The sequence below is a fragment of the Brachybacterium sp. GCM10030267 genome, assembly GCF_042666875.1.
GTDB lineage: Bacteria > Actinomycetota > Actinomycetes > Actinomycetales > Dermabacteraceae > Brachybacterium.
The window spans coordinates 394825-450425 of record NZ_JBHTCX010000002.1; the positions used below are offsets into that span (position 1 = coordinate 394825).

At 72.3% G+C, this 55601-nt stretch carries 50 protein-coding genes (2 of these 50 only partly in view); 29 read left to right on the forward strand and 21 right to left on the reverse strand.

The genetic code is table 11. From position 1 onward, the window contains the following. The 3 genes from ACFQS2_RS02145 to ACFQS2_RS02155 form a co-directional block, all read left to right on the forward strand. Window positions 1–1113: the 3' portion of an MFS transporter gene (locus ACFQS2_RS02145; RefSeq protein ID WP_377018741.1), read on the forward strand. 318 nt of this gene lie to the left of the window's left edge; only the last 1113 of its 1431 coding nucleotides appear in the window; its start codon lies beyond the left edge, outside the window; it ends in the stop codon at window positions 1111–1113. 114 nt (window positions 1114–1227) lie between these two features. Further along, window positions 1228–1986 carry a GolD/DthD family dehydrogenase gene (locus ACFQS2_RS02150; RefSeq protein ID WP_377792573.1) on the forward strand — a complete coding sequence of 253 codons (759 nt, stop codon included), beginning with the start codon at window positions 1228–1230 and terminating at the stop codon, window positions 1984–1986. A 285-nt stretch (window positions 1987–2271) separates the two neighbouring features. Continuing rightward, entirely contained in the window at window positions 2272–3363 is a 1092-nt protein-coding gene (locus tag ACFQS2_RS02155) for a transglycosylase family protein (protein ID WP_377792574.1), read from the forward strand. A gap of 183 nt (window positions 3364–3546) precedes the next feature. On the opposite strand, the gene ACFQS2_RS02160 is transcribed toward ACFQS2_RS02155, so the two are convergent. Continuing rightward, a complete protein-coding gene (locus ACFQS2_RS02160) occupies window positions 3547–4929 on the reverse strand; it encodes an MATE family efflux transporter (RefSeq protein WP_377018744.1) in 1383 nt (460 codons plus the stop codon). Between the two features lie 229 nt (window positions 4930–5158). Here ACFQS2_RS02160 and ACFQS2_RS02165 point away from each other — a divergent pair, with 229 nt between their 5' ends. From ACFQS2_RS02165 to ACFQS2_RS02180, 4 genes are all read left to right on the forward strand, one after another. Continuing rightward, a complete protein-coding gene (locus tag ACFQS2_RS02165; RefSeq protein ID WP_377792575.1) occupies window positions 5159–8701 on the forward strand; it encodes an efflux RND transporter permease subunit in 3543 nt (1180 codons plus the stop codon). 94 nt (window positions 8702–8795) lie between these two features. After that, entirely contained in the window at window positions 8796–10382 is a 1587-nt protein-coding gene (locus ACFQS2_RS02170; RefSeq protein ID WP_377792576.1) for an ATP-binding protein, read from the forward strand. Next, a complete protein-coding gene (locus tag ACFQS2_RS02175) occupies window positions 10379–11131 on the forward strand; it encodes a response regulator transcription factor (protein ID WP_377792577.1) in 753 nt (250 codons plus the stop codon). The genes ACFQS2_RS02170 and ACFQS2_RS02175 overlap by 4 nt, the downstream gene beginning before the upstream one ends. Window positions 11132–11255: 124 nt before the next feature. Next, complete coding sequence (locus tag ACFQS2_RS02180; protein ID WP_377792578.1) at window positions 11256–11879, forward strand: hypothetical protein; 624 nt, start codon at window positions 11256–11258, stop codon at window positions 11877–11879. 111 nt (window positions 11880–11990) lie between these two features. On the opposite strand, the gene ACFQS2_RS02185 is transcribed toward ACFQS2_RS02180, so the two are convergent. Together ACFQS2_RS02185 and ACFQS2_RS02190 are read right to left on the reverse strand one after the other, a co-directional pair. After that, window positions 11991–13826 carry an ABC transporter transmembrane domain-containing protein gene (locus tag ACFQS2_RS02185; protein ID WP_377792579.1) on the reverse strand — a complete coding sequence of 612 codons (1836 nt, stop codon included), beginning with the start codon at window positions 13824–13826 and terminating at the stop codon, window positions 11991–11993. Then, window positions 13816–15009, reverse strand: coding sequence for a DUF1611 domain-containing protein (locus ACFQS2_RS02190; RefSeq protein WP_377792580.1), 1194 nt, complete (start codon window positions 15007–15009; stop codon window positions 13816–13818). Before ACFQS2_RS02190 ends, ACFQS2_RS02185 begins: the two co-directional genes overlap by 11 nt. A gap of 253 nt (window positions 15010–15262) precedes the next feature. Between ACFQS2_RS02190 and ACFQS2_RS02195 the strand changes: the two genes are divergently transcribed. The 3 genes from ACFQS2_RS02195 (at window position 15263) to ACFQS2_RS02205 (ending at window position 18369) form a co-directional block, all read left to right on the forward strand. Continuing rightward, window positions 15263–17128, forward strand: coding sequence for a hypothetical protein (locus ACFQS2_RS02195; RefSeq protein ID WP_377792581.1), 1866 nt, complete (start codon window positions 15263–15265; stop codon window positions 17126–17128). Between the two features lie 298 nt (window positions 17129–17426). Then, window positions 17427–17750, forward strand: coding sequence for a GNAT family N-acetyltransferase (locus ACFQS2_RS02200; protein ID WP_377018752.1), 324 nt, complete (start codon window positions 17427–17429; stop codon window positions 17748–17750). Between the two features lie 109 nt (window positions 17751–17859). After that, a complete protein-coding gene (locus ACFQS2_RS02205) occupies window positions 17860–18369 on the forward strand; it encodes a DinB family protein (protein ID WP_377792582.1) in 510 nt (169 codons plus the stop codon). A gap of 51 nt (window positions 18370–18420) precedes the next feature. Here the strand turns inward: ACFQS2_RS02205 and ACFQS2_RS02210 are convergent, their stop codons facing one another. Continuing rightward, entirely contained in the window at window positions 18421–18801 is a 381-nt protein-coding gene (locus ACFQS2_RS02210) for a VOC family protein (protein ID WP_377018754.1), read from the reverse strand. A 152-nt stretch (window positions 18802–18953) separates the two neighbouring features. On the opposite strand from ACFQS2_RS02210, the gene dnaB reads away from it, so the two are divergent. The 4 genes from dnaB (at window position 18954) to ACFQS2_RS02230 (ending at window position 23035) form a co-directional block, all read left to right on the forward strand. Next, window positions 18954–20330, forward strand: a complete 1377-nt coding sequence (dnaB, locus tag ACFQS2_RS02215; protein ID WP_377018755.1) for a replicative DNA helicase — start codon at window positions 18954–18956, stop codon at window positions 20328–20330. Between the two features lie 147 nt (window positions 20331–20477). Next, window positions 20478–20954 carry a hypothetical protein gene (locus ACFQS2_RS02220; RefSeq protein ID WP_377018756.1) on the forward strand — a complete coding sequence of 159 codons (477 nt, stop codon included), beginning with the start codon at window positions 20478–20480 and terminating at the stop codon, window positions 20952–20954. Between the two features lie 123 nt (window positions 20955–21077). Continuing rightward, on the forward strand, window positions 21078–21449 hold the full coding sequence (locus tag ACFQS2_RS02225) for a DUF485 domain-containing protein (RefSeq protein ID WP_377792583.1): 372 nt from the start codon (window positions 21078–21080) through the stop codon (window positions 21447–21449). After that, complete coding sequence (locus ACFQS2_RS02230) at window positions 21446–23035, forward strand: cation acetate symporter (RefSeq protein ID WP_377792584.1); 1590 nt, start codon at window positions 21446–21448, stop codon at window positions 23033–23035. The genes ACFQS2_RS02225 and ACFQS2_RS02230 overlap by 4 nt, the downstream gene beginning before the upstream one ends. An 11-nt stretch (window positions 23036–23046) precedes the next feature. Here ACFQS2_RS02230 and ACFQS2_RS02235 read toward each other — a convergent pair whose 3' ends face one another. Together ACFQS2_RS02235 and ACFQS2_RS02240 are read right to left on the reverse strand one after the other, a co-directional pair. Further along, the gene (locus ACFQS2_RS02235) at window positions 23047–23970 is read right to left on the reverse strand and encodes a hypothetical protein (RefSeq protein ID WP_377792585.1); all 924 of its coding nucleotides are present in this window, start codon (window positions 23968–23970) and stop codon (window positions 23047–23049) included. 22 nt (window positions 23971–23992) lie between these two features. Beyond that, complete coding sequence (locus ACFQS2_RS02240; protein WP_377792586.1) at window positions 23993–24553, reverse strand: NADPH-dependent FMN reductase; 561 nt, start codon at window positions 24551–24553, stop codon at window positions 23993–23995. A gap of 108 nt (window positions 24554–24661) precedes the next feature. Here ACFQS2_RS02240 and ACFQS2_RS02245 point away from each other — a divergent pair, with 108 nt between their 5' ends. Further along, window positions 24662–25240 carry a YetF domain-containing protein gene (locus ACFQS2_RS02245; RefSeq protein WP_377018761.1) on the forward strand — a complete coding sequence of 193 codons (579 nt, stop codon included), beginning with the start codon at window positions 24662–24664 and terminating at the stop codon, window positions 25238–25240. A gap of 57 nt (window positions 25241–25297) precedes the next feature. On the opposite strand, the gene ACFQS2_RS02250 is transcribed toward ACFQS2_RS02245, so the two are convergent. Further along, a complete protein-coding gene (locus tag ACFQS2_RS02250) occupies window positions 25298–25735 on the reverse strand; it encodes an OsmC family peroxiredoxin (protein ID WP_377018763.1) in 438 nt (145 codons plus the stop codon). Window positions 25736–25964: 229 nt separating this feature from the next. Here ACFQS2_RS02250 and ACFQS2_RS02255 point away from each other — a divergent pair, with 229 nt between their 5' ends. The 3 genes from ACFQS2_RS02255 to ACFQS2_RS02265 all read left to right on the forward strand — a co-directional run bounded on the left by ACFQS2_RS02255 (window position 25965) and on the right by ACFQS2_RS02265 (window position 27480). Continuing rightward, window positions 25965–26300, forward strand: coding sequence for a DUF3140 domain-containing protein (locus tag ACFQS2_RS02255; protein ID WP_377018764.1), 336 nt, complete (start codon window positions 25965–25967; stop codon window positions 26298–26300). 71 nt (window positions 26301–26371) lie between these two features. Next, window positions 26372–26650 carry a hypothetical protein gene (locus tag ACFQS2_RS02260; protein WP_377018765.1) on the forward strand — a complete coding sequence of 93 codons (279 nt, stop codon included), beginning with the start codon at window positions 26372–26374 and terminating at the stop codon, window positions 26648–26650. Then, on the forward strand, window positions 26647–27480 hold the full coding sequence (locus ACFQS2_RS02265; protein WP_377792587.1) for an SDR family oxidoreductase: 834 nt from the start codon (window positions 26647–26649) through the stop codon (window positions 27478–27480). The genes ACFQS2_RS02260 and ACFQS2_RS02265 overlap by 4 nt, the downstream gene beginning before the upstream one ends. A gap of 54 nt (window positions 27481–27534) precedes the next feature. Here ACFQS2_RS02265 and ACFQS2_RS02270 read toward each other — a convergent pair whose 3' ends face one another. Further along, window positions 27535–29502 carry a solute carrier family 23 protein gene (locus tag ACFQS2_RS02270; RefSeq protein ID WP_377792588.1) on the reverse strand — a complete coding sequence of 656 codons (1968 nt, stop codon included), beginning with the start codon at window positions 29500–29502 and terminating at the stop codon, window positions 27535–27537. Window positions 29503–29635: 133 nt separating this feature from the next. On the opposite strand from ACFQS2_RS02270, the gene ACFQS2_RS02275 reads away from it, so the two are divergent. The 3 genes from ACFQS2_RS02275 (at window position 29636) to ACFQS2_RS02285 (ending at window position 32491) form a co-directional block, all read left to right on the forward strand. Further along, a complete protein-coding gene (locus tag ACFQS2_RS02275) occupies window positions 29636–30958 on the forward strand; it encodes an MFS transporter (protein ID WP_377792589.1) in 1323 nt (440 codons plus the stop codon). 74 nt (window positions 30959–31032) lie between these two features. Then, window positions 31033–31890, forward strand: a complete 858-nt coding sequence (locus ACFQS2_RS02280) for an alpha/beta hydrolase fold domain-containing protein (protein WP_377018769.1) — start codon at window positions 31033–31035, stop codon at window positions 31888–31890. 22 nt (window positions 31891–31912) lie between these two features. After that, window positions 31913–32491 carry a hypothetical protein gene (locus ACFQS2_RS02285; RefSeq protein ID WP_377018770.1) on the forward strand — a complete coding sequence of 193 codons (579 nt, stop codon included), beginning with the start codon at window positions 31913–31915 and terminating at the stop codon, window positions 32489–32491. Window positions 32492–32540: 49 nt separating this feature from the next. Here the strand turns inward: ACFQS2_RS02285 and ACFQS2_RS02290 are convergent, their stop codons facing one another. From ACFQS2_RS02290 to ACFQS2_RS02300, 3 genes are all read right to left on the reverse strand, one after another. Continuing rightward, window positions 32541–33770, reverse strand: coding sequence for an alkaline phosphatase family protein (locus tag ACFQS2_RS02290; protein ID WP_377018771.1), 1230 nt, complete (start codon window positions 33768–33770; stop codon window positions 32541–32543). 205 nt (window positions 33771–33975) lie between these two features. Continuing rightward, window positions 33976–34845 carry a hypothetical protein gene (locus tag ACFQS2_RS02295; protein ID WP_377018772.1) on the reverse strand — a complete coding sequence of 290 codons (870 nt, stop codon included), beginning with the start codon at window positions 34843–34845 and terminating at the stop codon, window positions 33976–33978. Next, window positions 34842–35111, reverse strand: coding sequence for a hypothetical protein (locus ACFQS2_RS02300; protein WP_377018773.1), 270 nt, complete (start codon window positions 35109–35111; stop codon window positions 34842–34844). The genes ACFQS2_RS02295 and ACFQS2_RS02300 overlap by 4 nt, the downstream gene beginning before the upstream one ends. Window positions 35112–35184: 73 nt before the next feature. Between ACFQS2_RS02300 and ACFQS2_RS02305 the strand changes: the two genes are divergently transcribed. Beyond that, a complete protein-coding gene (locus ACFQS2_RS02305; protein ID WP_377792590.1) occupies window positions 35185–36624 on the forward strand; it encodes a serine/threonine protein kinase in 1440 nt (479 codons plus the stop codon). Window positions 36625–36645: 21 nt separating this feature from the next. Here the strand turns inward: ACFQS2_RS02305 and ACFQS2_RS02310 are convergent, their stop codons facing one another. The 4 genes from ACFQS2_RS02310 to ACFQS2_RS02325 all read right to left on the reverse strand — a co-directional run bounded on the left by ACFQS2_RS02310 (window position 36646) and on the right by ACFQS2_RS02325 (window position 44268). Further along, window positions 36646–38268 carry a serine hydrolase domain-containing protein gene (locus tag ACFQS2_RS02310; RefSeq protein ID WP_377792591.1) on the reverse strand — a complete coding sequence of 541 codons (1623 nt, stop codon included), beginning with the start codon at window positions 38266–38268 and terminating at the stop codon, window positions 36646–36648. Window positions 38269–38273: 5 nt separating this feature from the next. Beyond that, window positions 38274–39071: an SWIM zinc finger family protein gene (locus tag ACFQS2_RS02315; protein WP_377792592.1), complete on the reverse strand. Its 798-nt coding sequence runs from the start codon at window positions 39069–39071 to the stop codon at window positions 38274–38276. A gap of 10 nt (window positions 39072–39081) precedes the next feature. Beyond that, window positions 39082–42291: a DEAD/DEAH box helicase gene (locus ACFQS2_RS02320; RefSeq protein WP_377792593.1), complete on the reverse strand. Its 3210-nt coding sequence runs from the start codon at window positions 42289–42291 to the stop codon at window positions 39082–39084. Window positions 42292–42381: 90 nt separating this feature from the next. Continuing rightward, window positions 42382–44268, reverse strand: a complete 1887-nt coding sequence (locus ACFQS2_RS02325; RefSeq protein ID WP_377792594.1) for a chromosome partitioning protein — start codon at window positions 44266–44268, stop codon at window positions 42382–42384. A 143-nt stretch (window positions 44269–44411) separates the two neighbouring features. Between ACFQS2_RS02325 and ACFQS2_RS02330 the strand changes: the two genes are divergently transcribed. Then, the gene (locus ACFQS2_RS02330) at window positions 44412–45158 is read left to right on the forward strand and encodes a protein phosphatase 2C domain-containing protein (protein WP_377792595.1); all 747 of its coding nucleotides are present in this window, start codon (window positions 44412–44414) and stop codon (window positions 45156–45158) included. 933 nt (window positions 45159–46091) lie between these two features. On the opposite strand, the gene ACFQS2_RS02335 is transcribed toward ACFQS2_RS02330, so the two are convergent. The 3 genes from ACFQS2_RS02335 to upp form a co-directional block, all read right to left on the reverse strand. Then, a complete protein-coding gene (locus ACFQS2_RS02335; RefSeq protein WP_377792596.1) occupies window positions 46092–46898 on the reverse strand; it encodes a winged helix-turn-helix domain-containing protein in 807 nt (268 codons plus the stop codon). Window positions 46899–47285: 387 nt separating this feature from the next. Beyond that, window positions 47286–47990 (reverse strand): class I SAM-dependent methyltransferase, encoded by a 705-nt coding sequence (locus tag ACFQS2_RS02340; protein ID WP_377792597.1) that lies wholly within the window; start codon window positions 47988–47990, stop codon window positions 47286–47288. Further along, the gene (upp, locus tag ACFQS2_RS02345) at window positions 47962–48600 is read right to left on the reverse strand and encodes a uracil phosphoribosyltransferase (protein WP_377018783.1); all 639 of its coding nucleotides are present in this window, start codon (window positions 48598–48600) and stop codon (window positions 47962–47964) included. The genes ACFQS2_RS02340 and upp overlap by 29 nt, the downstream gene beginning before the upstream one ends. Window positions 48601–48677: 77 nt before the next feature. Here upp and ACFQS2_RS02350 point away from each other — a divergent pair, with 77 nt between their 5' ends. The 3 genes from ACFQS2_RS02350 to tadA are packed head-to-tail and all read left to right on the forward strand — an operon-like array spanning window position 48678 to window position 50649. Continuing rightward, on the forward strand, window positions 48678–49634 hold the full coding sequence (locus tag ACFQS2_RS02350) for a helix-turn-helix domain-containing protein (protein ID WP_377792598.1): 957 nt from the start codon (window positions 48678–48680) through the stop codon (window positions 49632–49634). Continuing rightward, on the forward strand, window positions 49631–50182 hold the full coding sequence (locus tag ACFQS2_RS02355; protein WP_377792599.1) for a dihydrofolate reductase family protein: 552 nt from the start codon (window positions 49631–49633) through the stop codon (window positions 50180–50182). Before ACFQS2_RS02350 ends, ACFQS2_RS02355 begins: the two co-directional genes overlap by 4 nt. Window positions 50183–50187: 5 nt before the next feature. After that, the gene (tadA, locus tag ACFQS2_RS02360; protein WP_377792600.1) at window positions 50188–50649 is read left to right on the forward strand and encodes a tRNA adenosine(34) deaminase TadA; all 462 of its coding nucleotides are present in this window, start codon (window positions 50188–50190) and stop codon (window positions 50647–50649) included. Window positions 50650–50698: 49 nt separating this feature from the next. Here the strand turns inward: tadA and ACFQS2_RS02365 are convergent, their stop codons facing one another. From ACFQS2_RS02365 to ACFQS2_RS02375, 3 genes are read right to left on the reverse strand one after another with little or no spacing between them, the layout of a single operon-like run. Then, window positions 50699–51322, reverse strand: a complete 624-nt coding sequence (locus tag ACFQS2_RS02365; protein WP_377792601.1) for a response regulator — start codon at window positions 51320–51322, stop codon at window positions 50699–50701. Next, window positions 51315–52493, reverse strand: a complete 1179-nt coding sequence (locus tag ACFQS2_RS02370; protein ID WP_377792602.1) for a sensor histidine kinase — start codon at window positions 52491–52493, stop codon at window positions 51315–51317. The genes ACFQS2_RS02365 and ACFQS2_RS02370 overlap by 8 nt, the downstream gene beginning before the upstream one ends. A 30-nt stretch (window positions 52494–52523) precedes the next feature. After that, the gene (locus ACFQS2_RS02375; RefSeq protein ID WP_377018792.1) at window positions 52524–53012 is read right to left on the reverse strand and encodes a hypothetical protein; all 489 of its coding nucleotides are present in this window, start codon (window positions 53010–53012) and stop codon (window positions 52524–52526) included. 260 nt (window positions 53013–53272) lie between these two features. Between ACFQS2_RS02375 and ACFQS2_RS02380 the strand changes: the two genes are divergently transcribed. The 3 genes in view from ACFQS2_RS02380 to ACFQS2_RS02390 are tightly spaced (at most 26 nt apart) and all read left to right on the forward strand, a layout consistent with a single transcriptional unit that may run on beyond the window. After that, window positions 53273–54301: a methionine ABC transporter ATP-binding protein gene (locus ACFQS2_RS02380; RefSeq protein ID WP_377018793.1), complete on the forward strand. Its 1029-nt coding sequence runs from the start codon at window positions 53273–53275 to the stop codon at window positions 54299–54301. Beyond that, window positions 54298–54999 (forward strand): methionine ABC transporter permease, encoded by a 702-nt coding sequence (locus ACFQS2_RS02385; RefSeq protein ID WP_377018794.1) that lies wholly within the window; start codon window positions 54298–54300, stop codon window positions 54997–54999. Before ACFQS2_RS02380 ends, ACFQS2_RS02385 begins: the two co-directional genes overlap by 4 nt. Before the next feature lie 26 nt (window positions 55000–55025). Continuing rightward, window positions 55026–55601, forward strand: the 5' portion of a protein-coding gene (locus tag ACFQS2_RS02390; protein ID WP_377792603.1) for a MetQ/NlpA family ABC transporter substrate-binding protein. It continues 270 nt past the right edge of the window; the window shows 576 of its 846 coding nt (coding positions 1–576); its start codon is at window positions 55026–55028; the stop codon falls past the right edge of the window.

The window sequence follows — 55601 nt, forward strand, 5'->3', positions numbered from 1 at the left end:
CTCAACGCCGCCCGCATCCTCCAGGGCGTCGGCTCGGGGCTGCTGAACCCGCAGACGGTCGCGCTGATCCAGCAGCACTTCCGCGGCCAGGACCGCGCCCGCGCCTTCGCGCTGCTGGCGACCACGGTCGCCGTCGCCACCGCCGTCGGCCCCGTCATCGGCGGCCTGCTGATCCAGGTGCTGGGCCCCGACCAGGGCTGGCGATGGATGTTCCTGATGAACGTCCCGATCGGCATCGCCGCCATCGCCGGCGCCTTCAAGGTCATCCCCGACGACCACGTCCGGGCTACGCGTCGCCCGGACCTCGACCCCGTCGGCACCGTGCTGCTGTGCGTGGCGATCCTCGGGGTGATGCTGCCGTTCCTCGAGCGCGGCGTCAGCCCGCTGGTGTGGCTGTCCTTCCCCGTCGGCCTGGCGGTGCTGGGCCTGTGGTGGTGGTGGGAGCAGCGCTACAAGCTCTCCGGCCGGCCGCCGATGGTCGACACCGCGATCTTCACCTCCCGCGCATTCCGCAACGGCATCCTCATCGTCTCGATCTACTTCCTCGGCGCCACCAGTGTGTGGATCATCGTGCCGCTGTACCTGCAGATGCACCTCGAGCACTCCGCCTTCGAGGCCTCCCTGATGGGCCTGCCGTCCTCGGCCGCGGCCGCAGTGACTTCGCAGGTCGCCGGCCGGTACGTGCTCGCACTCGGCCGCCGCCTGGTGATTGCCGGGTTCGCCATCGCCTTCACCGGCCTGCTGGGCACCGCCCTTCTGGCCGGCTTCGTCGAGAGCGGGGCGATCGCGTTCTGGTGGCTGGCCGCGCCGCTGATGCTGATGGGCTTCAGTCAGGGCATGATCATCTCGCCGAACCAGACCCTGACCCTGCACTCGGTCGACCCCCGCTTCGGGGGCGTGGCCGGCGGGATCCTTCAGCTGGGCCAACGCACCGGCGCGGCGATCGGCACCGCGATGATCCCCGGTGTCATCTTCGCCCTCACCGAGGGCGGCCACGCGTGGCTCGAGGCGTTCATCATCGCGATCGCGATCATCATGGCGCTGACCCTCGTGGCCATGGCCGTCAGCGTCGCCGACCGGGCCCGCGAGAAGTCCAGCCCGGGAGCGCTGTGACGTCGCGGCGGCAGGGCTCTCAGGCGGTGAATCCCGCCGAGGCGCGGGTAGCGTGGCGGGGAACAGACAGAAGAGTCTGCACAAGGACCGACCAGCCGCGAGAGGACGATCTCCGTGACCACTGACCTCACCTCCCACGACTTCGCCGGCCAGATCGCGATCATCACCGGCGCTGCCTCCGGTATCGGCCACGCCATCGCGACCCATCTGGCCGAACGCGGGGCCCGCATCGCCGGCGTCGACATCGCCTCCGGCCTGGATGAGGCGGTCGCCGCCCTGCCCGGCGCCGGCCACCTGCCCGTGAGCGCGGACATCTCCGACGCGGACGCAGCCTCCGAGGCCGTCTCCCGGGTGACCACGGAGCTCGGAGCGCCCCACGTCCTCGTCAACTCCGCCGGCATCGGCCGCTTCGCCCCCGGCGAGCAGGTCCCGGCGAAGGACTGGCAGGCCACGCTCGCGGTCAACCTCTCCGGCAGCTTCTTCATGGCCCAGGCCGCCGGCCGCGCCATGCTCGAGGCCGGCTACGGGCGCATCGTCTCCATCGCCTCCCAGGCCGCCGAGATCGGACTGGCCGAGCACGCCGCCTACTCCGCCAGCAAGGCGGGCATCCTGGGCTTCACCCGAGTGCTCGCGGTGGAATGGGCCTCGCGCGGCGTCGCCGTCAATGCCGTCTCCCCGACCATCGTCGACACCGCTCTCGCCCGCGAGATCTGGGTGGGGGAGAAAGGGGCGAAAGCCCGCGAGGAGATTCCGGCGGGGCGTTTCGCCGACCCCGGTGAGGTCGCTTCCCTGGTCGCTTTCCTCGCCGGCCGGGACGCCGCCATGATCACCGGCGAGAATGTGCGCGTCGACGGCGGCCGTTCCGTGATCTGATCCCGGGTCTGCAGTGCCCCTCGCCGAGCTGAGATCCGGCCGAGGCCAATAGCCCTTCCAGGGGCTCGCCTCGAAGGACATTTCCTGCGCGTCCGGTAAAAATCGGGCAAAAACCGCGGTCGGGATTGGTCAGGAAGGCTATTCCCGGTGCTCCGGGCCAGGCAACGTAGAGGGTGCCCCGGTACGGAGCGCAGGCCACCAGCCCGCAGCAGGGGAGCATCGCCGGTCCGCCGGTCGACAGCTTCCCGCTCCCGCCCCTTCCCCCGTGTCCCGAGGAGCCTTCCCATGGCCACTGCACGCCGCACCCCCTCCCACCGCGCCGACGGCGGCGCCGTCTACTTCCGCGGAGCTCGCGTGGCGCCCAAGATGGCCGCTGCCACCGGCGGCGCCGTCGTGGCCGCCGGGCTGAGCATCGGCGGCGCCGGTGTCGCCACCGCTGACCAGTCCGTGTGGGACGAGGTCGCCCAGTGCGAGTCCGGCGGCAACTGGTCGATCAACACCGGCAACGGCTACTACGGCGGTCTGCAGTTCTCCAGCTCCACCTGGACGGCCTTCGGCGGCGGCGAGTACGCCTCGAGCGCCGACGACGCGACCAAGGCCGAGCAGATCGCGGTCGCCCAGCGCACCCTCGCCGAGCAGGGCCCCGGCGCCTGGCCCACCTGCGGTGCCAAGGCGGGCCTGACCAGGTCCAACGGCGGGGCCGACCCCGATGCGCAGCCCGCCGGGGGCTCCAGCAGCGGCTCCACCGGCGGCGGCACGAGCACCGGCGCCGCGTCCGAGACCTCCGGTGCACTCGCCGTCGACGGCAAGTTCGGCCCCAAGACCACGGCGGCTCTGCAGTCCTGGATCGGCGTCAGCGCCGACGGCTCGCTCTCGACCAGCGACATCAAGGCGCTGCAGGCCAAGGTCGGCGCGAGCGTGGACGGCAAGATCGGCTCGGAGACCACCGGCAAGCTGCGCACCACAATCGGGCTCAGCGACAACGGCACCTGGGACTTCCGCACCAGCTACTCCACCACCAAGGCGCTCCAGCAGTTCCTCAACGACGGCGCCCCCGCCGCGAGCACGCCCAGCAGCTCCGGCTCGGAGGGCTCCGGCTCGAGCAGCTCCGCCGACCTCGTGGTCGACGGCAAGTTCGGCCCCAGGACCACGGCGGCTCTGCAGTCCTGGATCGGCGTCAGCGCCGACGGCTCGCTCTCGACCAGCGACATCAAGGCTCTCCAGGCGAAGATCGGTGCGGAGGTCGACGGCAAGATCGGCTCGGAGACCACCGCCAAGCTGCGCGCCGCCATGGGCCACAGCAGCAACGGCGTGTGGGACTTCCGCAACAGCTACTCGACGACCAAGGCGCTCCAGGAGTTCCTCAACTCCCACTGAGCGGGTTGCTGGGCCGGCATCAGGCACGAGCCCACTGGCACGAAGGTGTAGCTGAGCGGCATCTGCCCCCTCTCAGGGGAGGGCAGATGCCGCTCCACTACATGGTCGTGCCATCCCCCGTGTCGATGCCGGGTCGATGCTGGCGACGATGCCCGGCTGATCACGCCTCAGCCGTGTAGCCGCTCACCCGCCCAGCCGCATCCAGGCGTCGTTGCGCACGCGCACTCCGAGAGTCACCGCGCGGGCGATCATGAAGATCAGCGTGCACGCCACCCAGAGCGCGGCCAGGGCCCACGCCCCGTGCCAGTCGGAGTAGTAGACCAGCGCTGCGAAAGGCAGGGTGACGGCCGCGTTGAGGACGCCGGCCTTGGCCAGGTAGGGAGCATCTCCCGCGCCCATCAGCACCCCGTCCAGCACGAACACGTAGCCCGCCACGGGCTGGGCGATCATGAGGATCCACAAGGCCGCGCGCAGGTTCTCCTGCACCGCGACGTCGGGGGTGAACAGACCTGGGATCACGTAGCTGGCCGCCAGCAGCAGTATCCCGGTGGCCACGCCCCCGCCGACGCCCCACACCATCAGCCGGCGGGTCACCGCGCGCACGGAGGCGGCATCGGCCGCGCCGAGGAACCTCCCCGTCAGCGCCTGGCCCGCGATCGCGAGGGCGTCGAGGGCGAGGGCGAGCAGGTTGAACACGGTCAGGGCGATCTGGTGGGCGGCCAGCTGCACGGCTCCGAGCTGGGTGGCCACGAGCGTCCCGGCCAGCAGCACCACGCGCAGCGAGACGGTGCGCACGAACATCGGCACCGACTCGCGGCCGGCCGAGGCGACCTGCCCGAGGTGCGGCCGCAGGGGTGCACCGTGGCGACGCGCGGCGCGGGACACCAGCACCAGCAGCACCCCGGCCATGCCCCACTGCGCGATGACCGTCCCGAGGGCGCTGCCCGCGATCCCCAGATCCAGGGCGAAGATCAACGTCCAGTTCAACGGGATGTTCACCACCGCGCCCGAGACGGCGACGATCAGCGGCAGCTTCGCGTCCTGCAGGCCGCGCAGGAGCCCGGTCGCGGACTGCACGGCGAGCATCGCCGGCACCCCGAACGCGCTCAGGCGCAGATACGTCGTCGCCTCGTCGAGCACCTCGGGCGAGGGCCCGAACAGGGCCAGGATCCAGCGGCCGCCGACGGCGAGCAGGATCAGCGCACCCGCCCCGATCATCAGCGCCAGCCAGCAGGCGTCGACGCCGCGCGCGATCGCTTCGCGGGTGCGGCCGGCCCCGAACGCCCGCGCCACCGACGCCGTGGTCGAGTAGGCCAGGAACACCGAGAGCCCGATCACCGTGGTCAGCACCGCGGAGGCCAGGCCCAGGCCGGCGAGTGAGACGGTGCCGACCCGGCCGATGAACGCGGAGTCCACCAGCAGGAACAGCGGCTCGGCGATCAGCGCGCCGAGGCTGGGCACGGCCAGCCTTAGGATGTCGCGGTCGACGACGCGGCGGGCGGCGGCCTTCGAGGCCGGACCGGTGGCAGCGGGGGAGGTGGAACCAGGAGATGCGGGGTCGGGCACGGTCCCATTGTCCTCCCAGGGCGCACGGCCCGGAAAATCGCCCCGGAAAGGAGAACGGGGGCTGCGGGGCGGCCGACCGACGGACCTGGATTCTCCTACGGACGTCGGATACACCGATACAGATTCGTATGGAACAGTTCGGCGTGGAGGGCCCGCCGCCGATTCCTCCGGGCGCGGGACCTGCCGTGCCGCTTCGCCGCCGCACGCATCGCACCGCTCGAGGAGCACGATGAACCGCCTCGCCCGTCTGAGCCTGAACAACCGCTCCTTCATCGCCCTGGTCTGCATCGCCGTGTCGATCATCGGTGCCTTCGCGATGACGACGATGCGTCAGGAGCTCATCCCCTCCGTCGCGCTCCCGCAGATCCAGGTGGTCACTCCTGCACCGGGCTCCTCCTCGGAGCAGGTCCAGGAGCGCATCAGCCGCCCTATCGAGCAGGCCCTCAGCGGGCTGGAGAACGTCGAATCGACCTCATCGACCTCGCAGGCCGGCACCTCGATGGTCACGGTCGAGCTGACCTACGGCACGGACGTCGCGCGCTCGACCAACCAGGTCGACGCGGCCCTGACCCGCATCGAGGACCAGCTGCCCGAGGACGCCGAGCCCCAGGTCATCTCCGGCGGCACCAGCGACCTGCCGGCCGTCGTCGTCTCCGTCTCCTCCGATCTGGAGCCGACGGAGCTCGCCACCCGGCTGGACGCCTCCGTGACGGAGGAGCTCGAGCGGGTCCAGGGTGTCTCCTCGGTCGCCGTGATCGGCGCGCCCGAGGAGATCGTGCGGATCAGCCCGGACGAGGCGGCCCTGGCCGACAACGGGCTCACCGAGAACGACATCGCGACCGCCCTGGACGAGCACGGCCTGTCCGTGCCCGGCGGCACCGTCACCGACGAGAACCGCAGCCTCGACGTGGTCCTGGGCCAGTCCCTGGACAGCATCGAGAGTCTCGAGACCATCGAACTGCTCCCGGCCGGCGACGGCCAGCAGGGCGAGGGCCAGGAAGCAGAGCCGGGGCAGGCCGGCGAGGACCCTCAGTCGGGCGAGGAGGCACTGCCGGGCCAGGACGCCCAGGCCCAGCCGCAGGAACCGGTCACCCTCTCGGAGGTCGCCACCGTCGATCGCACCACCGAGGAGGCCACCTCGATCTCCCGCACCAACGGCCGCGAGTCGCTGGTCGTGATGGTCACCGCCACCACAGACGGCAACGTCGTGGACATCTCCGAGGACGTCGAGGGCGTGCTGGCGGACACCCTGCCGGACGTGGGCGGCAACGCCGAGAGCGACGTCGTCTTCGATCAGGCGCCGTTCATCGAGGAATCGATCGTGGCGCTCGCCGAGGAGGGCCTGCTGGGGCTGATCTTCGCCGTCGGCGTGATCCTGCTGTTCCTGCGGCGGGTGCGGCCGACGGTCGTCACCGCCATCTCCATCCCCACCTCGCTGCTGATCGCCTTCATCGGCATGCTGGTGACCGGGTACACGCTGAACATGCTGACCCTGGCGGCGCTGACCATCTCCATCGGCCGCGTGGTCGACGACTCGATCGTGGTGATCGAGAACATCACCCGTCACCTCGCCTACGGCAAGGCCAAGATGCGCGCCATCCTCGATGCGACCGGGGAGGTCGCCGGCGCGATCACCGCCTCCACCCTGGCGACGGTGGTGGTGTTCCTGCCGATCGCGGTCGTCTCCGGCCTGGCCGGTGAGCTGTTCCGGCCCTTCGCGCTGACCGTCGGTATCGCCATGCTCAGCTCCCTGCTGGTGGCGCTGACCATCGTGCCGGTTCTGGCCTACTGGTTCCTGCGCTCCCCGAAGGGCCACGAGGACCTCGATCCCGCCGACGCCGCCGAGGCCGCCCGAATCCGCCAGGAGTCCGAGGCCCGCGAGGAGCGCGGCTGGCTGCACCGCCTGTACGACCGCATCCTCCACATCACCCTCGACTCGCTGCTGCGCCGGCTGCTCACGCTCGCCGCCTCCGTCGCCGTGCTGGTCGCCACCGTGTTCCTGATCCCGCTGGTCAACGTCAACTTCCTGGGGGACACCGGGCAGAACATCGCCTCCCTCACCCAGACCCTGCCCCCGGGGACCAGCCTGCAGCAGTCCTCCGAGAAGGCCTCCGAGGCGGAAGAGGCGCTGCTCGAGGTCGACGGTGTCGAGACGGTCCAGACCACCATCGGCGGCGGCTCGACCGGTTTCGGGGGCGGCGGCGCCGAGAACGAGATCAGCTACTCGATCACCACCGAGACCGACGCCGACCAGGCCGCCGTCCAGGAGGACATGGTCGCCGCCCTGGAGGACCTCCCGGACTCCGGCACCGTCGAAGCGGCCGACGTCGCCTCCCCCACCGGCTCCAGCTCGATCGACATCCTGATCACCGGCCCCACCTCCGAGGCCCGCCAGGACGCGAACGACGCGATCCTCGCCGAGCTCGACCCGGTTCCCGAGGGCGTCGAGGAGGTCACCAGCGACCTGCAGGCCGATCAGCCCACCGCGGTGGTCACCGTCGATCGGGAGGCCGCCGGCCGGCTGGGGCTGACCGAGGACACCGTGATCGGCATGGTCGCGGCACAGATGTACCCCGGGGCCATCGGCACCATCACCCTGGACGACGACGAGCTGGACATCTACGTCGAGCGCGGCGAGAGCGTGGACACCCTGGACGAGCTCCGCGGCCTCGAGCTGGCCGGGGGGATCCCGCTGACCGACATCGCCTCGGTCGAGGAGGAGCAGTCCCGCCCCCAGATCGCCACCCAGGACGGACTGGAGACCGTCACGGTCTCCGTCACCCCCGAGGGTGAGGACGTGGGCGATGCGACCGACGCGGCCAACGCGGCGATCGAGGACGCCGACCTGCCCGACGGCGTCGACGCGACCGTCGGCGGCACCGCCGAGGACATCAACGAGACCTTCGGCCAGCTCGGCATCGCCATGCTCGCCGCGATCCTGCTGGTGTACGTGCTGCTGGTGTGGATCTTCAAGTCCCTCGTCCAGCCCCTGATCCTGCTGGTCTCGATCCCCTTCGCCGCCACCGGCGCTCTCGGGCTGCTGATCATCACCCAGGTCCCGCTGGGCCTGCCCTCGATGATCGGCCTGCTGATGCTCGTGGGCATCGTGGTCACCAACGCGATCGTGCTGATCGACCTGGTCAACCAGTACCGCCGGCAGGGCATGAGCCTGGAGGAGGCACTGCATCGCGGGGCCGGCAAGAGGCTGCGGCCGATCCTGATGACCGCGGCGGCGACGATCTTCGCGCTGATCCCGATGGCGCTGGGCATCACCGGCAACGGAGGGTTCATCGCGCAGCCGCTGGCCGTGGTCGTGATCGGCGGTCTCGTCTCCTCGACCCTACTGACGCTGGTCATCGTCCCGGTGCTCTACCGGATCGCCGAGGGCCCGGGGGAGCGGCGCCGGCTCCGCGAGGAGGCTCGGCTGGCCGAGCTGCGCGAGGCACGCCACCGCGAGGCCCGCGAGCGGGCCGCGGCCGAGCAGGAGGAGACCCGGCGCAGCGAGGAGCGGCGCACCCGCAGCAGCCGCTCCGTCAACCCCGCCGGGTCCCCGGCGCCGGCGCCCGCGTCGGGAGAGGACCCCGCCGCGGGAGAGGACCCCGCCGCGGGAGAGGACCCTGTCGCTGGAGAGGACCCCGCCGCGGGGGAGCGCTCCACCGCACGGGAGGGCGTCGCGCCGAGCGATGGCAGCGGCCACCGGGGCACGCGGCGCTCGCTCAAGGAGCGCGGCGGCATCGTCGGGATCATCCGACGCCGTCGCGGGCGTGACTGACCGGCTCGTGACGCGGCACCGGCCGCTTCGCGGCTGACGGGCCTGCGCCGACCGCTGCCGGTCCCCGGCGCAGCCCGTCCCCTACGATGCGACCATGCCCCTGCAGAGCCTGCGCGAGTCGCTCGCCGGTGCCGCGACGGGCGGGTGGTCGGTGCGCACCCGCGTGCTGTCCGTGGTGCTCGCCTTCATGGTGGTGGGGCTCGCCGTCACCGGCCTGCTCACCTATGCGTCCCAGTTCGGTGTGCTCGAGGACCGCGTGGAGGCCGAGCTGGAGCAGGAGCTGCGCGAGCTGGATCTGATCGCGAACGCCACCGAGGACGACGGCTCCCACGTCCACACCTCCGTGGACAGCGTGCTGAACGCCGCCACGGAGTCCGCGGCGCCCTCGGACAACGAATCGGTGCTGGCCGTGATCGACGGCGAACCGCTGTACAAGCCGCAGGCACAGGACTTCGACCTGGTGGCAGAAGGGCCCGCCGAGTCGCCGACGGTGCTGGAGGACATCCTGGCCGTGCACGAGCCGGGCCGCACGGTCTCCACCAGTCTGGACGTCGACGGACGCGAGGTGAAGGCCCTGGTGGCCTCCGTGCAGGTGGCGGGAGACGACTCGGAGGGGATCTTCGTGGTCGCCAATGACATCGGCGCCCAGAAGCAGGAGCTGTGGCGGTCCGTGGCCACCTTCTCGGCGCTGTCCGTGGTGACGCTGATCGTGGCCGGCGGGGTCGGCTACCTCGTCACGGGGCGACTGCTCAGACCGCTGGAGACGCTGCGCGCTGCGACGGAGGAGATCACGGTCGACGACCTCGGCCGCCGGGTCCCCGTCCCCGAGGGACAGGACGACATCGCCGCTCTGGCCCGCAACTTCAACCGGATGCTCGAACGGATCCAGGCGGGGTTCGCCGAGCAGCGGCGCTTCATGAGCGACGTCGGCCACGAGCTGCGCACCCCGCTGACGATCGTGCACGGGACCCTGGAGACGGCCGACGCCGAGGACCCCGCCGACGTGCGCGAGGCCCACGAGATCGCCATGGACGAGCTCGACCGCATGGGACGCGTCGTCGGGGACCTCTCGGAGCTGGCGGCCTCGACCCGTCCCGACTACGTGCGCACCCGGCCCGTGGACCTGGCCGCCTTCGCCCGCTCCGCGCTCGCACGGATGGAGCACATCGCCGACCGCGACTGGGTGCTGGACCGGGCCGCGGACGTCACGGCCGACGCCGACGAGCAGCGCCTGACGCAGGCCGTCGTCCAGCTCGCCGCCAATGCCGCGCGCTACAGCGAGGAGGGCAGCAGGGTGCGGTTCGCGGTGGACCGGGTGCTGGGACCGGACGGCCCGGAGATCCACCTCAGCATGCAGGACGAGGGCGTCGGCATCGCCGAGCAGGATCAGCAGCGGATCTTCGAGCGGTTCGCTCGGGTCGACAACGACCGCGGCTCGGGCACCGGCCTGGGCCTGCCCATCGTGCAGGCGATCGCGCAGGGCCACGGCGGGGACGTGCGCCTGTCCTCGCAGCCCGGCCGTGGCTCCACGTTCACCATCGTGATCCCGCAGCATGCGCGGCCCGTGGGGAGCGGACCGGGCGGGCCGGGGGAGGCCGAGCCCGGGGATACTGGGCCGACGGGCACAGGCGCGGGCGCGGGCACGCAGGCGCCGCAGACGAAGGGAGCAGGTCGCCGATGAGGATCCTGATCGCCGAGGACGAAGCACGGATCGCACGATTCGTCGAGCGCGGGCTCAAGGCCAACGGGTACGCCTCGAGCGTGGTCGAGGACGGCATCAGCGCACTGGACCTCGCCTCCAGCGGCGACTTCGACCTGTTGATCCTCGATGTGGGACTGCCGCGGATGGACGGCTTCCAGGTGCTCAGGGCGCTGCGGGAGATGGAGGTGGACCTTCCCATCCTCGTGGTCACCGCGCGCACCGGGGTCGAGGACACGGTCCAGGGGCTCGAGGCCGGCGCCAACGACTACATCGCCAAACCCTTCCGCTTCGAGGAGCTGCTGGCCAGGGTGAAGCTGCGTGCGCGCGAGGCGGCGGCGGGTGCCGGCGCGGCCGGCAGCGATGTGCTCGAGCTCGGGGACCTGCGTCTGGACCTGCGCACGCGGGTCGCCACGTTCCGCGACGAGCCGGCCGACGGGGACGGCGAGGGCGCGCCTGCCGGCCGGGCCGAGGAGTCCGGCGGCGCGGCCGGTCCGGAGCGCTCGGTCGAGCTGTCCTCGCGGGAGTTCACGATGGCACGGGTGTTCCTCGAGAATCCCCGTCAGGTGCTCACCCGCGACCTGCTGCTGTCGAGGGTCTGGGGCTACGACTATGACGGCGCCTCGAACGTGGTCGACGTGTACGTCGGATACCTCCGCGGCAAGCTGGGCGCACGTCGCTTCGTGACCGTCCGCGGCGCCGGGTACAAACTCGTGGATCCGCGCGCGTGAGGCCCCGCCTGACGAGCCGGCCACGCACACCCCGGCCCGTGATGCCTGGGGCGCGGCCGGCACATGAGAGGCCTCTCATGACGAGTTCACGCCCGTTTCATCGCAGGTGGGGACCATGAAAGACGTGAAGGCTCTCCGTACCGCCGCAATCATCCTGGCTGTCGCGCTCGCGGCGGTCGGCCTCGCCGCGCTGCCCGCCGTGGAGCAGACGGGGGTCGACCGTTCGGGCATCGTCGTGGAGGAGGACGCCGCCGCCTCCGACGGGGGCGGATCCTCCGGTGGCCTGCCCGGTGACGTGCCCGAGTCCTCGCAGGCCGGCGACAGCGCGGGGGAGGAGTCCGTGGAGATCCCGGAGGCCGAGGCCGGAACCGGGTCCTCGGGCTCGGAGGCCTCCTCCGCCGGCGACGGGGTCTCCCTCGAGCCGGCTCCTTCGCCGAAGCCGGCCCCGGAACCCTCCGCAACCCCCGAGTCCGACGGCTCCGGGCAGGGCAGCTTTTCGGGGTCCGGCAGCTCCAGCGGTTCCAGCAGCTCCAGCGGGTCCAGTGGTGCCGGCGGCTCATCGAGCAGCGAGGACGGCGGCTCCACGGGCACGACGCAGCGCCCCTCCGACACCTGCGAGTGGGACGACGGGGGCTGGGAGTGCGAGGACGATACGTCCACCCGCAGCGCCGACGCCGACGACGACGATGATGACGACGGCGACGACGACGAGGGGGACGACGACGATGAGGACGACGAGGACGACTGACCGCGCCCGCCTGGACGACTGACCGCGCCCCCTGGGGGCGACTGACGGATCTCGTCCGGGCGACTGACCGGTCCCGCCTGGAGGACTGACCGATCTCGACCGGTCTCGGCGCTACTCGTCCTCGCTGTCCGTCCCGACGCCGGCGGTGGTGCCGCGCTCGGCGGCCGTGAGCGAGCGCAGCCGGTATTCGCGTGCCTCGAGCCGACGGGCGAGGTCATCGGACCCGGTCAGCAGGACCATGCCGGGATACCCGGTCAGCACCCGCTCCAGCATCCTGCGCCCGTCGTCATCCAGATCGCCCTCGAGGGCGTCGACGATCAGCAGCGGCGGCGTCCCGTACAGGGCACGGGCCAGGGCGAGCCGGGCGCGGTCGCCGCGCCCCAGCGGTTCGCCGCCGCGTCGCAGACGGGTGCGGGCGCCATCGGGCAGTGCGGAGACGTCCAGGCCGACGAGGTCCAGGATCTCCTGGTCGTGGGCGGCGTCCAGGTCGGGGCGGCGGTAATGCAGTGCCCGTGCCACCGTGCCCGGCTCGAAGACGGCGCCGGCACCTGCGTAGCCGACCAGCATCCGCACCCGCTTGGACCGCAGAGCCCGCAGGTTCTCACCGGCCACCCACGTCGCATCGGGGGCGGCATCCTCCGGGCCGGGGGAGAGCTCGAGCAGCCGTCGCACGAATTCGCGCGGGGCCGCAGGGTCCTCACTGACCAGCCGCACCCGATCGCCGGTCCACGCCCGCAGCGCATCACCGGGCTCCGTCAGGCCCGGCAGCTCGAGGTGGACGAGGCGCTCGGCTCCCTGCCCGCTCGGTGGCATCACCGGCGGGGCGGCCTCCGCACCGGCCCGGCGACGTGCCGAGGCCTGTTCACGGCGGGCCGCCGCGCCGGCCAGGGCGGGCCCGAGCACCATTCGCGCGGCCCGGTAGGTCTGGCGGTACTCCACGATCCGGCCGATCTCGAGAACGGGGGTCGAGGCGATCCCGGCCACGGCCATGGCCGCCATCGTGACCCCGGGGGCGAGACCCAGGAAGGCGCCGGTGGCGGCCACCAGCAGCGCGGTCAGGGTCGAGGCGACGATCCCTCCGGCGCGGATGGTCCCCACCGTCTCGGCGCGATCCACCGCGATCTCGACCAGGCGGCCCGAGGCGTCCCGGAGGTTGCGCAGCTCGCGGCGGGTCCCGCCCGAGGCGAGGATCCCGTCGGACGCCGTCACCGTGTCGGCGATCCGGGAGGCGAGCCGGCCGCGGGTGCGCCGCATCCGGCGCGTCTTGACCAGCGCGGTGCGCGCCCAGAACACCAGGCACAGGCCGAGCACCAGCAGCGGAGCGGCCATCGCGAGGGCGAGCGCGGGGTGGAGCACGGCGAGGGTGACGAGGCTGCCGCCGATCAGCGGCACCGCCACCGTGAGCGGGGCGATGCCCTGGGAGACCCAGTTGCGCACCCCGGAGAGATCATTGGTGGTGCGGGCGACGGTCACGCCGAGGGAAGTCGCGTGCCCGGGAGTGAGGGCGTCGCCGAGCAGGTGCAGCCGCAGCTGATGGACGTAGTCCTGACCCAGCTTCTCGGCCACCACCCGCTCGTGCACCTTCAGCGCGCCGACCGCGAGGGCGGCGAGGACCAGCAGGACCAGCGCCCGCAGCAGCAGCGGGGAGGCTCCCGTCGGAGCCTCCTGGAGCTTGACCAGCGCCCACGCCGACAGGGCCGCGAGCCCGGCCTGACCGAGGCCCAGCAGCACCAGGACGCTCAGCCAGCGGCGTCGCACGCCCCGCAGCAGCGGAGGCAGCGGCGGCGGATTCCGCAGCAGCCCGTCGGCGTCCTCACGGGGTTCCCGCTCGCGCCCGTTGCGCTGACGGGATGCCGGCCCGGCCGGCTCCCGCTCACGCGATGCCCGCCCGCTCTCACGCGATGCCCGCCCGCTCTCACGCCATGCCCGCCGGCGCTCACGCAGCATCGGCGCCGTGCTTCCTGAGCAGTTCGGTGACCAGCCCGCGGGCGATGCCGGCATCGGCCAGGTCGAAGGTCGGCACGACGGGGATCTCGAGCGCCCGGCGGGACTCGGCCGTGGCCAGCGGGGAGCTGGTCAGGACCCCCGAGACGAAGCTCGGGACGTGGCCGAGCGTGGCCAGCGCCGCCACCCCGCCGACCGCGCCGAGCGCATCGCCCGCGGAGAAGACCACCTCGTCCACCACCCGGCAGAACTCCGCATCGCCCAGCAGGCGGGCGGTCTCGCCCTGGTAGAGCCCGTCGGCGATCTCCAGGAGGACCACGTCCGGCGCCGCACCGCCACCGGCGAGCTCGTCGGCCATGGACAGGAACAGGTCCCGCACCTCGTCGGCCCCGAGCTGGAACGTCGAGGCGTAGCCGAAGTCGGTGAAGTCCAGGACCCGATGGGCGCCGGCGTCGAGGAAGAGGTTGTAGTCGTTGCCGGCGCCTGTGCCCGTCGCCTTGCCGGCGGCGACGCGCAGACCGGCTGCGGCGAGACCGTGGGCGAGCTGGGCGAGCACGGTGGACTTGCCGGAGTTCATGGACGTCCCCAGCACCGCGATCACCGGCGCGTGATGGGCGGGGCGATCGGTACGGGAGGCCACCCCGGGCGCGATCCGATGCGCGGCGGCCCGAGACAGGGTGAGGGGACCGTGCTCATCGCGCAGGACCCCGATGGGCTCGATCTCGGTGGGGGAGCCGACGCCGGCGTGCTGCTCGAGCACGCGCGAGGCGAGTCCCCCGGCGGCCGCGAGGTGAGCGGGGCCGAGGTCGGCCGGGACCGTCGCGAGGAACTGATCGGCGGCGTAGCGGCTGCCGTAGGCGACCACGATCTCGTCGCCCACGAACAGGACCTGGCGGCGGGAGGTCGGGCCCTCGAGCCGCTTGTGGTGGCCGATGGAGGTGACGCGGGCCAGGACGATCTCGCCTGCGCGCGGGGTGTGGTCCGCGGTGATCAGGTCGACGTCCGCGGCGCGGCGCAGGAACGCCCCGACGCTCCGCGTGGAGAACGCGTGCTTGGCGCGCTCGATCCGGGCCCGCGGCGTCTCGGCCGTGTCCGTGCTGCGCGCCGGCCCGGCGGAGAGGACTGCGTCGGCCGGGGAGGTCGTGGTGGCGGGGGCTGTCGCGGGGGCCTGGTTCAGGATCGTCATGGGGACTCCTCGGGATGCTGCATTCTGGATCGGACCGCGCAGAGCCGCGGGCGATGGGATGCAGTGAATCGGGAGGGGATGAGCCGGTGATGAGCCGCCGATGAGAGGACTCTCAGACGAATCTCCCCTGGTCACAGCTTGTTACTGGGGCGGAGAGCCGCCTGTGGGCCATGCCCGGACGGCCCGGCGACGAGTCCGCGGGGCGGCGGGGCGGGCTCGGGACCTCTCAGCGGAGGATTGGTAGGTTCCCTCTGTGATCATCTCCGGCGCCGCCACCGTCCCGGAACCGGGTGGCCGTCGCGACCAGGCAGGTCCGCCCGGCATGGAGGAATTGAGGGTCGCCCTGCGACCCCCGGAACTGCCCCTGCCCTTCCCGCGCAGCGTGCTCGAAGCCGCGCACCGGGTGGGTGATCTCGTGCACGCCGAGCGCTACCGGGACGCCCGCGCGCTCGCCGAGGAGTTCCGCACCGCGCCGGCGGAGCCCGGGGACCGGCTGGCGCTGCTGCGCGCTGCCCTCCGCGGCGCCGTGCTGATGGGCGATGCGGATGCGGTGGATCGCGACGCGGCGGACATGGTCTCCGTGCTGCATCGCTCGGGCTTCGCCGAGCAGGCGCAGGCGACCGTGGCCGTGCTGCTGGAGCGCGGCCCGGTGCGCAGCCGCTCCGCCGCGGCCACCAAGGCCGCCGTGGACGGGGCCGGCTCCGCCGCGAGGGGCCGGCGGCGCGGGCAGCGAGCCGAGCCGCCCCCGGAGCTGCTGGCCGTGGTCCGTGGCCTCGAGCAGACCTCTCTTCCCGGGGCCGACGAGGCCCGCGGCGCGGCCGATCCGCGGCGCGCGGTCACCCGGCTCCGGGCGGCGCTGAAGGCCCTGCCCGCCGTCCGCGAGAAGGTCTTGGGCGATCCCGACAAGGAGCTGCGCCTGCGCATGGCCCAGGCCCTCGAAGCCGTCGGCGATCCCGCCGGCGCCACCACGCACGCACTCGACGTGCTCGAGGTGCTCGACCAGGAGGCCGCCGAGGCCGGAGGGCCCCTCCCCGACCCCGCGCGCATCGCCACCTCCGCCCACGCCGTGCTGGCCCGCACCCTGGGCATCGAGCACCCTCTGCACGCGGCCCGTCACGCCCTGGACGCCCTGGAGACCCTCCACGAGGTCGAGGATCCGCCCTTGCGGATCGGCTTGATCACCGACCTGCTGCGGGCCCTGATGGCCGCCGGCGCCACCGCCCAGGCCTCCTTCACCGCCGGCCGTCTCGCCTCCCTCCAGCGCTCCCTGCAGCGGGACGCCCTGCGCACCGGCCCGCTGCTCGCCGTCGCGGCCCAGCGCATCGCGGCCGAGCGATACGAGGCCGCGTGGGTGCCCCTCGAGCAGGCCCGGCGCATCGCCGACCAGCAGCGCGATCACCGCCGCGCGCTGGAGGCCTCCCGGCTGGCCGCGAGCATCCACGAGCGCACCGGCGACCACGCCGCAGCCCTCCAGGAGCTGCGCCGCGTGGCCTCCGAGGCGCGCTGGCTGGCCGACGACCTCGCGACCCCGCGTGCCGAGCGCGCGAGGATGATCAGGACCGAGCTCGAGGCGCACGCGCTCGTGCTGCGGCGTGCTCTGGATCTGGGACGGACCGCTGTGGCCGACGAGGTGGCCGGGGCGATCGAGCGCCGTGCCCGCCCCGAGGGTGGCCGGCCCCTGCTGCCCCCCGAGCTGCTGTGGGACCACCGGGTCGACGCCCGGGTGGGCCGCTTCATCGCGGTCGGCACCGCCCTGGCCCGCGAGGAGGCCGCCCGTGCCGCTGACACTGGAGATGCCGCCGGTGCCGCGCCCGTCCCCGGAGCTGCGGATTCCGCCCGGGCCGCCGACGCCCCCGGCGCTGCCGATGCGGCCGAGTACGAACGTCGCCGTCGCGAGGCGATGCAGGTCATCGACGAGATGCCCGCCGGTCACGACGCCCGTGCCCGGTACTGGGCGGCCTATGTCGATGACCGGCACGCCGAGATGCTCGCCGATCGCGGCATCCACGACCGGGCCCGGCGGGCGGCGAAACGAGCCCGCGACGGCTGGGCCCACCTGGAGATGGCCGACGACGTCGCCCGCGTCGACGCCCTGCTCGAGCGCCTTGGCGACGCCTGACCGCGACGGTGCCCGGCACCTGGGTCCGGCGTCCCCGGCGCCAGCGCAGGGCCGTTGGCAAACCAGCGCCGGCGCCGGGCTGTTGGCAAGCCAGCGCCGGCGCGGAGCTGTTGGCAAAAAGGTGTAGCTGAGCGGCTCCAGACCCCTGTGAGAGGAGGGCACGGTCCGCTCAGCTACATGTTCGTGCCACGCGCCAGGCAGGGGACTGCTGCGGGTGGCGCAACAGGCGGATCCGGCACTGCTGCCGACCCGCCCTCTGACGTACCGTGGAGGTATCGGCCGGAAGGGGCGCGGGGCGATGAGCGTAGACATCGACGAGCACACGCATGGCCCGGACGAGCACATCCGCGTACGGCACAACGCTGCCTCCCGCCGCTACGAGGCGGTCCGGAACGGCGCGACCGTCGGCATCCTCCTGTATGAGCGAACCCGCCGGCGGATCGAGCTCGTCCACACCGTCACCGATCCCGAGCATCGCGGGGAGGGAGTCGCGTCGGTGCTGGTGCGCACCGTCCTGGCGGAGGCGCGATCCGAATCGCTGGCGGTGGTCGTGATCTGCCCGTTCATCGAGAGCTGGCTGCAGCGCCACCCGGAGCAGGCCGGCGGCGTCGTGCACGAGTGACCCGCGCGAGGTCGGCGATGCGCGGGCCGGAGCGCGCGGAGATGACCGTCAGGTCGGGCCTCGCGGCCGGCCCTCGACCGAGTCCGCGCTGCGGCGTAGCGTCGGGCGCATGAATGGAATCGACATCCTTCGTGACGCAGCGTCCCGCCCCCTCGACGCCGCCGAGGCTCTGCGCGACAAGCTCGACGCCGAGACGCTCAATGCCCATGTGGGCGGACACCCGAACTCCGTCGCCTGGCTGCTCTGGCACGCGGGCCGCGAGATCGATGCGCAGCTCGCGGATCTGGCCGACCACCAGGAGCTGTGGGTCTCCGAGGACTTCGCAGAGCTCACCGGCTTCGGGGAGGAAGGGTCTCGGGTCGGCTACGGGGACTCGGCCGAGCAGGCCCGCGCCGTGACCGCCGAGGAGCCCGGCCCGCTGCTGGAATACCTCTCCGCCGTGACGGAGGCGCTGCTGGCCTACCTCGACACCCTCGACGAGGACGCGCTGGGCGATGTCATCGACGACAGCTGGGACCCGCCGGTCACGCGTGGCGCGAGGCTGGTGAGCATCGTCGATGACGCCGCCCAGCACGTCGGCCAGGCGGCGTACGTCGTCGGGGTCCCCGAGAAGGCCTGATCTCGAGACTCTCCGGTGGCGGCACGGGCCGTGGCCGGAGTCCGGGTCGCCTCAGTCCGGCCGCACGGCGCTCAGGCAGAACGGGTGTCCGACGGGATCGAGCATCACCCGCCAGGCCGAGGGCTCCGGCTGCGCATCGGCCTCGCGGGCGCCGATCTCCGTGGCGGCGGTGACCGCGGCCTCGAGATCCTCCGCGGCCAGGTCCAGGTGCATCTGTGCCCGCTGCGGACCCTCCGGCCACTGCGGGGCCGTGAACTCGTCGGCCGTCATCAGCGTGAGCATCGGGCCCGCCCCCGCCAGGGAGACGACCTCGCGGCCCGGGGTCGCGAAGGCCTCCTCGAGCCCCAGCAGCGCGCAGTAGAACGGGGCCAGGTCGTCGGGCCGGGGACAGTCGATCGAGATGGACGCGAGCGGAGCGATGGCATCAGGCATGGCATCACCGTAGGCGCCGGGCCCGACGGACCAGCCGGCCAACAGGCTGACGGCCGGACGCGGCCTGCCCCGTTCCTCCACACCGCATGTGAATCCACACCCCGATCGATGTCACGTCGCCCGGCGTCCGCCGGTGTTCCTACACTGGCTCGGTGACATCCACTGAGGCTTATGAAGCAGGACCGGACCGCGGCCTGGAGCGCACCCCGCCCCAGGACCTCGCTGCCGAGCGCGGCGTTCTCGGCGGGATGATGCTGTCCAAGGACGCGATCGCCGACGTCGTGGAGACCGTCCGCGGCAGTGACTTCTACCGCCCTGCGCACGAGATGATCTTCGAGGCGATCATCGACCTGTACGGCCGCGGCGAGCCCGCCGACCTGGTCACCGTCTCCGACGAGCTCTCCAAGCGCGGCGAGCTGCAGCGCGTGGGCGGCGGCGCCTATCTCGCCGACCTCATCGACATGGTCCCCACCGCCGCCAACGCGGGCTTCTATGCCGAGATCGTCGTCGAGCGCGGCACCCTGCGCCGCCTGGTGGAGGCCGGCACCCGCATCGTCCAGCTCGGCTACGCGGCCGACGGCGGCGAGGTCGACGAGGTCATCAACGAGGCTCAGGCCCAGGTCTACGCGGTCACCGAGCGCGGTCAGAGCGAGGACTTCGTGCCGCTGGGCGAGGTGATCGACGAGACCCTGAACACGATCGAGGCCACCCAGAACCGCGGTGGTCAGGTCACCGGTATCCCCACCGGGTTCGCGGAGTTCGACGAGCTCACCCAGGGCCTGCACGGCGGGCAGATGATCATCTTCGCCGGCCGTCCCGCGATGGGTAAGACGACGCTGGGCATGGACGTGCTGCGCTCCGCCTCCATCCACAATGGCAAGGCCTCGGTGATCTTCTCGCTGGAGATGGACAAGACCGAGATCACGATGCGCCTGCTCTCGGCCGAGTCGCAGGTTCCGATGAATCGCATGCGCGACGGCTCGATGGACGACCGCGACTGGCAGGCCATGGCCCGCGCCATGAGCCGCATCGCCGACGCCCCGCTGTTCATGGACGACAGCGCGAACATGTCCCTGATGGAGATCCGTGCGAAGTGCCGCCGGCTCAAGCAGAAGCACGACCTGGGTCTGGTGGTCATCGACTACCTGCAGCTGATGAGCTCGGGCAAGAAGGTCGAGTCCCGTCAGCAGGAGGTCTCGGAGTTCTCCCGTGCCCTGAAGCTGCTGGCCAAGGAGATCGAGGTGCCCGTGATCGCGATCTCGCAGCTGAATCGTGGCAGCGAGCAGCGCCAGGACAAGACCCCGATGATGAGCGATCTGCGCGAATCCGGCTCGATCGAGCAGGACGCGGACCTCATCGTGCTGATCCACCGTGAGGACTACTACGAGAAGGAGTCCGCCCGCGCCGGCGAGGCCGACCTCATCCTCGCCAAGCACCGTAACGGTGCCACCAAGACGATCCCGGTCGCCTTCGAAGGCCACTACTCGCGGTTCAAGGACATGGCCGGCACCGGCGGCTTCAGCGGCTGAGGTGCCGCGCCGGGTTCAGGCGCCCCGGTCCCCGGAAACGTCTCTGCGCTGACACAGAACCGTGGAACGGGCACGCGTGCCGCGGATTCTCAGCAGCGACCCCGATTCGAGGCGCGCTGACGGCGGTCGTGGGGATGCGGTGGCCGTATGGGCGCCGTCACCGCCGCGGTCGGAGTGCACGAAGTCCCGCGGGCTTCCTTGGCCGCGGTGCCGGTCGCTGCGCCCGGATACGCCGACGAGTTCGCTCTCGAGCTGGACGTCCCGCCGCGCGCGAGCGCCGAGTCCTGGGCACGGGCGATGTTCGGGGACATCCCCGATACCGGGGAGCGAGTCATCTTCCGGGGCCTCCTGCGTCTGCGGCTGGAACCGGGGCCGTCGCCGGATGTAGTCGCCGGGTTCGTCGTCGCCGAGCGGAATCACGAGACGATCCGTCTCGAGGCGCATTCGCCCTTCCTCACCTGCCATCTCCTGGTGCGGACCCACGCCCTGCACGTCACGCTCACCACGGTGATGGACTACACCGGCCGCGCCGGGCCTGTGGTGTGGAGCCCCCTGTCCATGGCACACCGCCGTCTCGCGCCCGGGCTGCTCCGCGACGCGCAGGAGAAGCTGTCGTCTCCGTAGCGGTCGCGGGCCGACCAGATCCCAGGTTCCTATTGTGGTGGCCATCACAGGTGCTACGGTCAGCCTGAGTCCGGTGCTGCTCGCACCGGCCTGGCATCACCGCAGAACGAAGGAGTTGTGCCTGTGACCTCCTCTCCCCAGGGGACTCCCGGCCCTGTGCCGGATCCCGACGAGCCCCTCACCCCCACTGCCGAGCAGTTCCTCGCCGTCCAGAAGTCCGAGGAGTTCGGGCAGCTGCGCCGCAGCTTCCGCGGCTTCGCCATCCCGATGACGATCGCCTTCCTCGTCTGGTACCTGAGCTACGTGCTGCTGTCGACCTACGCCACGGGATTCATGTCGATCCAGGTGGTCGGATACCTGAACCTCGGCACGATCTTCGGGTTCAGCCAGTTCCTGATGACCTTCCTCATCACGTGGGCGTACATCCGCCACGCCAACAAGTCGCTGGATCCGATCTCCAGCAGGATCCGTGGCGAGCTGGAGGGCACCGAATGAACGACATGGGCAATCCGATCCTGAACATCTCGATCTTCCTCGCCTTCGTCATCATCACCCTGGTCGTGGTGGTGCGGGTCTCGAAGACGACCACATCGGCCGGGGACTTCTACCACGGCGGCCGCGCCTTCTCCGGTCGCCAGAACGGCATCGCCATCGCCGGTGACTACCTCTCGGCCGCCTCGTTCCTCGGCATCGTCGGGGCCGTCGCCCTCTACGGGTACGACGGTCTGCTGTACTCGGTCGGCTTCCTCGTCGCCTGGTTGGTGGCGCTGCTGCTGGTGGCGGAGCCGCTGCGCAACACCGGCAAGTACACGATGGCCGACGTGCTGAGCTTCCGGATGCAGAAACGGCCGGTGCGCACCGCCGCCGCCACCTCCACCCTGGCGATCACGTTCTTCTACCTGCTCGCGCAGATGGCCGGCGCCGGGGCCCTGGTGTCCCTGCTGATCGGCATCGAGGGCCGCGTGGGTCAGTCGCTGGTGATCGCCGTCGTCGGCGTCGTGATGATCGCCTACGTGCTGATCGGTGGCATGAAGGGCACCACCTGGGTGCAGATCATCAAGGCCGTCCTGCTGATCACCGCCGTCGGCGTCACCACCGTGTGGATCCTGGCGCTGAACGGCTTCAACCTCTCCGCCCTGCTCGGACAGGCCGTCCAGAACCACCCGGAGGGGCAGGCGATCCTCGATCCGATGCTGCAGTACGGCACCTCCGGCGCCACCAAGCTGGGCTTCGTCTCCCTCGCGATCGCGCTCGTGTTCGGTGCCGCCGGGCTGCCCCACGTGCTGATGCGCTTCTACACGGTGCCCACCGCGAAGGAGGCCAGGCGCTCGGTGGTCTGGGCGATCGCCCTGATCGGCTTCTTCTACCTGTGCACCCTGGTGCTCGGGTTCGGGGCCGCCTACATGGTGGGCGTGGACACGATCGACGCGCTGCCGGGCGGCTCGAACTCCGCGGCCCCGGCGCTCGCCTACGCCGTCGGCGGGACCGCCCTGATGGGCATCATCTCCGCGGTGGCCTTCGCGACCATCCTCGCGGTGGTGGCGGGCCTGACGATCACCGCCTCCGCCTCGTTCGCGCACGACATCTACAACGGCGTGATCAAGCGCGGCCAGGCCGACCCCCAGAAGGAGGTCACCGTCGCCCGGCGCACGGCGCTCGTGATCGGCGGCGTCTCGATCGTCGGCGGCATCCTCGCGGCCGAGCAGAACGTGGCATTCCTGGTCTCGCTCGCCTTCGCCGTGGCGGCCAGCGCCAACCTGCCCTCGATCCTCTACACCCTGTACTGGAAGCGGTTCAACACGCGCGGTTCGGTGTGGAGCATCTACGGCGGCCTGTTCAGCGCACTGTTCCTCATCACGTTCTCCCCGGTGGTCTCCGGATCCGAGACGGCGATGATCCCCGGACTGGACTTCGCGTGGTTCCCGCTGTCCAACCCGGCGATCATCACGGTGCCGCTGGGCTTCTTCCTCGGCTGGCTCGGGTCGGTGACCTCCTCGGAGCGCAACGACCTCAAGCACGCCGAGATGGAGGTGCGCTCCATGACGGGCGCCGGCTCGGAGAAGGCCACCGTCACGCACTGACCCTGGCGGACTCAGGCCAGCCGCAGCCCGGAGCTCGCCCCCACCGCCCGGTCGTGCAGCTCGATCACCTGCTGTTCCCGCGCGGTCGGGGCAGGGCCTGCGGTCTCCAGCAGCCGGCACACGGCCGAGTCGCGGGAGGCGGCGTCGTAGCGCTCGACCCAGCGCCGATACTCCTGGTCCCGCGGTGACCGGGCCGACAGCGACTCCAGGCGGTCCACCGTGATCCGCCACGGCTTCGGCGTCAGCCGTGCCCGGTACGAGTCGTGGACACGGCACAGGAGAACGTACAGCCGGTCGCTGCCGAGCTCACTCATCAGCTGCCGGGCCCGCTCGCTGCCGGGCTCGGCGCCGCTGCCGGTGACCAGCAGGCGGAAGCCGTTGCGGGTGCGGTAGGTGCGCATCCCCAGTTCGGGATGGCGGACGCTGAAGTCGGCGATCACCTGCAGGATCCGAGCATGCTCCTCACCGCGGGCCCCGGGGTCCGGGAGGCCGTACGCGTCGGGATCCTCCTCGGCGCCGGCCCCATCTCGGCCGCCACCGAACAGACGCGTCAGGAGGCCGCCCCGGCCGCGCCGGCGGGAGGACATCTCAGAGCCCGTCGTCAGATCGACGTCGCTGATCAGCACGGCGTCCGTGTTCAGCACCGCGGCCCCGTACCGGTTGCGGGTGATGGCGGCGATCAGCTCGCCGTCGGGGGAGCGGACCTCCTCGAGCAGCTCCTCGGGCAGGCGGCGATCGGGGTAGTACTCCAGATCGCCGCGAAGCGCCCCCGGCCCACCGGCGGCCACGAGCCGCTGGAGCCTGGCGCGGGCATCGCGCTGGGCGTCCTCCTGCGAGAGGTCGGAGGAGCCTCGGATCGTGAGGGCGAACTCCCCGCGGCCGGGGAAGGTGACGACCTCGTCGGCGGTGGCCCAGTAGCGCGGGATCGGCTGCATGGAAGGACTCGGGGCTCGGGGCTCAGCGGGTCGCGATGATTCGCGAAGTGGCCTTGACCAGGTCATCGACCAGGGCACCGGCCTTCTTCGCGGCGGACTCGGAGGGAGCGAACGTGCCGTCCTCGCCGAAGTCCGTGAAGACCGAGAGGGCCAGCTGCGTGCGCACGTCGATCATGTGGAAGTTGGAGATGATCGTGCGCCACTGCTCGACCGCGCGGATGCCTTTGTCCGCGCCGTAGGACACGAACGCGACGGGTTTCTCGCTCCACTCGGTGCCGAGCGAATCGAAGGCGTTCTTGAAGGCGCCCGGGACCCCGTGGTTGTACTCGGGAGTGACGAAGACGAAGCCGTCGCAGTCGTCGATCGCGGCGGACCAGCGCTGGACCCGCTCGTCCTCGTACTGCTTCCTGGCGGCGCCCGGCACCGTGGCCGACGTGAGGATGGGCAGGTCGAACTCCTTGAGATCGATGACCTCGAAGGCTGCTTCGCTCGCGCGGTCGCGGGCGATCGGGGCGAGCCATTCGGCGACCCGGCCGCCCTTGCGCCCATCGCGCACCGAACCGATGATGATGCTGAGCTTCATGCTGTCTCCTTCGTGGGGCGCTCCTTCGTGGGGTGGCGGCGCCGCGGCGCGTCCACGAAGATCGTGCCATGCCGCCCCGGCGGGCGGCATCGGGTAGAGACTGGAGGGATGGAATTCCTTCACCAGCTGTGGACCCAGGTCGGCATCACCGGCTCCGGACTGCTCGGTGTGCTGATCTCCACCGCCGTGCTGTACGTGCTCTATGCGCTGATCCTGCAGATCGGGGGCCAGCGGCTGACGGCCAACCCCTCGGTGCTGAGCTTCTCGGTGATGGCGCTGCTGGGCGCACTGCTCGCCCGCGCCATGCTGGGGGAGTCGCCGACGTTGGCCGGGGGCCTGGTCGCGGTCGCGACCCTGCTCTTGCTCGAGTTCACCCTGGGGCGGCTGCGCAGCGGGCTGGCGCGCACCTTCGCGCTGCACGGCCCGCAGGCGAGCGTGGTGATGATCCACGGCCACGTGCTGCCGTGGCGGCTGCGGCATCTCGGCGTCCAGGAGGAGCAGCTGCTGACCCTGCTGCGCCGGGCAGGTCTCCACTGCGTCCAGGACGCGGACCTGGTGATTCTCGAGCCTCGCGGGGCCCTGACGATCGTGCGCCGCGGCGAGTCCATCGACCGGCGTCTGGTCCAGGACGTCCGCGGAGCCGACAGCATCCCCCGATCCCTCCTGCATGAGGAGACCGGGGGATGAGCGGGCTGCGGCCGGCGTCTCGGTCAGGCCGGGTTCTCGGTCAGGCCGGGATCGCGGTCAGGCCAGCTTCGCGGTCAGCGTGATGTCGACGCCGGAGAGCGCCTGGGAGACGGGGCAGTTCTTCTTCGCGTCCTCGGCGAGGCGCTGGAAGTCGGCGTCCTCGAGGCCGGGCACCTCGGCGGTGACCGTCAGCTCGATGCCGAGGATGCCGCCCTCGCCGACGTTGAAGGAGACCGCCGCGGAGGTCTCGACCGTGGTGGGCGGGGTCCCGTTCTCGCCGAGGCCGTTGGTCAGCGCCATCGCGAAGCAGGTCGCGTGAGCGGCGCCGATGAGCTCCTCGGGCGAGGTGGTGCCCTGCCCGCTCTCCTCGGCGCGGGCCTTCCAGTTCACCGGGAAGCTGCCCAGCTGCGAGGTCTCGAGGGTGGTGGTGCCGTTGCCGGAGGGCAGGTCCCCCTGCCAGGTGGTGCTCGCCGTGCTGATGATCGTGTTCGGCATGTCTTCTCCTCCATCAGACGTCGCCATCACGTGCGTGAGGGCGTGCATCGCCCACGCTAGCGCCGTCCGCCGGACGCGTCGATGGCCCTGGTGATGGCTCCGGGGCCCGATCCGGACGGCGATGTCGCGGACCACCCGGTCGAGGTTCGCCCGTCGATCTTGACGCTCCCTGCCGCGCGGACGACCGTGGTGTGCACCACAGGGCGAGCAGACGAGGAGGCGATCGGACATGGCCGAATCCGTCGTCGACGAGGAGCTGTGGCAGGAGTTCCACAGCCTGGTGAACATGACCTCCGCGGAGCTGCGCGAGTGGCTCGCCACGGAAGGCGCCGGCGAGAGCACGGAGACGTTCCCCGACCAGGCCGGCCGGCCGCTCTCGCGCGGCGTGCTGGATGTGCTCGGCAAGCGTCGCACCGACCTCACCGGCGAGGACGCGGACATCATGCGACGCACCGTCGAGACCATCCGCACCCAGCGCGGAGAGGATCCCGAACCCACTGCGGGCGACGACGGCTGGCGGCGCGGGCTGATGTCGATCGGCCACGATCCGCTGAAGCCTCTCTGACCCGTCCGACTCCGACCCGTCCGAAGCGCACCTTCCCCCTGCACCACGAACCACCCTCGAGGAGGAGACCCATGGCATCGCAGAGCATCACCACCACCGACCACGGCGAGATCCGCCGGTGGGTCGAGCAGCACGACGGCACCCCGGCCGGGGTCAAGGGCACCGGCGACTCCGGTGACGTCGGCGTGCTGCGCATCGACTTCCCCGGCGGGACCGGTGAGGAGCAGCTGGAGCACGTCAGCTGGGACGACTGGTTCGCGAAGTTCGACCAGCAGAACCTCGCCTTCCTGTATCAGCAGGAGCAGGCCGACGGCGAGGACAGCACCTTCTTCAAGCTGGTTTCGCGATGAGCGCGACCCCGGCGCCGACGGGCGGCTCCGCCGCCTTCGAGCCGCGCCGCGCCATCGTCACCGGATCGGACTCCGGCATCGGCCGGGCCACCGCGGTGGCCCTGGCCGGCCCGGATCGTCAGGTCGGCATCACCTGGCACCAGGACGAGGAGGGCGCCCAGGGCACCGCTCGGGAGGTCGAGGCCGCCGGGGCCGTGGCCCACGTGCGCCGTCTGGACCTCTCCGACCCCGCCGCCGGAGCCGCGGTCGTCGATGACCTGGCGACGACCATGGGCGGGGTGGACACCCTGGTCATGAGCTCCGGCACCGGCACCTCGCAGCTGCTGCTGAACATGGATCTGGAGACCTGGCGCCACGTCGTCGCCGTCGACCTCGACGGGGCGTTCAGCTGCCTCCAGGCCGCCGCCCGCCGCATGGTCGAGGCCGGCAGCGGCGGCCGGATCATCGCCATCACCTCCGTGCACGAGCACGCCCCGCGCGTGGGCGCGGGCCCGTACTGCGCGGCCAAGGGCGGGCTCGGCCTGCTGGTCAAGGTGGCCGCGCTCGAGCTGGCCGAGCACGGCATCACGGTCAATGCGGTCGCCCCCGGGGAGATCGCCACGGAGATGACCGGACAGGAGGACGAGAGCGTGCTCGAGGACAAGCACCGCCCCGGCATCCCCGTCTCCCGCCCGGGCGACGCCCGGGAGATCGCGGCCACCGTGGCCTTCCTCGCCGGACCCGACGCCGGCTATGTCACGGGCCAGTCCTGGGTGGTCGACGGCGGGATGCTCACCATGGGGCCGATGGCCGGCTCCCACCTGCAGGGCGACGACTGGCGCCGCCCCTGAGGCGACCACCGCCCCGTGCGGGCGCGGCCCCGTCCGAGCGCGGCCCGCTCCAGCTCACTGCAGCGAGTCGAACTTCCGGGCCCAGGCGGTGCCGACAGGGTTGGCGTCGGCGACCATGATGCCGAAACGGTCCCCGGCGATCTCGACGACCTCCGTCAGGGCGACGCGGCGCTCCTGCTCGCGCGAATGGTCCAGGCGGCGCACGCCGTCCTCGATGATCTGGCGGAACGAGTCGGTGCGGCCCAGGAACGCCACGAACGGCAGACCGAACCGCTCCTCGTAGCGGGCCGAGAGCTCGCGGACCTCCTCGACGTCCCCGTCGGAGAGGTTCTCCAGGGCGAAGGAGCCGACGTCCTGACTGATGGCGCCGGCCTCCTCCTCGTCGGCCGTGACCAGCGTGGCCATGTCCGGATAGGCGGCCACCAGGGCGTCCTGCTCCTCGCGGCCGGCCGTCAGCACGGCGTCCTCGAGGGCGGCGCGCAGCGCCGGGGCATCGGCGAAGGGGCGGGACTCCCAGGCCCGCTCCAGCGGCCAGGTCGCGCCGTTGAACAGCGAGGCGAACGTGGCCACGAACGCCTCGCGGTCCATGTCGTTGACGTCCTCGATCCCGATCCGCTCGCCGGCGGCGGTGGTGGCGACGTTCGAGCCGTGCTGGGGCCCGAGGTGGAAGAACAGCAGGTTCAGCACGATCGCGGTGATCGCGCCGACGCTCACGCCGGAGGAGACGAAGGTCTGCGCCCAGGTGGGGAACACGGCGGCCACATCGGGCTTGAAGCTGACCAGCATCGCCAGGCCCAGGGAGGTGCCGACGATGACCGAGTTGCGGTTGTCGGTGAGGTCGACTTTCGACAGGGTCTGGATGCCGACGAGGGCCACCGAGGCGAACAGCGCCAGCGACGCCCCGCCGAGCACGGGGGCCGGGATCGCCTCGACCACGGCGCCGGCCTTCGGCAGCACGCCCAGGACGATCATGAGCACGCCTGCCCCGGCGACCACCCAGCGGGACTTCACGCGGGTCAGCCGCACCAGGCCGATGTTCTGGGCGAAGCAGGTGTAGGGGAAGGAGTTCAGGATCCCGCCCAGCAGGGTCGAGGCGCCGTCTGCCCGCAGCGCCGCGCTGATGCTGCGCGGGCGGATCCGCTTGCCGACGATCTCCCCGGCGGCGAACACGTCCCCGGTGGTCTCGACCATGGTGATGAGCATGACGATGATCATCGAGAGGATCGCGGTCAGCGAGAAGGTGGGGACGCCGAAGTAGAAGGGCGTGGTGACGCCGAAGGCGGAGGCCTCGGTGACGCCGCTGAAGGAGGTGTCGCCCAGCAGCAGTGCGACCGCGGTGCCGATCACCAGGCCCAGCAGCACCGCGATGGTGCCCAGGAAGCCGCGGAAGAAGCGTTGGACCAGCACGATGATCGCCAGGGTGCCCAGGGCGTAGAGCACGTCGCGGGTGGCGGGGACCCCGTCGGCCTGGTTGGTGATGTCCCCGGCGGAGACGCCGAGCAGGGTGATGCCCATCGTGGTCAGCACGGTGCCGATCACCACCGGCGGGAAGAACCGCAGGATCTTCGCGAAGTACGGCGCGGCCAGGAAGGTGAACAGGCCCGCGACGATGATCGACCCGTAGATCATCGGCAGCCCCTCGGCGCCGCCCTCCCCACCGGTCGCGGCCAGGCCGATCGCGATGATGGGGCTGACCGCCGTGGTCGTCACGCCCTGGATGATCGGCAGGCGCACCCCGATCTTCCAGAAGCCCACCGACTGGATCAGCGTCGCGATGCCGCAGGTGAACAGGTCGGCGTTGATGAGGTGGATGGTCTGCTCGGCCGTCAGGCCCAGCCCGGAGGCGATCAGCAGCGGCACGATCACCGCGCCGGCGTAGAAGGCCAGCACGTGCTGGACGGAGAGCACGGCGAGGCGGCCGGGCGCAGGGACCTGGTCGACGGGATGCCGGCGAGGAGAGGCGGGGGCCGCGGTGGCGGAGGCCGAGCCGAAGCCGGAAGCGGAGGCGGGGTCGGGCGTCATGGAGCTGTCCTTGCGGGTCCTGGGCGAGGGAGCGGCCGACGGGGCGATCGGGCCGCGCACCAGAGTAGGGCCCCGGCGTGATCTCCGGATCACGTGCTGGCCGTGGCCGGGCCCGAACCTGTAGGACGGTGCGGTGAGCACCACCCCGTCGGATCCCGCCCCCACCTCCTCGACGACCTCCGCCGGAGCCTCCCCGGAAGCCGCTGCGCCTGACTCTCCGGCCGGGCCGTCCGGGCCTGCTGGGCCGGCTTCGGCCCGCGCCACGCGCGCCACCGCCGTCGGCGGCCTCCTCGCCGTCCTCGCCGTGAGCGTGGTCGCGCTGAACCTCCGTCCCGGCGCCAGCTCGCTGGGACCGCTGATGGGCGACGTCGAGGCCGCCTACGACCAGGGCGCGACCGCCTCCGGGCTGCTGACCGCGCTGCCCTGCCTCGCCTTCGGCGTCTTCGGAGCCCTCGCCGTGCCCATCTCGCGCGTGCTGGGCCTGACCGGAACGGTCGTGGCCTCCTTCGTGCTGGCCACCCTCGGCCTGCTGCTGCGGCCGACGGTCGATGCCTTCGCCCTGTTCCTGATCCTGTCGCTGCTGGCCCTGGTGGGCCCGGCGCTGGGCAACGTGGTGGTGCCCGCGTGGATCAAGCAGCACGGGGCCGCGCGCACGGTGACGCTGCTGACGCTGTACAGCATGATGCTCGCGCTCGGCGGGGCGGCCGGAGCGGGCCTGTCCGTGCCGCTGGCCGGTCCCGGCGCCGAGGGCTGGCGCGAGTCCCTGCAGTTCTGGGGCATGCTCGCCGCGGTGCCCGTGCTGATCTGGGTGCTCGTCCTGGTCCGCACCGGGCACGACTTCCCGCCGCCGTCACCGGCGGGCGAGCTGCGCGGTTCCCTGTTGCGCTCGCCGACGGCCATCGCCCTGACCGTCATGTTCGGCCTGCAGTCCACGAACGTCTACACCCAGTTCGGGTTCCTGCCGCAGGTGCTGACGTCGGCCGGGATCTCCCCGATGAGAGCGGGCGTGATCATGGCGGTGGTCCTGGCGTGGGGCGTCGTCGGCGGCCTGGTGATGCCCGTGGTGGTCGACCGCTCCCGGCACCTGCCGTGGATCGCGGCCGGCTTCGGCGCGCTGACCGCGATCGGTTATCTCGGGCTGTGGCTGGCGCCGACCGTGAGCCCGCTGCTGTGGGCCTGCGTGCTGGGGGTGGGCGGTTTCGCCTTCCCGACGGTGCTGACCCTGATCCCCCTGCGCAGCCGGTCCCCGCTGGTGACCGCGCGGCTGTCCGGCATGGTCCAGCCCTACGGCTACATCCTCGCCGCGATCGGGCCGATCATCGCGGGCGCGCTGCTCGATGCCACCGGCTCGATCCCCGCGCTGCTGGCGATGATGGCTGCCAGCGGCGTGCTGCTGGGCGTGGTCGGCCACCGCGCCGCCCGGCCCCGGATGGTCGACGACGAGATCTCCGCCTGAGAGCTGCCCGAGCGCAGCGGATCAGCGCCGGTCAGAACCTGAGCATCCGCCGTTTTCGTGACAGGATGCCTCCCATGAGCATCGTCCGTGCGCTGCGCATCCTCGCCTCCCAGCGGCCCACCCTGCCCCCGCGCGCCGTCGCGGCCCCTGCCCGGGTCCAGCGGCGCAAGCACCAGGGCGTGCCCGTGACCTGGATCGACGCCGACCGTGCCGCGGCCTCGACCATCGTGCACCTGCACGGCGGCGGCCACCTGTACGGCGAGAGCCCGAACCACTGGGGCTGGCTGGAGGAGGTCGGCCGGCGTGCCGGCGCGGCCACCGCGATGGTGCACTTCCGGTTGCCTCCGCGGTACCCCTTCCCGGCGGCTCTCGACGACGTCCTCGGCGCGATCGACGCGATGGGCCGGGAGTCGCTGCTGCGTCCGGGCCGCTGGGCGCTCTCGGGCGACAGCGCCGGGGGCGGGCTCGCGCTCGCGGCCGCCCACTCGCTGATCCACGCCGGCGCGGATGCCCCGGCTCTGCTGCTGCTGGAATCCCCGTGGGCGGACCTCACTCCCACCGCTCGCCGGCCCGCGGGCACGGAGGGCGCTGAGGACGGACACGACGACGAGCACGCTGCGGACCTGCGCACCGCCGTCCGGCTGTACGCCCGCGGCGTGCCCCCGGAGGACCCGCGCATCAGCCCGCTGCACGGAGAGCTCGGCGCACTGCCGCCGGTCCACCTGGTCACCGGCGCCGAGGACTACCTGGTCGAGGACTCACGGCGTCTGCACGCCGCGATCACCGACGCCGGCGGCACCGCGACCTACCTCGAGATCCCCGGCGCCGGCCACGACCCGGCCATCCACGGCGACGGCCCCGCCGCGCAGACCGGACGCCGCTCGCAGATCGAGGCCGCCCACGCCTGCCTGAGGCACCCCGCCGCCACCTGAGGTACGCGCTAACCTGGTGCCCATGACGCGAGGCGACCACTTGGTAGATGACCATGTGACCTGGGACGGCAGCTCGAGAGCCGTCGCCATGATCCGAGATCTGGTGACGCCGCACAGCTCCGAGGGCACCCTGCGCATCGTCGTCCAGCAGGTGACCGTGCGCGAGCAGGGGCGCGAGAGCGGGATCCACGAGGTCATCGACGCGATCACCGACGTCGGCGGGAATCTGGTCTCGATCCCGCTGAACGCCTCCGTGCGCGAGGACGAGCCCACCTCCGCGCGCCTCGATGCGGCGATCGAGCGGCTGCGCGCCGACATCGCCGCGGATCTCGCCGTCGCCGTCGACAGCCTCGAGGTCGTCCTGGACGGCGACGGCGCCCACCAGGTGCGGGTGGCCTTCGCGGTCGAGGTCTCCGCCGGGGAGCTGACGACGCGCAGCGCCCACCCCGCACTGCACGACGGCACGCACCACATCGTCCACCACGCGCCCGCGCTCGAAGAGCTGCGCGACCGGCTGGCCGGTCCTCCGCCCGGCCCGCTGCGCCGTGCGCTCGAGGCGGTTCGCGGCTGGACGCGTGCCCGGGTGCCCAGGGTGCGCTGAGGCCCGACGACGGCTCGGGCAGGCGCCGCGGAGAACCGGGGTCCGGTCCTCAGGCGGGGCACATGCCGTGCGCTGTCGCGCCCGGAAGCGGGGCTCCGAGTGCTCTCGCGAGGGTCACGCCGAGATCGGCCCAGGACCCGTCCGCGGGAGAGGACGGCAGCCCCGGCCCCGCGGCCAGGGCCGTCACCGGTGCCGACGGGTCGGAGACCGCCCGCGGGCCCGCGTAATAGGGATCATCGCCCTCGACCAGCGGGCGGTGCGTCGCCGAGAGCCCGAACACCGTGCCCGGGGTGCCCTCGAGCACGGCGATGACGTCGGTCTCCGTGGTGGCCCCCACCCCGTCGTCGACCTCTCTCAGCTGCAGCCGGGTGTGCTCGCTGATCTCGCGGAGGGCGCCGATCGCGGCGTCCCGCACCACGGGGCCCTCCTCGCGGCGCACGTGCAGCACGCCCCGCGGGCCGTCGGGCCACACCAGGGCACGGAAACCCGCCAGCTGCGTGCCCTCGGTCTCGGCCAGCCCCTGAGCGGCCAGGACCGCGTTGGGATGGACCAGCAGTGCCGTCGGCACCAGCGGACGACCCGGGACCAGCACCATGCGGTCGTCCTCATCGGGCGCGAAGGCGTCCACGATCCGGGCGATGGCATCGACGGTGTCCACCAGCGCACGAGCAGTCGCCGGCGTCTCCAGTCCCGAGGAGCGGCGCTCGATCCCCAGCCCGGTCAGGCGCGCGGCCAGCAGATCGAGACGGCCGCCGTGGCAGCACTCGGCGGCGATCTCGGCGACCAGCTCGTCCGGGGGCACCTGGGAGAGCTGCACACCGGCCTCGCGGCGTGCCCGGAGATGCTCGGCGACCATCCGCGGGGAGCTGGTCTGCTCGGTCATCTCCCACCGGTTGCGGAAACGGCCCAGGTCCTCGACCAGCGGCAGGCAGAGGTCGAGGGAGGCGCCGGCGGTCGCGGGCCACTGCAGGGCGGCCGTGACGAGACCGAGCTCCTGCGCGGTCTCCAGCAGCGTGGGAGCGGTGACCGCCTCGGCGTACCAGGTGGAGCGGCGATCGGGGCGGTCCGGTCGGAAGGGCGCCTGCGTGGCCACCCCGGTGTGGGCGACCGACGCCCCGGTCACCAGGCTCGTCAGTGCGGGCGCAGGTTCCGAGGGGCCGCCCGGGCGGATCCGCAGCGGCGTCGCAGCGGCGATCGGTCCCGTCCCGTCGGTGAGGGCGCCGATGTCGTGCTCGTCGAGGCCGTCCACGGCGAGGACGAGGGTGCGGCCGGCGGGCATGGGCCTCCTCCCCTCCGTGCGGTCGGTGCGCTGCTGGGTCGACGTGGCGTGAGTCGGACAGCGGCGCGGGTGATGCGCTGGATCGATGTTCGCGCAACCGTACGGCCGGCGCCTTTCCGGGGCGCAAGGCGGGGGTGAGCGTGCGGCCACGTCCAGGTGAACAGCGTGTGCGGACGCTGCCGCGCGTGCTTCGGCGCCCGGCCCCTCACTCGCAGACGACGTTGGTGGAGCTGCGGCCCTCGAAGAGCGCGGAGTGGTCGTCCAGCAGAGCGTCCCGAGGGATGCGCGGGGAGGCGATGACATTGTCCATCGTGGCCTTCTGGGCCGCCTGATGCTCCTCGCTGTCGGCGAGCGCCGGGACCGGCAGGCCGCCCTCGTCCGTGGTGGCGCAGCCGTCCAGGCCGTGCACCGTCACGCGGAGCGTCGCCTCGCTCGCCGAGCCGTCCGACTCGATGGTCGCGACGATCCCGAGCCGGTAGGCGATCACGCCGACGGCATGGCTGTCGGTGTCCAGGACGGTCCAGGCCACGGTGCTGCCGAGCATCAGCACGGGCAGGTCCTCCCGTTCCCCGCGGAACCAGTCGGCGGCGATCGCCGGCCGGCCGACGGTGCGGTACCGCTCAGCGGGCGAGAACGCGTAGAAGTGGCGCCCGCCGTCGTTCCACGCCGTCTCCAGATCCTCGACCCAGTACTCGGGCGTGGCGGTGATGATGTGCTCCAGTGCGGCGTCGTCGTCCAGTCCGCGCAGCGCGGAGGGGGAGAGGTACGCCTCCCGGACGAAGTCGACCAGAGCTGCTCGGGCTGGATCGAGCGCGGCGTCGTCGGTGCCGAGCTCGTCCCACTGCGACGGTGCCGGGTCAGGCGTGTGGACCGGCAGGGCCAGGACCTCCTCCGCGGTGCGGGCGTCCCAGTTCTCGGGGTCGAGCTCGGCCAGCGGGTCCCGGGCGATGTCGCTCGAGGTGGGTACCGGGGAGGGGCCGCTGCACGCGGTGGCCTGGGTCGCCAGCGCCGCCCCGGGAATGGCGAGCAGACGGGTGAGGTCGCGGCGCCGCACGGGCTCCTGTGGGAAGGTCACCTGAGCTCGGGTTCGGAGGTGTCCGCGCGACCGGAGTCCGCATCGAGCCGGCGGTGGATGGTGCGCGCCTGCTCCCGGTCGCGGCGGGTGGCCTTGTCGACGAGTCCGCTGGTGTCATGATCGGGTTCGTCGGGCTGCAGAACCGTCCACACGACGAAACCGATGGTCAGCAGCACGGTGATGGCCAGCAGAATTCCGATCAGGGGCCAGGAGAAGGCGACCGGGTCCCAGATCGGGTCATCCTCGAGCGGTGCTGCCAGGCCCACGTCATTCCCCTCCGGTCGCTGAAGGTGGCCAGCATAACGTCCGCATTCGGGCGGCCGTTATGCTGAGCGGGTTATGGCTGATGTGATTGTCGGGCGCTTCGCGCTGATCGACCTGATCGCCAAGGGCGGTTCGGGGTCCGTCTGGCGCGCCTGGGATTCGAAGACCCAGGAGCTGTGCGCGGCCAAGGTGCTGCGCCAGCGCGACTCGGCCGACCTCATGCGCTTCGTGCGCGAGAAGGGCGTCACCTTCGACCACCCCCATCTGCTGACCCCGTACGGCTGGGGCGCCGAGGACGAGCATGTGGTCATCGCGATGCCGCTGGTCTCGGGCGGCACCCTCGAGTCGGTGGTCAAGAAGAAGGGCAAGCTCGCCGAGCCCGCCGTGGCGGTCATCCTGGACCAGCTGCTGGACGGCCTCTCCCATGTGCACGCCGAGGGCTGGATCCACCGCGACGTGAAGCCCGCCAACATCATGTTCGAGCCGCGCGGTCGCGCCTTCCCCATCTCGCGTCTGGCGGACTTCGGGATCGCCGTGCATGAGAGCGACGTGCGCTTCACCCACGTGGGCATGGTCAACGGCACCCCCGGCTACATGGCCCCGGAGCTGTTCTCGATGGCCGAGCCCGCCCCGTCGCACGATCTGTACGCCGCCGGCGTGGTCGCCCTGGTCGCGCTGAACGGCCCGATCAAGCTGCACGACGGCGCCTTCCGGCCCGACGAGCTCTCCCAGTACCTGCGCGGGGTCACGCCGAAGCTGTCCGCCGTGATCCGCAGACTGGTCGCCGCGCAGCCGGAGGAGCGCTATACCAGCGCCGACGCCGTGCGCCGCGACCTCCCGCGCGTGCCCCGCGGCTATCCGCTCACGCACGCCGACGGCACCCCGCTCGAGTTCCAGGACACCCTGGAGCCCCTGCCCGAGAACGCGCCCGGTGCCGCCCGGCCCGAGCGGCCCGCCCCGCAGGTCGCGGCCTCCTCCATGGAGGCGATCCGCGCCGGCCGGGTCCAGCAGGGCTTCTCCTCCGGCTCGGCGTCCCCGCAGACCGGACCGCGGGGAGCGGGCGCTCACGGCACCCCGCCCCAGTCGCAGCGCGGACCGCAGCCGCAGCGCGGAGCCCAGCAGCACACGCCGCCCGGACACGGGCCGCAGGGGGCACCACAGAGCACTCGCCAGGGCACCGTCTCCTCCCCGGCGCGCACGGCCACCGGGACCACCACGGCCACGGGCACGGCCACCGGGCCCGGCGGCACCAACCGCAGCACCCTGCTCGCGGTCGGCCTCGGCGTCGCCGCGGCGGTGATCCTCGGGGTCATCGTGGCGGTCACGCTGGTGGTGGTCTTCCGTCCCGACGGTGGTGCCGCCGCCCCGGTCAGCGACATCGACTCCGCCTTCGCCGAGGTCGAACCCGGCCAGGAGTGCCTCGCCGAGGACGAAGGCGTCATCGCCATGACGGCCGACGGCGCCTACCTCTCCTGCACGCAGGCCGACGACGGCGACGGGTACGTCTTCACCTGAGGCGCGGCCGGCCGGCCGCTCTCAGCCGGCGGCGACCGTGGTGACGTCGAGCGACTGCACGAGGGCCTCGCGTCGCGGATCGGTCAGCAGATCGATCCGCACCGAGGGCGCACCGTCGTAGGCGCCGCGCAGAGTCCAGCGCAGCTGGGCACGGCTGAGCACCGTGGCGTTGTCCGGTCGCAGCAGCTCCAGGGCGCTGTGGTCCAGGCCGGCTGCGGCCAGGGCCGCCTCCAGGCGCCGGCGGCGCTCGGCGCGGGTGCTGTCGAGGTCCATGTTCCCGGCGAACCAGATATCCGCCGTATCCGTCGTGTCCGCCGCGTCCGCGGCAGCGGCGTCGCCGGTGCGCAGCCAGTCCACCGCGGCGGCGGCCGCCCGGAGGGTCTGGCGCGAGGCGGTCTTCCGCGGCGGGGCGAGCAGCTCCGGGAGCTCGCGCTGCAGCAGGCGCAGGGCCTGCATCGACAACGGCGTGGCCGGGGCGTACTTGCTGTTGGCCAGCGCCACGACGCCGACGCCGGAGGCGCGGTGCCACACCATGAACGAGCCGTAGCCGGGGTAGCCGCCGGAGTGGGAGATGACCTCACCGAGGTCGGGGAACTGCTCGACGACGAGGCCGAGCCCGTAGCCGCGCACCCGGTCGAAACCGGGGGAGCGTCCATCCTCCCCGGCGGGCAGGGGCGCCAGCGGCTGGTGGCGCTGGAGCTGCTGCATCTCGCGGCGGGAGGCGGCCGAGAGCGGGGGTGCGGCCGGCTCCCCGGCCGGGGTGGCCTCGCCCGGGGCGTCGGCCGCGGCCAGGAAGCGCACCCAGGTCGCCACGTCGTCGACCGTGGAGAACAGGCCGGCCATCGCGCCGTACACGCCGGGGGAGTCCAGCGGCACGGGCTCGAAGCGGGTGGCGTCGCTGCGGTCGCCGACCCGGTGCCCGGTGGCCAGGCGTCCCGTGTCGATCGAGGCGGCCTCGAAGGCGGTGTCGGCGAGGCCCAGGGGGTCGAGGAAGCGGCGGCGGATCTCGGTGGTGTAGTCCGAGCCGGTGACCTCGTCGATCACGCGGCCCAGCAGTGCGTACCCGGTGTTGGAGTATTCGAACCCGGTGCCGGGGCGGTGGACGTGCCCGAGGCCGGCCCGCAGGATCTCTGCGAACTCCTCGCGGGTCAGGGCCTCCTGGCGGTCGCCCCACGGATTGTCGGTGACCAGGCCCGCGCTCATCGTCAGCAGGTGGCCCACGGTGACCTCCGGGTCGTCGGGACCTGTCTCGAAGGCCCCGTCGGCCTTGGGGACGTACTGGGCGACGGGATCGTCCAGGCGCAGTCGTCCCTCGTCCCGCAGCGCGAGCACGGTCGCGGCGGTGAACGACTTGGTCATCGACGCGATCCGGGAGATGGTGCCGCGGTCCATGGGCGCGGAGCCGGGCGCGGGGCGGCCATCGGCCAGCTCCCGGTGCCCGGCCGCGCCGTGAGCCAGCACGGCCCGGCTGTGGCCGTGCCCGCCGAGGAGCGCCCAGGTGACCCCGGCGGTGCGGTGCCGGGCGACGGCCTCGTCGAACAGGGCGGCGATCTCTGCGCTGACGTGCTCCGGGACGATGTCGGCAGCGGAGGCGACGGACGGGGTGGCAGCAGCGGAGGCGGAGGCGGGGGAGGCGGCAGGCATGATCCTCACTCTATGGCCGTGGGCTGGTCGCTCGGGGCGGCGCCGGCGCGGTAGAACGAGGCGATGGCCGCCGCCGGTCCGTCGCCGATCACCTCGGCCAGCAGCGCCGGGTCCATGCGGGCCGGGTTGAAGCCGGCGCGAGTCGCAGCACCGTCCCCGCCCTCCGGCGTGCCCGGCTCCTCCGGCCCGCTCGCCGAACCAGGACCGCTCTGGTCCTCGGGTCGTGTCGGCCCCGTCGGCCCCGTCGGCCCCGCCGCCGCGGGGCTCCGCGCGCCGGCCGGGGGGACCAGGTCCTCGAGGGCGAGGCCGCGCAGGGTCAGCAGCTGCACGGGCCGCTCATCGACCTCCTCGACCAGCACATAGACCAGTGCCGCGACGTGACGGCAGGGTCCCGGCCAGTCCAGGCAGGAGCAGTCGTGGGAGAGCTCGGAGGCGCCGCGGGGCAGCAGGGACACCTCACAGCGGGCGAGCTCTGCCTCCAGGTCCTGGGGATACTCGCCGCCTGCCAGGCGCGTCGGTAGGTCCGGGCGGGTGCGGGCGACCTGCACGAAGGCCTCCCGGTCCGCGGGGCTGAACGGAGGGAGGTCCACGCGTGCCTGGTAGAGGTGACCGTCGGCGTCGAGGACGTCGCCGCGGGCGATGCCGGTCTCGATGTCCAGCCACTGCACGCGGCCGGCACGGGCGTCCGCCTTGCCGCTGCCGGCACGGCCCACGCCGAGGATCGTCTCGGCCGCGTCGCGCAGGGCGGCGGCGTGCCAGTTCCTGCCGATCGCGCCGCGGCGCGAGGTCAGTCTGATGCTCATCGCGGGGTCCTCACGGTCGCTCGCCTCGGTCGGCCAGGTCGGTCCCGTCGCCTCCGTCGGTCCCGTCGGCCGTCCCCAGCTCGTCCCCGCTGAGCGAGAGCATGTCGGCCAGGGTGTCGTCGTCGAGCGAGGCCAGCCAGTCCTCCCCGGGGCTGATGGTGAGGTCGGCCAGGGTCTGCTTGTCGGTCAGGACGGTGTCGATCTTCTCCTCGACCGTGCCGGCGCTGACCAGTTTGTGCACGCTGACGTCGCGACGCTGGCCGATGCGGAAGGCACGGTCGGTGGCCTGGTTCTCCACGGCCGGGTTCCACCAGCGGTCGAGGTGGACGACGTGGTTGGCGGCGGTGAGGGTGAGCCCGGTGCCGCCGGCGCGGAGGCTGAGCAGCATCAGGCCGGGACGGTCGCGGTGGGCCTGGAACTCGGAGACCATGTCGTCGCGGTCGCGTTTGGAGACCCCGCCGTGGAGGAAGGGCACGTCCAGGCCCAGGTGGGCGAAGCGCTCCTGCCAGTACGGGACCAGCAGGTGGCCGAAGGTGGTGAACTGCGTGAACAGCAGCACCTTCTCCCCGTCGGCGAAGGCCGTCTCCAGCACGTCGTCGACCAGCTCGAGCTTCCCGGAGCGGTGCTGCCCCTCGCGCAGCAGGGGCGAGCCGTCCCCGAGGTAGTGGGCCGGATGGTTGCAGACCTGTTTGAGCCGGGTGATGGTCGAGACCACCAGGGTGCGGCGGGTCTTCTCGTCGGCGTCGCGCAGCTGGTCCAGGAGCTCGTCGACCAGTGCCTGGTACAGCCCGGCCTGCTCGGGCGTCAGGTTCACCACCCGGGTCAGCTCGCTCTTGTCCGGCAGGTCCTTGATGATCGAGCGGTCCGTCTTCACGCGGCGCATGATGAAGGGGGAGGTGACGAACTTCAGCCGGCGCAGGGCCGCCTCGTCGCCCTCCTCCTCGATGGGCTTGGCGATGCGGTCGCGGAAGCTGGTGGCGGTGCCGAGCAGGCCGGGGTTGGCGACCTCCATCAGCGAGTGCAGGTCGGCCAGCTTGTTCTCGACGGGGGTGCCGGTCATGGCCAGGCGGTGCGGGGCCTGCAGCGCGCGGGCGGCGCGGGTGACCTGCGTGCCCGGGGTCTTCACGTGCTGCGCCTCGTCGAACACGATGCGGTGCCAGGGAACGGCCGAGAGCACCGGCTGGTCGCGGGCCAGCAGCGAGTAGGTGGTGATGACCAGGTCGAGGTCCGCGGCGCCGGCGACGAAGGACTCATCGCGCACCCGGGTTCCGCCGTGGTGGACGTGGACGGACAGGTGCGGGGCGAAGGTCGCCGCCTCCCGCTGCCAGGCCCCGACGACGGACATCGGGCACACCAGCAGCGTCGGGCCCACGGTGCCCGCCGCAGGCGCCGGGGCGGTGTCGGGGGCCGAGGGTGCGTCGTCGGGCCGCAGGGGGCCGGTCCCTTCCCGCTCCCGGCACAGCAGCGCCAGGACCTGCATCGTCTTGCCCAGGCCCATGTCGTCGGCGAGGATCCCGCCGAGACCGAGCCGGTCCAGCGCCCACAGCCAGTTCAGCCCGTCGAGCTGGTAGGGCCGCAGGGTGGCATCCAGGGTCCGCGGCGCAGGGTGGGGATAGGCGCCGCTGCCGCCGGGCAGGAGCCGTGCCAGACCCTCGCGGCCGCCGGCCACCAGCGCCTGCACGCCGAAGTCGACGTCGGCCGCCTCGGGCGAGAGCAGCATGGAGAAGATCTCCATCCACGGCGCCTGCCCGGAGATCTCGGCGGGGGCCGACGGGTCGTCCGCGGGGGGCGGCGGCAGGCTCGGCGGAGTCCCGGCGGGGCCTGCGGCAGATGCCCGCTGGGCTGCGCCGGCGCTCGGGGGCGTGCCGTCCTCCCGGTTCTGCCGGCGCCGATCGCGGGTGCCGGCCGTGAAGGCGTCCAGGAAGCGCTCGGCCGCGCGGAGCGTGGTGGGATCCAGCCGCACCCACTTCCCGCGCAGCTGGACCAGCTCCGACTGGGCCTCTCTGATCTCCTCCATCTCCGCCTCGGTCAGCTCGGTCTCGCCGACGGCCACGCGCCAGCGGAACGTGGCCATGGCGTCCAGGCCGACGCCGGAGGCCTTGCGCTCACCCTCGGCTGCCGCGTTCTCATCCGCCTGGGGGCGCACGGTGGTGCGCTGCTTCGTCCAGTCCCGCGGCAGCAGCACGGTGATCCCCGCGTCCTCGAGCGCCGGGGTGTCGTGGGCGAGGAAGGCCCCGGCCTGGGCTGTGGTCAGCAGCCAGCCCACGCCGGTCTCGTCCACCGCCGCGTCCCGCACCGTCGGGGCCTCGCGCATCACGGCGGCGGAGGCCTCGGCGGCCCCGGATGTGGTGAGGTCGCCGACGGCTCGGAGGTCGGCGACGGGATGCACGGTGCCGTCGGCCTCGCGCAGGCAGGTCTCCAGCGGCCAGGCCGTGCCGACGGGCGGCTCGAACAGGCGCACCACCACGTCGCTGTCGCTCGAGCGGAGCCTCACGCCCGGCCGCCCCGACTCGACGAAGGCATCGAAGGCCGCAGTGATCCGGCGCCGGGCCGGCAGGTCGGCCTCGAGGTCGCCGTCGGCCGCGAGGGCCGCCAGCACCCCGAAGCGGTCATCGGCATCCGAGGCGTGGGGGTGCGGCGGGTGCTCGAGCGCCTGGACGTGCGCGGCGAAGGCCGCCCGCGCGTGCCCGTCGACCAGGGCGTGCAGCATCGGCGACGCCTCCCGCTCGGGGGCGCGCCATTCCAGCACGGGCCGGCCGAACCGCTCGGCGGCGCGGACCCGGAGCTGGCGCTCGGCGACGAGGCGGCGCGCCTGCAGATCCAGCAGCGCCGCGGCGATCAGGTCGGGCATGGCGACCAGGTCCTCGTCGAGCCTCGCAGCGGCACCCTCGCCGATCAGCGCGCTGAGGCGGTCGACGAGCTCGTCCCCGAAGCGCCCGCTCAGCAGCTCGGTCACCGCGCCGACCACGGCGGTCAGGGACGGGCCGGCCAGCGGCAGCGCGGGGACCCGGCGATGGCCGTCGCGGCCGGGAATCCGTATCCGGTGCCGCAGCCGGTCGGGGGCCTCCGCCAGGGCGTCGGAGAGGTCGGCCGGGGCCTCGTCGCGCAGCCCGGAGAGATCCTCGAGCGCCTTCGAGCGGCCGGGCCCGGTCTGCTCGCGCACCCACAGGGCGGGACCCAGGTCCTCGTCGACGACGAGGTGCAGACGGCGGACGGGCATGCCCACCAGATTAGGCCCCGGGGCCGACAGGGGTGTGCCGGGAGCGTCGTGCTGTGGACGCGCGGGGTCGGGTGGGGTGCGCCGTCCCGCTCAGAGCCCGTCGATGATCAGCGCGGTCGCGTCCAGCCAGGCTTCCTTGGTCTTGGGGTGGATCCGCGACCAGTCGAGGTGGGAGCCGCTGACGAACTGCTGTTCATAGGGCACTTCGGTGACCGCGCGGGTGTGCGCCCCGAAGTGGGCGAGCAGGCGCTGACGCAGCCTGGAGTCGACCTTCCCCTTCGCGGAGTGGGACAGGATCGTCACCGCGTGGTCGACCTGTTCGGCCAGCCCCGTCGCCCGCAGCTCATCGATCATCCACGCGGCCGCGTTGAAGGTGTCCTCTCGGACCGTTGAGATGATGACCAGCTGGTCCGCGTTGCGCACGGCGGCCAGCCAGTTGGAGGCGCGCACGTTGTTGCCGGTGTCGATGACCTTGATGCGGTAGAACCGCGAGAGCGTGTCGTTGAGCTCCCCGAAGGCCTCGTCATCGATCAGCGCGGCCGAGCCCGGGTCCTCGTCGGAGGCGAGGATGTCGAACCGCATCTCGCCCTGGGGCCGCACGTACGGATCCAGATCCGCGTTACTGGCCTCGGGGGAGCGCAGGCGGCCGATGTCGTGCAGCAGATCCACCGCGGTGCGGTGGTGCTCGGTGGGCAGCCCGCGCCAGCCCAGCGTGCCGCGGGTCTCGTTGTTGTCCCAGGCCAGCACGTTGCCGCCGCGGGTCACGCCGAGGGTGGCGGCGATCATGAGTGAGGCCGTGGTCTTGTGGGCGCCGCCCTTGAGGTTGACCACGGCGATGTTGCGCGGCCCATCCAGCTGCCGTCGGATGCGCTCGAGGCGCTCGTTGTCCAGGCGCTCGGCCTTGCCGGGGGCCGGGGAAATGGCCCCGCCGGTGAGCTTGATGATGAAACCGCGGAATCCGCGCGTGGCCTTGTCCTTCTCCGGGCGCGCCGTCGAGGACTGCAGGTCCTTCAGGGTGGGCCGGTCATCGGAGTCGGACACCGTGCGCGGCGGCAGCGGGCGCTTGGACGCGGAATCTCCGGACGCAGCAGAACGGCCGCCCTGCTCGGAGCGCTCGTCCCGGCCCGGCCGGTCCTCCTGGCCTGAGCGGACACCGCCCGACGGGACGGAGGTGATGACCTCGTCCCGCGACGCCGGTGCGGGCACCGGCGCGTGCGAGCCCGTGTCGGAACCGGCGGCAGGAGCGGGGGTCGCCAAACCCGCTGATCCGGCGGAGGAGGGTGCGGAGGGCGCCGACCCTGCCGATCCGGCGGAGAAGGATGCGGAGGTCGCGGACGCCGAGGGCGCGGAGTCCGACCCGGCGGACCCGTGCGAGGCCACGCTGGCTCCGGACAGGGCCGATGGCGGCATCGCGGCCGCCCGGCGCCGGCGGGCACGATGCGGCCGCACCGTCGGCAGTTCGCCGGTCGCGGGGGAGCCGACGGCGGGATGCTCCCCGGTCACGGGTGAACCGATGGCGGCGTGCTCCCCGGTCGCGGGCGAGCCGATGGCCGCATGCTCCCCGGTGGCGGAGCTGCTCTCGGCGGGGCCCGCGGGACGGGCGGGGCCCGCTGGGCCGAGGGAATCCGGGGTGATCGAGCTGAGGTCCGCGGTGTCGTCCGTCGGCAGCGATTCGGCGGCATGGCCCCCGCTCGGCGGCGCGATCAGAGGGTCGTCGATGGCGGGCCCGTAGAGCGGACGGTCGTCCGCCGTGCGCCCCGCGATCCGGCCCGTGGGCTCGACCCGCAGGTGATGGCGCACATCCGGCTCGACGATCACCACGTCCACGGCCTCGCCGCCGCTGCGGGCGGCGGTGATGAAGACCTGCTTCACCCGGTTGCGGATCTCGGGGAGGTTGGCCCCGGTGACCTCGACGGTCTCGTCGGCCAGATGCACGGTGGCAGTGGTGTCGGAGGTGATCCGCGCCTGCGCGATCATCGATGGTTCCCTTCCACATCCTGGTGTCCGCCTCGCCGGGTATCGGCCGAGCGGCATGTATCGCACCCACTCTACGGGCGTGCGGCCCCGGATGCCCGACGACCAGCCCGCTTCTGCCGCGGGCGGGTGCATACAGTGGACCAGTGCGCACCACACTGGTCACCGATCCGGCGGTCCCCGGCGCGAACGAGGACGCCGCCGGCGTGCTCGGCGACGTGGCCGTCGTCCTCGACGGCGCCGGCCTGCCCCGACGGTTCCGCGCCGGCTGCCATCACAGCGTCGCCTGGTTCTCCCACCGGCTGGCCGCTCACCTGCTCACCGGCGCCCAGGATCCGGGCACGGATCTGACCGGGGCGCTGGCGCGAGCGATCGCCGAGGTGCGCGGACTGCACGAGGACGAGTGCGACCTCGAGGCAGGCAGCCCGTCGGCCACCGTCGTCGCCGTCCGCAGAACCGGTGAGCACCTCGAGCATCTCGTGCTGTGCGACTCCTCCCTGCTGCTGCATGCCCGGAACGGAGGAGTGCGGCGCCTCAGCGACCTCCGGGTCGATGACGTGGCACGTGAGGAGTCCTCACCGGAGGGGGTCGAGGAGCGACGCAATGCAACCGGTGGCTTCTGGGTGGCCCGCCACGAGCCGGAGGCTGCGGAACAGGCACTGACCGGACGAACCCTGCTGACCGATCTGTCGGCCGTCCATCTGGTCTCCGACGGCATCACCCGCACCGTGGACCTGCTCGGGATGCATGACGACGATTCGCTGTCCGCGGCTCTGTGCACTGCTCCCGGTGAGCTGATCGCCGGCCTCCGAGCCGCCGAGCAGACGCTTCCGGAGCATCGCCGGCCCCGCAAGCTGCATGATGATGCGACGGTGCTCACACTTTCACTGTGAAGGTCGCGACAGCGGCCCGAACACCGCCCGAGCCCCGTCCGGCGCGAGGCGGCGGGCAGGGTATCGACAGCTCGTGAGCATCACTGCAGAACACGCGGCAGGAGCGGTGTTTTTGATGTACGTTGACGACACCTTGGGCGCTTCGACACCAACCCCAACCCTGAATGTTCCTGCATGTCACCTGCGAAAACACAGAGTGCTGGCGCGTTTACACAGAGCCGAGGACGACCTAGACTCAAGGGGAACGCGTTGTCGCGACGAGGGGCCGTCCACGGACGTGCGCGGCCTTCGGATCGCCGTGATGGGGGACAGGTCTCGTGAGGGTCACAGTTCCCGGTTTCGACTGATAACGTCGCGGCCGTGCCACCCGGCACGGTGTGAAAACTTCATAGATGTGCCGCTTCCCAGGACCCCCCTCATGGGGAGCGGCCGGACGGGCACAATGCCAGGTTCCCCCACCTATGGCAGCCCGTCCAGCCTGTTCGCCCGCACCCACCCCTGACGGACGACAGGCCTGACGAGCGGTCCGTGAGCCCCCGACATTGTCGGTTGAGAGCTCCGGGCCGCTCGTCCTGTCCGGAGGCGTTTCGGTGCCGGGACGGCCGGAACGGCGTCGCCGCTCGCGGAAGGATCGCTTACCGAACCGCGCAGGGCCGTGGCCCCGCGCGCTGGCGACCCGTGGACGCTCGCGTCGGCTGCACAGAACCCGAGTCGCTCACTCCAGCCGCTCGCGGCTGCGCACATCCGTGACCCTGTTGGAACGAGCGCCGAATTCCAACAGGGTCACGGATGCGACGCCCGGTGCGCCCATTGGGTTCGGTGCGTCCGGTGCGTGCATTGGGGTCGGTGCGCCCGGGGCTCGGGGCGCCCGTCGTCATCACGCGCCGCGGTGCCCAGGGCGCGGGGAGGTCAGCGATGCGGGCCGCGAGGTGCTCAGCCGAGGATCGCGACGTCGCTGCCCGGGTCCAGGCGGTAGCCGGCGCCGCGGACGGTCGAGATCAGGCGGCGGTAGCGGCCGAGCTTGGTACGCACACGACGCACGTGCACGTCGACCGTGCGCTCGCCGGTGTCCGCCGGGGCCTCGGCCCAGACGGTCTTCATGAGCTCCTCGCGGGAGACGGTCCGCCGAGCGTTGCCGGCCAGCTGGGCGAGCAGCTCGAATTCCTTGTAGGTCAGGTCCACGTCCTGCCCGTCGATCCGCACCCGGCGGCCGAACAGGTCGACCACCAGGCTGTCCTCGGCCGCGACCGACGGGCTCGAGGGGCTGACCGCGGTGGCCAGGGCGGCCCGGCGGCGTGCCGCCTCCGCATCCCGGCGGGCCGGGGAGTTCGGGGAGACCACGCCGGTGCGGCGCGGGCGCAGCGGGCTGACCGCGGCCGGGCTCTGCTCGCGCGGCGGCAGGGTGCGGGCGCTGGAGCGGCCGGAGGCGGCCGTGGCGGTGAAGGCGTCGGGGCTGTCCACGGACACGCTGGTGCGCGCTTGCTGGGAGGCCGTGAGGCGCTGGGCGTGGGAACGCAGGTCATCGGCGATGCGGGCGGCGTCGACGTCCCCGGTGCCGGCGGGAAGGGTGACCGACACGGTGACGGTCACACCCTCGGCGGAGGTCTGGGGGCGGGGTGCCGAGGCGCCGGCACGATGCGGGGCGCGGGTGCCCGGGCGGGCCGCGGCGGGTCGAGCGGCGGCCGGACGAGCGGCGGCGGGACGGACGGTGGTGGCGGGACGGTCCAGGGTGATGGTCATGATGCGAGTTCTCCGAGGTGCGGCGCTGTATCGCGCGGCGGGCGGTGGGCCCGGGATCCCTGGAGATCGACGCCTGAGGGCGGATCATCGAGGGGCGTGCTCCCGGAAGCACCTGGAGCCCGCGCCTTCCGGCCGGCTCCTGTCAGCCGACCCCGGAGGTGCCTTGAGCTCTCAGAGGCTCGGCTGACGATGCATCATCGGCATCATCATCATGAACATCATCGAGCGCATCGCAGAGCGGACCACCCGGCGGGTGGTCTGGCTGAGCGCGGCGGTCGACGTCATGTCCACGAGCATGCACCGCCCTGCCGTCTCGGGCAAGCAAGCGTTCATATTCTGAAACGCCACGGACGCGAGGCGCTTCGGAACTCCAGGTCAGGCCGGCGCTCAGGCGGTGCGGCGCACGATCAGCAGCGAGTCCTCGAGGTGACCGTGCTGTCCGTCCGGGCCGTCGGCCTCCCGCTCGCGCTGCTCGGCGACCTCCACTGCCCAGGCAGAGGGGTCCAGCGCGATCTCGTCGGCCTCTTCCTGGGCCGTGAGCATCTGCTCGTGCGGGCCGGTGGGGCCGGTGCCCTCATGGTCATGCGCCAGCGCCCACGGCGGCGGGGCCGCGTGGGAGACGATCACGAGGAGACCCTCGGGAGCCAGCGCACGCGCTGCCCGGCGCAGGATCCGGGTGCGGTCCAGCGCCACCCGGGAATGCAAGAACGACGCGGTGACCAGGTCGTAGGACGCCTCGTCGGGCTCCCACGCCGAGAGATCGCACTGCTCGAAACGAGCCGATCCGGGGCCGAGCTCGCGTGCTGAGGCCGCCTCCCGCGCCCGCGCGACGGCAGTGGGGGAGAGGTCCAGACCGAGTGCCTGCCAGCCCTGCTGGGCGAGCCAGATCACGTCGCCGCCCTCGCCGCAGCCCAGGTCGACGCTGCGACCGGGTGGGAGGCCGGCCACCGCGGCGGCCAGGGTCGGGTTGACGCGCCCGGACCACACCGGCTCCGCGCCGGCATACCGCTGCTCCCAATGGGCGAGCGGGCTCTCCTCGGAGCTCATGGCGTCGCGGCGCCGGTCAGTCGACCACGCCGAAGAGGCGGTCACCGGCGTCACCGAGGCCGGGGACGATGTAGCCCTTCTCGTTGAGCTTCTCGTCGACCGCGGCGGTGACGATGGTCAGGTCGATCGCGGGGTCGATCTGCTCCTCCATGGCCTTCAGCCCCTCGGGGGCGGCCAGCAGGGTGACGCAGGTGATGTCGCGGGCGCCGCGCTCGTGCATGTACTCGCAGGCCGCGATCAGGGTGTGGCCGGTGGCCAGCATCGGGTCCAGCACGAAGCACTGCCTCCCCGAGAGGTCGTCGGGCAGGCGGTTCGCGTAGGTGGTGACCTCGAGCGTCTCGTCGTTGCGGACCATGCCCAGGAACCCGACCTCGGCGGTGGGCAGCAGGCGGGTCAGGCCATCGAGCATGCCCAGGCCGGCGCGCAGGATCGGCACCACCATGGGCTTGGGGTTGGAGAGCTTGGTGCCGGTCATCGCGGTCACCGGGGTCTCGATCTCCACCGGCGCCACGGCGACGTTGCGCGTCGCCTCGTAGGCCAGCAGCGTCACCAGCTCATCGGCGAGCTGGCGGAACACCGAGGAGTGGGTGGCGCGATTGCGCAGCACCGTCAGCTTGTGGGCGACGAGCGGGTGGTCGATCTCCAGGACGCGCATGGTGCGAATCTACCGGACCACGCAGAACAGCAAGACCGGTCAAGCGCGCGCCAGGCACGCGACGAATACTGGATCACATGGACAAGAACGAGGAGAACTCACCGGATCCGCTGCACCGGCTGCTCGACGCAGTCCTGGACGAGCGCCACCACACCCTCGGCGACATGGCGGGCGGCGCGTTCCTCTCCCCGTTCCACTTCACCCGACAGGTCAGCGGGCGCAGCGGCGAATCCCCGCTCACCCTGCGCCGACGGGTGCTGCTCGAACAGGCGGCCTGGCGACTTCAGCGCGGCACGTCCGTCACCGACGCGGCCTTCGCCGCCGGATACGACTCCGTCGAAGGGTTCTCGAGGGCCTTCCGTCGCGCCTACGGCCACGCGCCGAGCGATCTCCCGTCGGCCGACGTGCGCGGCCACTGGCTGCCCTCGCCCAACGGCCTCCATTTCCATTCACCGACGGCTTTGTACGTCGACGCCGGGACACCGGAGGAGATCTCGGCCGGTGACGTGGTCGGGATCCAGGTGCGCCACGACCTCGAGGACATCGATGCACTGCTGGAGGCGGCCGGCGCGCTGGGGTCCGATGAACTCGCGCGGGTACGACTGCCCGGCAGCGCCCCGCGCGGCTGGGACGGGGCCGACGAGACGATCGGGCAGCTGCTGCGCCACCTCGTGCTCAGCAAGGAGCCCTGGCTGGCCAGTATCGAGGCCCGCACCGCGCCGGACCTCAGCAGCGGCGAAGATCCCGGTGAGCTGCGCAAGCGCCATCGCGAGATCGGCGCGCGCTGGCTCGCCCTGGTGCGCGACATCCAGCGCCGCGACGCCTGGCAGGACAGGATCATCGACGCCCTGTGCGAGCCGCCGGAGTCTTTCCTGCTCTCGCAGATCATCGCCCACGAGCTCACCTTCTCCGCCCATCGCCGGCTGCTGGCGCGCTGGATGCTCGCCGACGCCGGCGTCGACCTCTCAGCCCCCGCATTGGACCCCGACCCGATCCTCTGGCACCGTCGCACGACAGGAGAGCAGCCGCTATGACCGCCTACCGCTTCTACACCGCCACCACCCTGGACGGCTTCATCGCCGACGAGCACGACAGCCTGGACTGGCTGCTGTCCCAGCCGGAACCCTCGGGTGGCATCCTCGACTACGACCGTTTCATCGCCGGGATCGGCGCGGTGGTGCTGGGGTACACCACCTACCAGTGGGTGCTCGACCACCCGGAGGCGCAGGGCGACGGCCCGTCCTCCTGGCCGTACGAGCAGCCCACGTTCGTGTTCACCCACCGCGAGCTCGACCCGGCCGCCTCGAACATCCGCCTGCTCTCCGGAGCGCCGGAGGCCTACCGAGAGAGGCTCGAGGCCGCGGCCGACGGGAGGGACGTCTGGATCGTCGGCGGCGGGGACCTCGCCACCCAGTTCGCCGACGCCGGCATGGTGGACGAGATCGACGTCTCGATCGCCCCGGTCACCCTCGGCGCCGGCCGGCCCCTGTTCAAGGGCAGGTACGACCTGGAGCTCGAGGAGTTCGGTCGCAGCGGGGCCTTCCTCGAGGCGCGCTACCGGGTGGCGGGCAGGCGACAATAGCGGCCATGAGCGACGAGGAGCTGATGGGGCTGGCCATCGACCAGGCGCGCGCCGCCGCCGAGCGCGACCCGGCCGACGTCCCCATCGGTGCCGTCGTCATCGGGTCCGACGACGAGCTCCTCGCGGCCGCCGGCAACCGCCGCGAGGCCGACCAGGACCCCACCGCCCACGCCGAGATCCTCGCGCTGCGGGAGGCCGCCCGGGTGCGCGGCCGGTGGATGCTGCCGGATTGCACGCTCGTCGTCACCCTCGAGCCCTGCACCATGTGCGCCGGCGCGATCGTGCTCTCCCGGGTGCGCCGGCTCGTGGTCGGCGCCCCGGACCCGAAGGCCGGTGCTGCCGGGTCCCTCTACGACCTCGTCCGTGAGCCCCGGCTGAACCACCGCGTCGAGCTCACCGACGGTGTGCGCGAGAGCGAATGCGGCGATCTGCTGCGGGACTTCTTCCGCGCCCGCCGCCGGGGCTGACGCCGATCAGGCCTGGCCGGAACGTCGAGTGCCACCGGCCCAGCGCTGATCAGATCCAGCCCTGGCGCCGGGCGATCCCCACCGCCTCGTGGCGATTGCTCGCCTGCAGCTTCGCCTGCGCGCTGGAGAGGTAGTTGCGCACCGTGCCCTCGGCGAGGTGCGCGCGGCGGGCGATCTGCTCGACGGGTGCGCCGTCGGCCGCGTACTCGAGCACATCGGCCTCGCGCGGGGTCAGCGGCGAATCCCCGGAGGAGATCGTCTCCGCCGCCAGCTCGGGGTCGATGGCGCGGCGCCCGGCGGCGACCGCGCGCACCGCCTGGGCGAGCTGCTCGGCCGAGGTGGTCTTGGGCAGGAACCCCAGCACGCCCTGTGCGAGGGCTCGTTTGAGGTACCCGGGCCGGGCGTGCGAGGTGAGGATCAGGCACCGGGTGGCGGGGGAGACCTCGCCGATCCGGGTGCAGGCCTCCAGGCCGTCCCCGTCGGGCAGCTGCAGATCGACCACGGCCACGTCGGGCTGCTCGGCGCGAGCCAGGTCCACCCCGTCGCTCACGGCCCCGGCCTCGCCGCGCACCTCGAGATCCGCCTCGAGGGAGAGCATCGTGGCCAGCGCGGAACGGATCAGGTGCTCGTCGTCGACCAGGATCACGCGCAGCGGGGAGGAGGGGTCAGTCATGGCGGCCTCCGGCATCGTCGTAGCGGACATCGAGAGTGAAGGTGCCGCCGTCACGGTGCACCACGAGGGAAGCACGATCACCGAGGCGCTCCCGCATGCCCGTGAGCCCATCGCCCTCGACGACCTGCCCGCCGGTGGGGACGCCGTCGTTGACCAGGCGGAGCCCGTCGGCCCCGAGCGTGATCGTGACCTTGGTGGGATCGGCATGGCGCAGGATGTTGGTGCCGCCCTCGCGCAGCACCCAGGCTGCGCTGTCGGCGTGCTCGGCCGGAAGGTCGGAGACGTCGCCCTCCACCTCGACCTGCACCTGCGCCGAGCGCAGCAGGGAGATGGTGCCGCGCAGCTCGGCGGCCAGATCCGCTTCCCGGTAGCCCCGCACCAGCCCGCGGATCTCGGCGAGGGAGGCCCGTGCGATCTGCGCGACCTCGCGGCCGTGCTCGACGGCCCGGGGGTCCTCCCGTTCGGCCAGCTGGGCGACCAGCTCGGACTTCACGGCGATCACCGACAGGTCGCGCCCGGTGACATCGTGCAGGTCCCGGGCGAAGCGCAGCCGCTCCTCGGCGACCGCGAGCCGGGACTGGCTCTGCCGCGCCTCGTCGAGCTCTCGGACCATCGCTGCCAGCCACAGGGAGGAGCGGAAGGTGAACACGGCGATCACGGTGAAGCCGCCGCAGACGAGCGCCGCGCGGGGAGGGAGCCCGAGCGTCGCCGCGACGAGCGAGACGATGATCGCGATGATGATGCCGACGCCCCACGGCCACCGCAGGCAGACGGTCCCGGCCAGCAGCACGAGCGGGACGATGAGCAGGCGGGGCTCGGCCTCGGCGAGGAGCACCGAGGCGACGATCACGACGGACAGCGCCGCCGTGGCCGCGAGGGTCCAGTCCGACGGCAGGCGCCCCACCCGGGGAAGATCCCACGGGCCGCGCACGGCCGGCCCGGCGGTGCGCGACCAGGCGGCCAGCGCGCGCCAGGCCGACCAGGCACCCAGGGCGATCTGCGCGGCGATCAGGACGACGACCACAGGATGGTCGGCGAGGATCACCGAGGGACCCACGCCTGTGTACGCCAGGAGGCTGGCGGGGTACAGCACCAGGATCAGCACCACGGACCACGCGGTGTAGGAGAAGAAGACGCGCCACTGTCGACCGGCGGCATGCGCGGTGCTCATGGCTGTCTCCCTTCCCTGCTGGTCGCGAGCTTACAGCGCCGTGGACAGCAGGTTCCCGAAGAGGCCGAACAGCAGACCCCAGGCGGTGATCGAGACGCCCATCCACAGGTAGACGCGGCTGCGCGTCGCGCCGAGGGCGACCAGGGTGGGCGCGGTGATCTGGGAGGCGATGACGAACGGGCCCAGCAGGGCGACGCCGGGAACGCCGTACCTGTCCAGGGCGGCCGCCACCTTCTGACGGATCTTCGAGGTCTTCTTCTCCGGACGCTCGCGGCGGCCGGAGACGGCGTCGCGGGCACGGCCGGACAGGGCGATGACGGCGAAGGTCGAGATCATGTTCCCGACCACCGCCGCGGGGATGGCGATGGCCGGGTGGATGCCGGCGGCGGTGCCCAGCAGTGCCGCGAAGAAGGACTCGATGAAGGGGATCGCCCCGATCGGGATCAGCGCGAGGACCTGCTGCCAGGTCTCCATGCCGTCGACCCAGGTGGCGAGCTGCTGAAGGATGTCGTTGACCATGTGAAGCTCCTCGGGAGTGTGCAATCGGTATGGCTTCACTCTTCCGCCGCGCGGACTCCTCGGGTAGGGCGGTGGCTCACCGGCTGCTGTGGCGTCCTCACCGGGCGGCGATGACAGATGTCATGGCGCTGCCGCCCGCGTCTCGAGGTGAGGCGGCGGTGTGACCTGGCCCCGCCTTATGGCCCCCGAAAGCGTGAGGTGTATTGCCTCGTGTGAACGAGGGTGCGGGATACCGCCTGGGGGATGTTTCAATCCCGAGTGTGATCACTCTCGACGGCCTCACGAAGGTCTTCCCCGCGCCCGGCGGGGGAGGCTCTGTCGCCGCGCTCGACGGCATCGATCTGCAGCTGGACGCCGGCAGGGTCCACGGCATCGTCGGCCGCTCCGGCGCCGGCAAATCCACCCTCATCCGCTGCCTGACCGGACTGGAGAAGCCCACCTCGGGCCGGGTCGAGGTCGATGGCACCGACGTCGCCGCCCTCGAGGGGGCCCGGCTCCGTGCCGCCCGCCGCAACATCGGCATGGTCTTCCAGCACGCGAACCTGCTGGACTCCCGCACCGCCGCCCAGAACATCGCCCACCCGCTGGAGATCGCCGGGGTGCCCCGCGAACGCCGCCGCGAGCGCGTGGCCGAGCTGGTCGAGCTCGTGGGCCTGACCGGTCGCGAGCACAACTATCCCGCCCAGCTCTCCGGCGGGCAGATCCAGCGCGTCGGCATCGCCCGCGGCCTCGCCGCCGAGCCCAAGGTGCTGCTGTGCGACGAGCCCACCAGCGCACTGGACGGCGCCACCACCCGCCAGATCCTCCGCCTCATCCGTGACCTGCGTGAACGCCTCGGCATCACCGTCGTGATCATCACCCACGAGATGGCCGTGGTGCGCGAGGTCTGCGAGACCGTCACCCTCCTGGCCGACGGACGGATCGCCCAGAGCGGGGACCTGGTCGACGTCGCCGCCGACCCGCACGGGCCGCTGGCCGCCGAGCTGATCCCGCTGCCGCCGGTGCCCACCGGCATCGACGCCACCATCGTCAACTGCAACTACGGCGACTCGCCCGAGCTGCGCACCAGCGAGGACCTGGTGCGCCTGGCCGAGCAGCACGGCGCCCGCGCCGGGATCGTCGCCGGCACCATCGAGACCATCGGCGGCCGCCAGGTGGGCCGCGTCCAGCTGGCGCTGCGCAACGACTCCGGGCGGCCCATCAGCCACGACGGCCTGGCCTCGTTCCTGCGCGAGCTGGAGTCGGCCGGCGTCGTCGCCCAGATCATCACCGAGGAGGTGGCGGCATGATCGAGACCCTCCAGCAGTGGGCGCAGAACCCCATCCTGTGGCAGTGGGAGGACGGCCTGTGGCAGGCCGTCGGCGTCACCCTCTACATGACCGTGTGCACCATGATCCTGACCGTGGTGCTGGGGCTGCCGCTGGGCATCGCCCTGTTCGAGACCGAGGGTGCCCGCTCGACCTGGCTGCGCGGGGTCAACCAGGTCGTCGGCTTCGTGGTCAACGTGCTGCGCTCGTTCCCCTTCTTCATCCTCATCATCGCGCTGATCCCGGTCACCGCGTTCATCGTGGGCCGCTCCACCGGCCCCAACGCTGCGATGCTCGCCCTGACCGTCGCCGCGGTCCCCTTCGCAGCCCGCCTGTTCGAGCTGAACCTGCGCGAGATCCCCGCCGGGAAGATCGAGGCCGTGTCGATGATGGGCGCGAGCCGCTGGCAGATCATCCGCCAGGTGCTGATCCCCGAGGCCCTGCCCGGCATCATCGGCTCCATCACCACCACCACGATCGCCGTGATCGGCTACACCGCCATGGCCGGCTCCGTGAACAGCGGCGGCCTCGGTCAGCTCGCCTACAACCGCGGCTACACCGGCTACCAGACCGAGATCACCGTGGCCACCGTGATCCTGCTGATCATCATCGTCGTCGCCGTGCAGATGATCGGCGCCCGCCTGTCCCGAGCCGTCGACCACCGTGCCCGCACCGCCTGACCCGCATCCCACCCCCAGGAGAAACCATGAGCACCCTGAACCGCCGCACCCTGTTCGCCTCCGGCGCCGGCCTGGCAGCCCTGTCCCTCTCGGCCTGCGGCGCAGGCTCCCAGGGGGAGAGCCCCACGGCCGACGAGAGCGGCGTGACCACCCTGCGGGTGGCCGCCTCCCCGCAGCCCCACGCCGAGATCCTCGCTTTCATCAGCGAGAACCTCGCCGCCGACGCCGGCCTGGAGATCGAGATCGAGGAGGTCACGGACTACAAGATCCCCAACCGCCTGCTCAGCGACGGCGAGGTCGAGGCGAACTTCTTCCAGCACCTGCCCTACCTCGAGACCGAGATGGAGGAGAACGGCTACGAGCTCACCCCCTTCGAGGGCGTGCACATCGAGCCGCTGGGCGTCTTCGCCGACTCGCTGACCAGCCTCGATGACCTGGCCGACGGCGACGAGGTGGCGGTACCCAACGACCCCACCAACCGCGGCCGCGCCCTCGCGCTGCTCGCCGAGAACGGGCTGCTGACCCTCGCCGAGGGCGTCGAGCCCACCGAGGCCACCCCGGACGACGTCGAGGACAACCCCAAGAACCTCACGTTCCCGGAG

Excerpts from the sequence above, each read along its gene's own strand:
- ACFQS2_RS02155 (WP_377792574.1), top strand. The coding sequence starts at position 2,272 with ATGGCCACTGCACGCCGCACCCCCTCCCACCGCGCCGACGGCGGCGCC.
- ACFQS2_RS02165 (WP_377792575.1), top strand. The coding sequence starts at position 5,159 with ATGAACCGCCTCGCCCGTCTGAGCCTGAACAACCGCTCCTTCATCGCC.
- ACFQS2_RS02170 (WP_377792576.1), top strand. The coding sequence starts at position 8,796 with ATGCCCCTGCAGAGCCTGCGCGAGTCGCTCGCCGGTGCCGCGACGGGC.
- ACFQS2_RS02175 (WP_377792577.1), top strand. The coding sequence starts at position 10,379 with ATGAGGATCCTGATCGCCGAGGACGAAGCACGGATCGCACGATTCGTC.
- ACFQS2_RS02185 (WP_377792579.1), bottom strand. The coding sequence starts at position 13,826 with ATGCTGCGTGAGCGCCGGCGGGCATGGCGTGAGAGCGGGCGGGCATCG.
- ACFQS2_RS02190 (WP_377792580.1), bottom strand. The coding sequence starts at position 15,009 with ATGACGATCCTGAACCAGGCCCCCGCGACAGCCCCCGCCACCACGACC.
- ACFQS2_RS02200 (WP_377018752.1), top strand. The coding sequence starts at position 17,427 with ATGAGCGTAGACATCGACGAGCACACGCATGGCCCGGACGAGCACATC.
- ACFQS2_RS02205 (WP_377792582.1), top strand. The coding sequence starts at position 17,860 with ATGAATGGAATCGACATCCTTCGTGACGCAGCGTCCCGCCCCCTCGAC.
- ACFQS2_RS02210 (WP_377018754.1), bottom strand. The coding sequence starts at position 18,801 with ATGCCTGATGCCATCGCTCCGCTCGCGTCCATCTCGATCGACTGTCCC.
- ACFQS2_RS02220 (WP_377018756.1), top strand. The coding sequence starts at position 20,478 with ATGGGCGCCGTCACCGCCGCGGTCGGAGTGCACGAAGTCCCGCGGGCT.
- ACFQS2_RS02230 (WP_377792584.1), top strand. The coding sequence starts at position 21,446 with ATGAACGACATGGGCAATCCGATCCTGAACATCTCGATCTTCCTCGCC.
- ACFQS2_RS02235 (WP_377792585.1), bottom strand. The coding sequence starts at position 23,970 with ATGCAGCCGATCCCGCGCTACTGGGCCACCGCCGACGAGGTCGTCACC.
- ACFQS2_RS02240 (WP_377792586.1), bottom strand. The coding sequence starts at position 24,553 with ATGAAGCTCAGCATCATCATCGGTTCGGTGCGCGATGGGCGCAAGGGC.
- ACFQS2_RS02245 (WP_377018761.1), top strand. The coding sequence starts at position 24,662 with ATGGAATTCCTTCACCAGCTGTGGACCCAGGTCGGCATCACCGGCTCC.
- ACFQS2_RS02250 (WP_377018763.1), bottom strand. The coding sequence starts at position 25,735 with ATGCCGAACACGATCATCAGCACGGCGAGCACCACCTGGCAGGGGGAC.
- ACFQS2_RS02255 (WP_377018764.1), top strand. The coding sequence starts at position 25,965 with ATGGCCGAATCCGTCGTCGACGAGGAGCTGTGGCAGGAGTTCCACAGC.
- ACFQS2_RS02260 (WP_377018765.1), top strand. The coding sequence starts at position 26,372 with ATGGCATCGCAGAGCATCACCACCACCGACCACGGCGAGATCCGCCGG.
- ACFQS2_RS02265 (WP_377792587.1), top strand. The coding sequence starts at position 26,647 with ATGAGCGCGACCCCGGCGCCGACGGGCGGCTCCGCCGCCTTCGAGCCG.
- ACFQS2_RS02270 (WP_377792588.1), bottom strand. The coding sequence starts at position 29,502 with ATGACGCCCGACCCCGCCTCCGCTTCCGGCTTCGGCTCGGCCTCCGCC.
- ACFQS2_RS02280 (WP_377018769.1), top strand. The coding sequence starts at position 31,033 with ATGAGCATCGTCCGTGCGCTGCGCATCCTCGCCTCCCAGCGGCCCACC.
- ACFQS2_RS02285 (WP_377018770.1), top strand. The coding sequence starts at position 31,913 with ATGACGCGAGGCGACCACTTGGTAGATGACCATGTGACCTGGGACGGC.
- ACFQS2_RS02290 (WP_377018771.1), bottom strand. The coding sequence starts at position 33,770 with ATGCCCGCCGGCCGCACCCTCGTCCTCGCCGTGGACGGCCTCGACGAG.
- ACFQS2_RS02305 (WP_377792590.1), top strand. The coding sequence starts at position 35,185 with ATGGCTGATGTGATTGTCGGGCGCTTCGCGCTGATCGACCTGATCGCC.
- ACFQS2_RS02310 (WP_377792591.1), bottom strand. The coding sequence starts at position 38,268 with ATGCCTGCCGCCTCCCCCGCCTCCGCCTCCGCTGCTGCCACCCCGTCC.
- ACFQS2_RS02315 (WP_377792592.1), bottom strand. The coding sequence starts at position 39,071 with ATGAGCATCAGACTGACCTCGCGCCGCGGCGCGATCGGCAGGAACTGG.
- ACFQS2_RS02320 (WP_377792593.1), bottom strand. The coding sequence starts at position 42,291 with ATGCCCGTCCGCCGTCTGCACCTCGTCGTCGACGAGGACCTGGGTCCC.
- ACFQS2_RS02325 (WP_377792594.1), bottom strand. The coding sequence starts at position 44,268 with ATGATCGCGCAGGCGCGGATCACCTCCGACACCACTGCCACCGTGCAT.
- ACFQS2_RS02335 (WP_377792596.1), bottom strand. The coding sequence starts at position 46,898 with ATGACCATCACCCTGGACCGTCCCGCCACCACCGTCCGTCCCGCCGCC.
- upp (WP_377018783.1), bottom strand. The coding sequence starts at position 48,600 with ATGCGCGTCCTGGAGATCGACCACCCGCTCGTCGCCCACAAGCTGACG.
- ACFQS2_RS02350 (WP_377792598.1), top strand. The coding sequence starts at position 48,678 with ATGGACAAGAACGAGGAGAACTCACCGGATCCGCTGCACCGGCTGCTC.
- ACFQS2_RS02355 (WP_377792599.1), top strand. The coding sequence starts at position 49,631 with ATGACCGCCTACCGCTTCTACACCGCCACCACCCTGGACGGCTTCATC.
- tadA (WP_377792600.1), top strand. The coding sequence starts at position 50,188 with ATGAGCGACGAGGAGCTGATGGGGCTGGCCATCGACCAGGCGCGCGCC.
- ACFQS2_RS02365 (WP_377792601.1), bottom strand. The coding sequence starts at position 51,322 with ATGACTGACCCCTCCTCCCCGCTGCGCGTGATCCTGGTCGACGACGAG.
- ACFQS2_RS02370 (WP_377792602.1), bottom strand. The coding sequence starts at position 52,493 with ATGAGCACCGCGCATGCCGCCGGTCGACAGTGGCGCGTCTTCTTCTCC.
- ACFQS2_RS02375 (WP_377018792.1), bottom strand. The coding sequence starts at position 53,012 with ATGGTCAACGACATCCTTCAGCAGCTCGCCACCTGGGTCGACGGCATG.
- ACFQS2_RS02385 (WP_377018794.1), top strand. The coding sequence starts at position 54,298 with ATGATCGAGACCCTCCAGCAGTGGGCGCAGAACCCCATCCTGTGGCAG.